Here is a 57,671-nt window from a genome sequence, read left to right on the forward strand (position 1 = left end):
CGCTGGTTCAGCTTCTCTTATTGGAGGGCATGGAACCGCGATAGCGTGGTCCCCAGAGTTTTCAGAGGTCGGTGTTAAAGGGGCCTTAGAGATTGGTGTGGCTAGCGCAACAATTGGCTTGGTTATCGCCAGTTTAATTGGTGGGCCTATTGCGCAATTTCTTATTAGTAAACACTCCTTGTCTGGTGAATCTGATGAGAAATCAGGTATTGGGGTTGCGTTTGCAAATGAAGCGCAAACAAAGATCGATCATATTAGCTTGATGTCAACAATGCTGGTTTTGCATCTTGTAATTGTCGTTGGCTGGTTTGTCAGTCAGGTGGTTCTGGCCTTTGGTTTAAAGCTGCCGCTCTTTGTTTGTTCTTTGTTGGTTGGCATTATCATGTCAAACTTCGTGACAAGATTTTTCCCAAAAATAGAGTGGCCAGCGCGTGGTCGTGCTTTAGCTGTTATTTCTGACTTTTCTTTAAGTATGTTTTTGGTGATGTCTTTGATGAGCATGCAGCTTTGGGCTATCTCTGGGATGGCGTCGTCATTGCTTTTGATTCTATTAGCCCAAACTGTGTCAGCTGTTCTATTTATTGTGTTTGTGTTGTTTAACTTAATGGGGCGAAATTATCTCGCCGCAGTATTAAGTGCGGGCTTTGGTGGCTTTGCTTTGGGGGCAACACCAACAGCAATAGCCAATATGACCGCGGTAACCAAATCCCATGGTCCAGCGCCAATGGCATTTATTATCTTGCCATTGATATCGGCTTTTTTTGTCGATATTAGTAATTCTTTTTTAATTCGCTTTGCAATTTCTTTGTAGCTTACATATCAAAGATTTTTACAACTTGGGTATCTGGGTCGCGGTTTAAGTTAGCTTCGGCCAGTTTATTCAAATAACTCTGCCACAGGTTTTCCTGATCTTGCCCAAGCTCGGCAAGATAAGCCCAGCTGTATATTCCGGAATCGTGACCGTCATCAAATGTGATACGGATAGCGTAGTGGCCGTTGGCTTCGATATCGGTGATGGCAACATGTTGTTTGCCATGCTGTAAAACCTCTTGGCCCGGGCCGTGGCCTTTCACCTCAGCCGACGGTGAATGGACCCGGAGAAATTCAGCGCTAAAGCGATAGCTCTGCTGGCTAAAGATAACTTCCAACTCTTGGCTGCGGCGGTGGAATTCTATTTTTTTAGGGGCTTGATACATATTCGTGTCTTCTACAGTGCCTTCCCGTCAGCTCTTGGGCTGCTGAGGTATGGGATGAATTCAATGGCGAAACAAAGCAAGGCTAAGCTCCAGCAAAAGGCGGCACCGTCCCAAAGTGCAGGGTTGGGCCATATACTCGCGGCTAATCTTAATGCAACCGCTAGCAGCATTAGGCAGTAGCTGCTTAACATCAAGCGGCTGCACTCTAGTTTGCGTCCGCTATGGCCAAGGCTGACTCTCCCGATAAAACCGATGGTCATCATACCGATACAAAGTACAGCTGCACTGTGTATCCAAAAGCTATTGGCCATCAAATGATAGTGGCTGGCCGCCTTGCTGATATAGCTAATGGCTAGGCCTAGGTAGGCAATATGCAGTACCCACAACATTGGCTTGCGCCACAAGGCTGTGCCTTGCCAGCCTAACCACGCCCAAAAAATTAGGGCGGCAAATATTAGGCTGCTTGTGGCTTGTAACAGTTTGACATCTAAGAAGGTATTGACCAGTAGTTGTGATACTCCTGCTGCAAGTAATATCAAAGGCTGGTTTGGAAAGCTTCTTGGCTCTACGGCCGCCTGGGTACCATTGCGAGTAAACATCGGCATGACTCGAGCGCCGATGATGGTAATCAGCATCAGTACAAGCTCTAGTGCAAATAAGATTGGAGTGCTGGGGTTAATTTCGAGCTGTTGATGTATTGCTAAGTGGTACAAGAGGTTGCAGATAAAAAACGCGCTTAGGATGGGGATAAACAATAAGTTGCGCCAATTCTTACTGCGAATGATCGGTACAGCTAAACATATAGCGAGTGCGGGGATAAAAGCTAGATCAATAATGCTCAACCAAAAAGAGGGCGCTAGCATCATGCTTAGCGGTCGTGGGAGCAGCCAAAGAGTGACTAAGCCCAATAACAGTGGGCCTCGTGCGGTATCGAGACCGGTCCAATTTCTTACTGCGGTTAATAAAAAGCCCGCCACAATGGCGATCGCATAAGCAAATATCATCTCGTGGGCATGCCAGCTAAAGATATTCGCTAAGGGGAGCTCAAGTGTGCCGCGATAAATAAATACCCAGCTAAGCATCATGGCGGCACCGACGAGGCTGCCAAGAGCAAAAAATGGCCGAAAGCCAACGCTAAGAATAATTGCTAAAAATCCAGGATTGGAAGGAGTGGGCTCCTGGAGCTGGATCAGGGACATAATGCGATCCTCAGAGGTATACCTTGCTACTTTATCATGGCCTCAGTAAAGCACAATCATAGCATTGCTGTTATTGTTTTGGCGCAAGAAGTGAGCATTCACATCATCTTGGGCGGCAATAACCATTTGTTTTTTAAGGGTGTTTTAAAGGAGAGGGGAAAGAAAAGCCCCTGGAGCTGGATAGCATCAAGGGCGAAAGGAGCATGTTGCTATTTAAACATAAATCGTCGCCTGGGTCATTCAGCGGATACGGTTAAATTGGACATTAATTGTAGGTACCTTAGATGGTATTTTTTAAGATGATGCAATTAGCGGACAGTGCTGAGCTTAAAGAGACTCATTCGCTTTAAGCTGGCTGTTATAGTGAATGCTGCTTGAGTAGTTTATTTAATGGGGGAAAGTGGGGGGCTACAAATGCGTAAGCTCAATCAAATCATTTCAATCTGCATATTGTTGCTTTGCTTTAGTAGCGCTGTGAATGCTATCGCCGCGCCAAACATAGTATTAATTGTGGCTGACTACATGGGCTACAGTGATATAGAGCCTTATGGGGCTAAAGATATTAGAACCCCGTCCTTGAACGCGATAGCCCAGCAGGGGATTCAATTTAACAGTCATTACAGCTCAGCCCCTAAATGTATCCCAGCGCGCGCTTCTTTGATGAGTGGCTTGTATCCGCGAAAAGCCTTTAAAAAAGGTCGTGGCTTTGTGGCCGAGAGAAACACCGTACTTAAGGGGCTTAAAGACGCTAATTACAGGACAGCCCTAATTGGTAAATGGCATCTTGGTCTATCTGAAGGACGCCACCCTAATGATCATGGTTTTGATTATTTTCTGGGCTATAACTCATGGGCACTTTCCCGTCACAGTCATCAAACTTCTGATGGTAAAAACGGCTTGTATGAAAATAAAGTCCCGGTCGAAAGAGCTGCTTATTTAAGCGATTTATTTAGTGAGGCGGCGCAGGAGTTTATCGCGGCTAAGAGCGAGCGTCCCTTTTTTCTTTATCTTTCCTACAGTGCAGGTTTGCCGCCATATCAGGGGCCAGATTTGGCGCGGGAGAATTGGGATAGTGGCTGGGATGCCACAGAGGCTAAGAGGTCTGAGTATGTGGCAATGATTGAAAGAATGGATCAAGGTATTGCTAAGGTAATGCAGCAGCTAGAACGGCAGGGGCTAAGTGACAATACCTTGCTGATATTTACCTATGATCATGGCGGACGGCATTTCGCAAATTCGGGGCCGCTTTTTCATGGTTTTGATACTTTATGGGAAGGAGGTATTCGCGTTCCCTTGCTGGTACGTTGGCCTAATAAGCTGGCAGCCGGAAAGAGAATAAATGAGCCAAGTATTATTATGGATGTCAGTGCTTCTATTCTCGATGCGGCAGGACAAAATAAGTTGATCGAGAGTACTGACGGAAAAAGCTTGCTGCTTAAAGATAAAGAGTCGTTTTCCGACAGGGCGATATTTTGGAAAAATAAGTCGATGAAGGCCGCTAGAAAAGGACGCTGGAAATACCTTCAAGATGGCTATACGCAGTTTTTATTTGATGTTAGTGCAGATCCGGGTGAGCGTAATAATTTGTTTTATAGTCGTCAAAGTAAATTAAAGGAGTTAAGTGAGCTATGGGATGCTTGGGAGCATTCTCAGCTTAGCGATTAACTGCAATTGTTCGTAATTCTCTAGGGGAGTACATGGAAGATTTAGCTGAAGGGCTATTTAAAAGTATATTGCGTATTATTAGCTTGTTTTTTCGGGGCTTGCTGTGGGTGCTGATCAACAGTTGGGATTTATGCTTTGAAAGGCCTGGCTGGTATATCGGCTGGCCAATTTGTCGTCTACTCAGCCTAGGGCGCTTACCAAAAGAAGCTTGGGGTGAGCCTGACAGGGCCAGTGATAAATGCCAGGCCTTGGTCGCGATTGTAGGCTTTATTGCCATATTTATTGTCGTTGTTGGCATTTCTTACTTACTTGGAGAATCGGCTCTTAACTAAATAATACTTTTGTTTCCCTTTTGGCCTGATCATAATTAGTCTTTTATATAATCCATAATAAGAACTAAGGCAGTGTATGGGCTCTCTCTATATCCAATATGAATACTGGTTTTCCGCTTTCCAATTAATTACCGCGATGGTCGGTATGGGGGCAACGCTAACCCCGAAAGATTTTAAAGAACTAATGTTGGAGCCTAAGGCCGTTAGCAGTGGTACAGCGATTCAAATTTTAGTTGTACCAGCGATTGCATGGCTATTTATTTCGGCTTTTGGTTTGGCTGGCGGTGTTGCCGTTGGTTTGGCTTTAATTGCCTCCGTTCCTGGCGGCTCAACCTCGAATATCTTTACGCATTTTGCTCGAGGAAATATTGCCCTATCCGTCGCGATAACCGCCGTGACGACTTTAGCCTGCTTATTTACCACTCCTTTCATTTTAGATTTACTCATTGCCAATTATATGCCGGTAGAGTTTGTGATGCCTAAGGCGCACATTATGAAAGAGATTGCGCTGACCTTGTTATTGCCATTGGCATTAGGGATGCTCTATCTGAAATTGTTTCCCTCCACTGCTGAGCAGTTTTCAAAATGGGCGATTCGAGCGTCGATGTTTGGTTTGCTTATGATTGTGGTTGGGGCATCGGCTTCTGGGCGTTTAGATTTACAGTTATTTGGTTACTTTAATGTATTTCTGATCGTATTCTTTATATTGGCAATGGGGGTGGTTAGCTGGCTGATCTCCTGGGGTTTGCTCAGGCTCTCCCATGCTGATGCAACGGCCGTTGATATGGAAGTGGTCGTGCGTAATATCAATCTTGGCCTAATGTTAAAAGCCTTACTGTTTCCAGCTGTGCTAGGGCAGGTTGACCCAGTCGGGGATATGGTATTGTTGGCGCTGTTGCTGTACGGTGGTTTGCAAATGTTTGTGGCCGCTGCTTTGATCGCACTGCGACGCTCCACAGCACCGGCAAGTCATTAACGATTTAAGGAGCCCTGTATGAAATATCTACTGGCACAGGCAAATATTGCTAAGTTTCGCTTACCTCAAGAGCACCCGGTGAATGCGGACTTTGTTAATAATCTGGATCGTGTAAATGCGATCGCCGAAGAGCAGCAAGGCTTTGTATGGCGCTTTACCGGTGATGGTAATGATGCGATGGATGTGCAAGCCTTTGACGACCCAAATATTGCCTTAAATATGTCGGTATGGACCGATGTAAAATCTCTGGTGAATTTTGTTTATCGCAATCAAGATCACCGAGATATCATGCGTCGACGTAAAGAGTGGTTCGATAAGATCGACTTTCATATGGTGCTCTGGTGGATAGAAGAGGGGCGCATGCCAACACCAGAGGAGGCTAAGATTCGATTAGAGTTGCTTAAGTGCAATGGCCCTAGCTATGCAGCCTTCACCTTTAAACAACCTTTTGCGCCACCGACAGGAGAATTGGTCGAGGCCTTTCAGGACCGCTGTGCTTGAAATTTTAAGAATTACTGTGTGGATTCAAAGGGCATGGCGGTAGTATATTCACTTTTAAAGCTTTGATATGGAAATTGTTAGTATGAAATGGTTAGTTGTGTTGTTGTGCTTGAGTTCGGTTTTATTACATGCTGAGGAGAATACAGGCGATACGGAAATCGATAAGTATGATGATTTGATGTTGGCTTTGGAGTTGGCGAAGATCATTCATAGTCCCCAAACCCATGAGGAAATGATCAAGCAGATTGTTGACGACACTATCAAGGGGGCGCCTCATATGGAGCCGTTTCGTAAAGTGTTTCAAGAGTTCTATAGCGAGTATGTCCACTATGACTTTGTGGTGGAGGATGTTGCGCTGATTTATTCTGAGTTATTCGATAAAGATGATTTGCTTGAGTTGAAAAAGTTTCATACCTCAGAAGTGGGGCAGAAGTTTAATAAAAATGCGTCAGCTATCCAAATGTCGATGCTGGAGGCAAATATGGAGCGTATGGCCAACAATATGCAGTATCTACAGCCAATGCTTGAAGAGGAGGCCGCTCGCCTCAAATCTTTGAGTGAGGCGAATTAAAATTGATGGTGGTAGTGATATAAGGCGCTAGCTTAAGCGCAATCAATAAGGGCAGCCAAAGCTGCCCTTATTGATTTGTAAGTTGGCAAATATTTTTTACAAGATAAAACGACTTAAGTCTTCATCCTGAGCTAGCTCGCCCAGCGCCTTGCTAACATAATTTGCATCAATGTTTACCGGGCCCTGGCTATCGCTGGCGTCAAAGGAAATTTCTTCCAATAAACGCTCTAGCACAGTGTGTAGGCGTCGGGCACCGATATTTTCAGTGCGCTCGTTTACATCAAATGCTGTTTCGGCAATTTTGCGAATACCGTCGTCAGTGAAGTTAAGCTCTAAACCTTCGGTGGCCAGTAGTGCCTTTTGCTGCTCGGTAAGAGAAGCATTTGGCTCTACCAAGATGCGCTCGAAGTCGGCAGCGCTCAATGCTTCAAGTTCTACGCGAATAGGCAGGCGGCCTTGCAGTTCTGGAATGAGATCAGAAGGCTTGGATAGGTGGAATGCGCCTGATGCAACAAACAAAATATGATCGGTTTTGATCATGCCGTGTTTGGTGCTAACGGTGCAGCCTTCAATTAATGGTAGCAAGTCACGTTGAACGCCTTCACGGGACACATCACCGCCAGAATTTTCTTGGCGCTTGGCAACCTTGTCGATTTCATCAATGAAAACGATACCATTTTGTTCGGCTGCGGCAATGGCTTTAGCTTTAACTTCTTCTTCGTTGATTAGTTTGGCGGCCTCTTCGTCTTGCAGTTGTTTTTGTGCCTGCTTAACGGTCAGCTTGGTCTTTTTGGTTTTTCCTGTATTCATTGAGGAAAACATATTTTGCAACTGACTGGTCATGTCTTCCATGCCAGGAGGTGCCATAATTTCTACGCCTACTGGGGTGGCGGAAAGTTCAAGCTCAATTTCCTTATCATCCAGCTCACCTTCGCGCAGCTTTTTGCGGAAGATTTGGCGGGTGCCAGTTTCCGCTTTTTCGCTCAGATCTTCGCCGCGTGCTGGCGGTAGAAGAGCATCCAGAATTCGATCTTCAGCGGCCTCGTAAGCGCGATGTTCAACTTTGGTTTTTTCCTGCTCGCGATACATCTTGATCGACATGTCGACTAGGTCGCGAACAATAGATTCAACATCGCGGCCGACATAGCCCACCTCGGTAAACTTGGTGGCCTCTACTTTAATAAATGGCGCGTTAGCGAGTTTGGCAAGGCGGCGGGCAATTTCGGTTTTACCCACGCCTGTTGGGCCAATCATCAAAATATTTTTAGGAGTGATTTCATTACGCAGCTCTTCGTCGAGTTGCATGCGACGCCAGCGATTACGTAAAGCGATAGCAACAGCGCGCTTGGCATCTTTTTGACCGATGATGTGTTTGTCCAGCTCGTGAACAATTTCTCTAGGTGTCATTTGGGACATGGTCTTACTCAGTATTCCAGTTCTTCAATGGTATGGTTCTGGTTGGTGTACACACAGATGTCACCAGCAATCTTTAAGCCTTGCTTAACGATGTCGATCGCTTCCATCTCGGTGTTGTCCAACAGTGCGCGGGCGGCAGATTGGGCAAAGGGACCGCCAGAGCCAATAGCGATTAGATCGTCTTCGGGCTGAATCACATCGCCATTACCGGTAATAATTAGAGAAGCTTCCTCATTGGCGACAGCCAGTAGAGCTTCAAGTTTGCGCAGGGCTCGGTCTGAGCGCCAGTCTTTGGCCAGCTCAACGGCGGCTCTTACTAGCTGCCCATTGTGGGCTTCTAGTTTGGCTTCAAAGCGCTCGAATAGCGTGAATGCATCGGCGGTACCACCGGCAAAGCCGGCGATAACCTTGCCGCCATGCAGGCGGCGAACCTTACGGGCATTGCCTTTCATCACGGTATTGCCCATTGATACTTGGCCGTCGCCGCCTATGACTACTTTGCCATTGCGACGAGCGGATAGAATAGTTGTGCCTCGATATTGTTCCACGGGACGTCCTTCTAAGGGGGTTGATTGCCAAAAAAATCTTGGCGATTACCCCTTTAAGTATGGGCAATATTGTGGCTTTTCAAGCGATAATGGGTTTGCGCTGTGCAAAGGAAGGTAAATTGTTACTGAGAGGGCTGCGTGATACTGAAATTAATAGCTCAGGCAGCTATAGTGACCGTTTATTTTCGTGCTTCGCGTTCGATGACTAAGGTTTCTATGCCTTGGCTTATCAGTTTGCCGCGGGTATTGGCCAACTTTGATTTGCTCGCGTATGGGCCGACCAAAACGCGGTGCCAGATGCTGCCATTACGCACCTTAACCTCTTCAACTTGGCTGTCGAATCCCGATAGTGCCAGCTTGGCATGTAGGCGATCAGCATCTTTAGCACTGCGAAATGAGCCAACCTGCAGCAAAAATTCCATATCTTTCTGCTGACGCAAGCCGCCGCCGTCGTAGGCATCCGGCGATTTTTCAACAACAACTTCAGATTCTTTTAATAGCTCGTAAAAGTCAAAACGCGGCTGGGGGATGCTTTTTTCTTCGGCAGCGGGCTGTTTGTTACTCGCTTGCTTAGCTGTCTCGGCCTGGGGGGCGGGGATCACGCCGCTTAAGAATATTAAAAAGGTGGCAAGGCTACCTAGCAGGCCGCCGCAAAGGAACCATAACCAGCCGCTAGCGCTGCGGCTTTGTGCTTTTTTGCTGCTACTGCGGCGCTTATTACCGCTCGCTGTGCTGCGAGAGCTGCTACGAGAATTGCTGCGGCTGCTTGTGCTGCGTTTTTTCTTGGCGAAATCTTGGCTCATGGGGTCCTTGAACTGCTTACTAACTACCTAGCAACCCGTTTTGCGGCGGGCTGCGAAAACCCGACATTCTACATCATGTCTAGGGGATCGACATCAAGGGAGCAGCGAATGTGGCTCGGTATCTTACTCTGATCCAGGTATTGACCGACTAAGCTCAGTATCTGCTGCATATGGCGCCGGCTCTCGCAGTTAAATTGCAGTTGGTATCGATACATTTGCTTGCGTTTTTCCATCGGGGCTGCAAATGGCCCCAGGTAGATTCGTTCAGGGCTTGGTGGGGCATATTGTTCAAGCCATTGGCGCATATTCTGTAAAAATGACTCAGCTTGCATGCCGTCACGGGCATCACAATGCAGCAGGGCTAAGTGCCTATAGGGCGGCATATAGGCAAGTTGTCGTTCTCGCAGTATTTGTCGTGCAAACAGGTGGTAACCTTTGTGCAAAAGCGTTTCTAGCAGGGGGTGGTCTTTGTTATGGCTTTGGATGATAACTTTTCCGGGCTTTTCGGCCCGCCCAGCTCGACCGGCCACTTGGGTAATCAGCTGGCCCATTCTTTCCGGACCTCGAAAGTCGCCGCTGAATAATCCGCCATCGGCATCCACAATAACGACCAAGGTGACATTAGGAAAATGGTGGCCTTTGGCTAACATTTGGGTGCCCAATAGGATACATGGTTGGCCTTGATCGACTTCGTGCAATAGCTCGTGCATCGCCTGTTTCTTGCGAGTGCTGTCACGGTCGATGCGAATGATCTGGGTATCTGGGAAGTGCTCTTGCAGGGTTTCCTCGCTGCGCTGAGTGCCATAACCCTGGCTAATTAATTCTCTACTAAAACAATCCGGGCATTGTTGAGGCTGCGCCATGCTGGCTTCGCAATGGTGGCAGCGCATTTGATGCTGCGCTTTGTGCAGGGTCATTCTTGCGCTGCAATGACGGCACTCGGCAACCCAACCACAGTTGTGGCAGATCAGGCTAGGCGCAAATCCCCGTCGATTTAAGAATACTAAAACCTGATTACCGGCTGCGAGGGTGTTTGCGATGGCATCTAGGCTGTTTTGGCTAAGGCCGCCAATCAAGGTCTTTTGCTTGATGTCTTCAACGATAATTGCTGGTGGTTTAGCGGCGCCTGCTCGTCGGGTAAGGCGCAAATGCTCGTAGCGACCTTGTATGGCATTGTGCAGGGTTTCTAGGCTGGGTGTTGCTGTGCCTAAGATAATTGGAATATTCGCTTTTTTCGCTCTAAATATCGCAAGGTCTCTACCCGAGTAGCGCACACCGTCTTGTTGCTTGAAGGACAGGTCATGTTCTTCATCAATGATGATAATTCCTGGTCGGTATAGCGGTGTAAATATCGCTGAGCGGGTGCCAATAACAATTCCGGCTTGACCGGTTTTAGCCATGCCCCAAGCTTGCAGGCGCTCTTTATCATTAAGCCCAGAATGTATCGCTACAATGGGGCATTTAAAGCGGTTTTGAAAGCGTCCGAGGGTTTGCGGCGTGAGTCCAATTTCAGGAATTAAAACTAAGGCTTGGCGGCCTTCGCGTAGTACTTCGGCAATGGCTTGTAAATAAACTTCGGTTTTGCCGCTGCCTGTGGTGCCTTCGAGCAAATAACAGGAAAATTGTTGATAGCGCAGCTGCTCTAGTGCGGCCTCTTGTTCTTCGTTCAGTGGCAGGGGGGCTTGTTTTTGATGTTCACTAGCTACTATCGTGGGCAGCTGCTCGCTATGCCAGTTAATTAAGCCTTTATCCAGCATGGCTTTGACCACTGCGTTGCTGATACATAGTCTCTTTAAGTCGGTTTTATCAAGCCTCCCTTCTTCCTGAAGGGCGCTAAGTAAAGCAGCTTGCTTACGAGCTTTGCTGAGCCCTCCTGGTGGAAGGCCAAGCCCTTCTTGGCTGAGTTGTAGGTACTCGTTTTGGGGCAGGCTTAGCGCCTCACCTTGGCGTAGGAGCTTTGGTAGTGCCGTACTATAGGCCTCTCCGATCGGGCATTGATAATAGCTACTACAGAAATCCAGTAGCTGGCGGATTTCTTCAGGTACTAAGCTATCCTGGTCTAATGCTGCTCCAGCGGCTTTGAGTTTGGCAATACTTTGCTTGGTGTCGCGGCTTTGTTCTAGTACAACACCGGTAAGCTCTCTATGGCCAAAGGGTACTTTGACTCTTGAGCCTATTGGGTAGTCTCTGCCGGGCTCGCCGATGTAGTCGAAGAGTCGGCGCAGTGGTACCGGTAAGGCAACTCGGATAATACTGTATTGATGGTTCTGATCCGGCATAGCGTTGATATAGGGCGCCTGTAAGTAATCGCCAGAGCACCACTGGCATTGTGTTTAGGTGCCTTATGAGTTTACCGTGGCATTATAAGGAGCTGAGGCCCTTTTGTTCCAATCTGAATAGGCATTGCGCTAAGACTTCGTGGATATTGGTCTAAAGCTGCATTTTTGCTTGCGTTCTGGTCTTGTTCTGTTAGTATGCGCCGTCTATTTTTTGGCCGCTGCGAGTGGCCTAAAAGCGCTTTATAGGGTTTCCGTGCTTGGCAATGACTGGGTGGCGGAAACAAGATTAATTAATGAGGCACACTATGAAAGCTGATATCCATCCGAATTACGGTGAGATTACCGCTACTTGTTCTTGCGGTAACACCATCAAGACTGGCTCTACTTTGGGCAAAGACCTACACTTGGACGTATGTTCAGAGTGTCACCCTTTCTACACTGGTAAGCAGAAAGTTGTTGATACCGGTGGTCGTATCGATCGCTTTAAGAAGCGTTTCGGTAGCCGCATCAAGAAGTAATTCTTGTAAGCAGCCGACAGCAAATTTATTTGCTGCAAGAAAAACCCTTTGTGAAATTCACAAAGGGTTTTTTTATGCCTTGAAAAACGTTTTCTTGTTTTATCTTATGAGTTTGATGCCCTGCTTTAGGGGTGAGAAATGCCTGCTCTCTTATCTGTAAGCTAATGTTTTTTCAGTTATTTTGCGCTTGTCTATTTATCTTCCTGACTAATATTGATTATTGCTCGTTCAAATAATGCGGCATTTAGGCCAATTTAACCTAGCTATAGGGCTATTTAATGTAATCAATGGTCGCTAACACCGCGATTGTGGTTACAATTGTTATTGATGGCTTTATATGCTGGGAGTATGCTTCCTAGACCTGTCTGAAAAGCCGTCAGAGCTTCGCGGGAAATAATTACAATATTCAGCAATAGTGAACAGGTGTCATAGTGCACTTGCCTGTCGCTTTGCAAACACAAACATAGCAATAGTGGTTGGGACCATGTCAAACGATTTGAAAAAAGCGGCGCTGGATTATCACGCCTTCCCCCGTCCCGGAAAGCTCAGTATCGAATTGAGTACTTCGGCGGAAACCCAAGAAGATCTTTCATTGGCTTATAGCCCAGGTGTGGCTGAGCCAGTTCGCGAAATTGCCAAAGATGCGGAAAACGCTTTTAAGTACACCTTAAAAGGTAATTTGGTCGCGGTGATCACCGATGGTAGCGCCATTTTAGGTTTGGGTAATTTAGGCCCCTTGGCGAGCAAGCCTGTAATGGAAGGCAAGAGCCTGCTGTTTAAGCGCTTTGCTGGAATTGATTCGGTAGATGTTGAAGTCGATGCGGAATCTCCAGAAGCCTTTATTGATACCGTTGAGAGAATCGCCAATACCTATGGCGGTATTAATCTGGAAGACATCAAGGCACCAGAATGCTTTGTGATTGAGAAAACCTTGATCGAGCGATGTCAGGTACCTATTTTTCATGATGACCAGCACGGTACAGCGATTGTTACTGTTGCCGGTATGATGAATGCTTTAGAGATTCAAGGTAAAACGATTTCTGAAGCCAAAATTGTTTGCTTGGGTGCTGGTGCTGCGGCACAAGCCTGTTGCAAGTTGATGATTAGTGCAGGTGCCGTGCCTGAAAATATCACCATGCTGGACAGTAAAGGTGTTATTTACGCAGGCCGTGATCACCTAAATGAATACAAAGAAGTTTTTGCTCATGAAACTGATGCTAGAACTTTAGATGACGCGATCAAAGGTGCGGATGCATTTTTGGGGGTGTCCGGCCCTAACTTGCTATCAGCAGATCAGTTGAAATCAATGGCAGATAATCCAGTGGTTTTTGCTTGCTCTAACCCAGACCCAGAAATTGATCCGAAGCTAGCGAATGCTGCGCGTGACGATTTGATCATGGCGACAGGTCGCTCGGACTATCCGAACCAGGTAAACAATGTTTTGTGTTTCCCATTCTTGTTCCGTGGCACTCTCGATGTGCGCGCCAAGGCGATTAATGAGGAGATGAAACTTGCTGCGGTTGAGGCTATTCGTGAATTGGCGAAGCAATCTGTGCCAGAGGAAGTGTCTGCCGCTTATGGTGGCGCGGATTTAAGCTTTGGCCGAGAGTATATTTTGCCTAAGCCAACCGATGAGCGCTTGTTGGGCGCGGTAGCTGCTGCAGTTGCCCAAGCTGCGGTTGATACAGGGGTGGCTCGCTTGCCTTACCCTGCGCATTACCCGCTTAGATCAATGGCTGATATTAAGTAAGTTTACGCTTTGCTAGCCGCTTTTTGTGGCTACTTTTAATTGGCTGTTCTAAAAGTAAAACGCCCCATTAGATAAGCATTGCTTACCCAATGGGGCGTTTTTATTTTTGCTGTCTATTAAAACAATTCTTCCGGTAGCGCCTCATCACTGTCGTTATTGCCAATGCTCTCTTGGCGCAAAAGTTCTGGAGCGTTTTCTGTCCTAAAGCTTTCGTATATTGCGCCAATGGTATTGATGTTGGCGCGCTCACCTGTTTTGGGGTCGATACGTACGGTGATGATTCCTTCCGGCTGTGGGCGCTTACTCTCCGGTACATCTTTTAGGGCGGTGCGCATGTAATCAATCCAAATGGGCAGCGCGGCCGAGCCGCCATATTCGCGGCGACCTAACATCAGGTTTTGATCGAAGCCGAGCCAAGTTGTTACTGCTAATTCGCTGTTGTAGCCAGAGAACCAGGCATCGCGAGGGCCGTTTGTAGTTCCTGTTTTACCGGCTAGGTCGTTACGCCCCAGGGTCTTAGCTGCCGTGCCGGTGCCTTTGCGAATAACATCTTGCAGCATTGAGTTTATTAGATAGGCAACCTGAGGGCTGAGTACTCTTTCGGCTGGATTGGCTGGCGCTACAAATGCAGGCTCGGTATTGGTTTTGGCGCTGTCTTCTGTAGCGGGTCTATCTTCTCCGAGAGCGGCCAGTTCAGAGGCAAGCTCAGCGGCAAGTTCAGCATCCAGCAGGTTGTTGTTTGTGGCTGCTGGGTTGGTTTCGTTTTGATCGGTGGTTTCGTCTTTAGCCTTAGCTTGTTCGCTGTCCTGGGCTGCTAAAGTTTCGCCATCAATGTCCGTTTCTGATTGAGCAAGTTCTAGGTCGCTCTCGATCAGGGCCATTTGTTCACATCGAGGGCAGGCTGTCGCAGGGTTGGCTTGGTAAATAACTTCGTCATTCACATCAACCATGCTGCTCAATAGGTAGGGTTCAACCTTGAAACCGCCATTGGCAAATACCGCATAACCGGTAGCAATCTCTAATGGGGTAAGCGCATAACTGCCTAGAGCTAATGAAAGGTCTTTCGGTAATAGTGCCGGCTCAAAACCAAATCGGTCCATACCTTTGATGGCATTACGTATGCCGATGTTGCGCAGGACTCGAATTGAAACCAAGTTGCGAGAGCGATAAAGCGCTTGTCGTAATCGGGTCGGGCCGTAGAATTTTCCACCATCATTTTCGGGGCGCCAGGTACTTTCAAGGTTGGCATCCTCAAACACGATAGGTGCGTCGTTAATAATGCTGGCGGGTGTCATGCCATGCTCTAGTGCTGTGGTATACACAAATGGCTTGAAGTTTGAGCCAGGCTGACGCTTGGCTTGGGTGACGCGATTAAAATGGCTTTGGGCAAAGTCAAAGCCGCCAACCATGGAAATGATTGCGCCATCCTTGGGGTTCAGGGCAATAAGTGCGGCTTGGGCTTTTGGCACCTGGCTAAAGCGCCAGCTGCCTTCGGCTTCTGGGCGCAGGCGAACAACATCGCCGACGTTGACAATGTCTGAGGCAAGCTTTGGTCTGGGGCCGCGAGCATTCTCTGTTTTGAAGGCTCTGGCTTGGCGCAGCCCTTGCTCCCATTCAATATCTACAATATCACCGGTCGCTAGCAATGCTCTAATCTGTTGTTCGAATACTTGCACCACGACGGCGGGCTCCAGGCCTCCATAGCGACTTAGGTTTTCAAGGGCTCCCTGCCAAGCGGCTAAATCTAGGTTGTTGAAGTCTGTAATGTCAGTGACACTTGGATCGATAAAGCTGGCTGGCCAGTGTTGCTCTGGTCCGCGAAAGCCCTTGCGTTGGTCGTAGGCAATTAGGCCCTCTATCACGGCGTTTTGAGCTTGTTCTTGCAGCTTGCTGTTGATGGTTGTGTAAACCTTGAGGCCGTCAGTGTAGGCGCCATTGCCATAGATATCGATCGCTTGGCGGCGGGCCATCTCGGCGACATACGGGGCATGATAATCAACCTTGATACCGTGCACGCTGGCGGTTACGGGCTCATTGATGGTGGCGTCATAGAGATTTTGGTCGATATAGCCCAATGAGAGCATGCGGCCAAGGATCCAATTGCGGCGAATCAGTGCTCTATCTGGATTGGCAATTGGGTTAAATGTGGATGGTGCTTTAGGTAATCCTGCAATCATTGCTAATTGAGCTAAACTTAATTCACTCAAGGGTTTACCATAGTAAACTTCAGCCGCTGCATTAATACCGTAGGCGCGGTTGCCTAAAAAGATAACATTGACGTAAAGCTCTAGAATTTCTTCTTTGCTGAGCTCGCGCTCAATTTGCAGGGCCAGCAAGATTTCATTGAATTTGCGGGCAAAGGTTTGTTGGCGAGTCAGGAAGAAGTTGCGGGCAACCTGCATGGTAATGGTGCTGCCGCCCGATTGAATGTGGCCAGAGCTGACGATTTGCGAGGCCGCGCGTAGTAATCCGCGAATGGAGACGCCATTGTGGGAATAAAATTGGTCGTCCTCGGCGGCTAGCAGGGCTTTGGTATAGAGATCCGGTATATCAGGGTGTCGAATGGGGGTGCGGCGCTTTTCGCCAAATTCGCCGATTAGTAAACCATCACTGGAATAAACTCTCAGTGGTGTTTGTAGTTTTACGTGCCGAAGACTCTCAACTGAGGGTAATTTCGGGCTTAAATACAGGTAAAACGCGGCTAGTCCTGCAATAATGGCACCGCTGCCACATACGGCTAGCCAGAAGGTAAGGCGGAAGAGAGAATTTCGCATGTATTTAGTTCTTAAACGGTAATAGTCGGCAATTTGCCAAGAAAGGGGCATTATAAGTGCTTTTTAAGCCATTACCTATGACAAAGGTTGTTGCAGCACACAGTTCAAGTGCTATAACATGATTATCTCATAAGTCACGGATATTGATTGAAAAAATGGGCATTCTGGGATTCTTGGAGTCCAAGGCCAAGCCACTCATTGGTCTGGATATAAGCTCCACCGCTGTGAAATTGCTGGAATTTAGCCGGCAAGGGGACAGTTATCGCGTGGAAAGCTACGCCGTGAAAGCCTTGCCGCCTGGCTCGGTGGTGGAAAAAAACATCAATGATCCTGATGGGGTTGCCGATGCGGTTAGAGCTGTGGTGCAGCAATCCAAGAGCAAAGAAAAGCTCGCCGCAGTCGCGGTTGCTGGATCTGCGGTAATCACCAAGGTAATCGAAATGCCGTCAGGCCTTTCGGAGGACGCTTTAGAGACTCAGATTTCTCTAGAAGCTGATCAATATATTCCCTACCCGTTAGAAGAAGTGTCCATCGACTTTGAAGTGCAAGGGGTGTCCAAGAACAACCCAGAGCAGATGGAAGTTTTGCTGGCGGCTTGTCGGCGCGAGAATGTTGACCTGCGTGTCGATGTGTTAGAAAAGGCAGATTTAACCGCCAAGGTGGTCGATGTTGAAGCCTACACCATGGAGCGCGCCTTCTCTTTGATCGCCGAGCAGCTTGAGCACCAGGACGGTCAGGTTGTGGCAATGGTCGATATCGGCGCCACCATGACGACTCTCAGTGTGCTGGTGGATGGTAAAACCGTTTATACCCGTGAGCAGTTATTTGGCGGTAAGCAACAAACCGAAGAAATTCAACGCCGCTATGGTTTATCCGCAGAAGAAGCGGGCCTTGCTAAAAAGCAGGGTGGCTTGCCGGATGACTATGAATCTGAAGTACTAGAACCATTTAAAGATGCCGTGGTTCAACAGGTAACTCGCTCATTGCAGTTCTTCTTCTCTTCAAGCCAATATAACGATGTCGATCTGATTGTTCTAGCTGGCGGTGTTGCTGCGCTTGAAGGCTTAGGTGATTTAATCGAAGAGAAAATTGGCACCATGACCATGGTGGCAAACCCATTTGCCAATATGTCGGTATCGCCGCGAGTGAATGCGACGGCCCTAGCCAATGATGCGCCTGCGTTGATGATTGCCGCGGGCTTGGCGATGAGGGAGTACGAGTAATGGCTAATATTAACTTACTACCTTGGCGCGACGAATATCGAGCGCGGCGCAAGCAAGAGTATTTGACTATTTTAACTGGGGTGATAGTCATTGCCGCAGCTTTAGCTTATCTGTGGGTTTCTTCAGTGCAGGCAGACATTGATGCGCAGAACCAGCGTAATAAAATGCTGAATGACGAGATTGCTATCTTGCAAAGCAAGGTGTCCGAGATCAAAGAGCTTAAAAAGCGTCGCTCTGAACTGCTGGAACGTATGCGAGTCATTCAAGAGTTGCAGGGGCTGCGTCCAGTAATTGTGCGGGCTTTTGATGAGTTTGTTCGCATGGTGCCGGATGGTATTTACATCATCAGCATGAAACGCAATGGCAATACCATCAGTATGGAAGGTGTAACCGAATCAAATAACCGAGTGTCCACCTTCATGAGAAATCTTGAGAGTTCAGCTTGGTTTCAGGATCCTAACTTAAACTCAGTAACCGCTAAGCCCGATCTCGGTGAGCAAGCTAGTGAGTTCAGTATGACTGTCAAAGCGGCTATTCCAAAGAAAGATGAATCGGAGGGCGGTAAGTAATGTCTGGCATGTCCGATTTTATGGAGCAATTGCAAAGCTTTGATCTTGCAGAGCTCGATTTTGAAAGAATAGGTGTTTGGCCACTTGTTGGTCGTATCCTTGTCGCATTAATTGCTATCTCGATTGTTTTTGGCGTTACCTATTATGTCTTTATAAGTGATTTGAAGATTAGTCTCGAAAATCAAATTTCTGAAGAGGCTAACCTTAAGGCGAACTTTGAGCGTAAAGCCTTTGAGTCAGCAAACTTGGTGGCTTATCGCAAACAGATGCAGGAAATGGAAGACTCATTCGGTGCTTTACTTAAGCAGTTGCCAAGCGATACTGAGGTTCCCGGCTTACTAGAAGATATTGATGAAAAAGGCAGCGAGAGCGGTTTAACTATCTCTAGTATTGAACTGCAAAAAGAAAAGTCCGAAGAATTTTATGTTGAGTTACCAATATCGATAACCGTAAGTGGCGGCTATCATGATCTTGGTGGTTTTGTGAGTGGGGTAGCAGGCATGCCTCGTATTGTTACTCTGCATAATTATGACATTAGCAGCGGTGAGCGCGGCGAGCTAACAATGAACATTATTGCCAAAACCTACCGCTATAAGAGTCAGGACGATTAAGCATGGTGCGATATACAGTTTTAATCATGGCTTTATTCGCTTTTGGGGGCTGTTCTTTTGAAGGGCAGCACCAAGATTTGCGCGATTATATTGAAGAGACTAAGCGGCGTCCGCGTGGTCGTATCGAGCCGTTACCGGAGTTTCGCCCTTATAAAGCCTTTAGCTATGCTGCCATTAAATTGCGCAGCCCTTTTGAGCGTTTAAAGGAAGAGCAGCAGCAGGAGTTTGTAGGCAACTCAGTGGGTGTTGAGCCTGATTTTAATCGAGAAAAAGAATTTCTTGAGGGTTTCGCTTTAATGGCTCTTAAGATGGTTGGTACCATTGAAAAAGATAATGTTTTATGGGCATTGGTTTCCGATGGTGAAGGCGGGGTTTATCGCGTTTCCACTGGCAACTATGTCGGTAAAAACCATGGTCGTGTAATTAATACCAGTCATGGGCAATTAGATATTGTGGAAATTATTCCAGATAACTTGGGTGGCTGGGTAGAGCGCCCCCGAGTTCTCAAACTAGAGGAAGAATAAGGAATTGATTATGTTTTCGCTGCTTAGATCCATAAGCCTTGTAAAAGGGCGCCTCGCGGTAATCGCGATGCTTGCCTCTTTGGCGACTTCCTCCTTTGCGAGCAAGCTCACCGATATTCAGTTTGCTGAATTGCCAGGGCAAAGATTTGAAATCAAGCTGAAGTTTGATGAACAGCCTGATGCACCCAAAGGTTATACCATTGAAAAGCCGGCTCGTGTGGTTCTGGATTTTCCTGGTGTAGAGAGCTTGCTAACGCAGAAAAAGTTTCCAGTCTCTTTCGATTCGGCGAACAGTGTGGTGGTGCTATCTAGCGGCGGTCGCACTCGCATGATCGTCAACTTGAATGAGTTGGTAAACTATTCAACTAGGCTTGCTGGCTCAGATGTGATAGTGGAGATGGGCAGCGGTGCAAGTACAAGTGAATATTCAAAGCCTGGGTCTAGTTTAGCTTCTGCGCTATCTAGTTCGTCTGCGAATACGCAGAGTGACTATGAGAGCGCCATTACCTCATTGGACTTTAGACGTGGTGAGGAGGGTGAGGGCAAAATAATACTTAGTTTGTCTGACCCTAATGTGAACATTGATGCAAATTCTAAGGGCGGCAAGCTTACTTTAAACTTCGATGGAGTTTCGATTCCTGCCGACTTGCGAAGACGCTTAGACGTGGTTGATTTTGCAACACCGGTTTCTTTTATCGATACCAGTTATGATGGTGGCAGCACAAAAGTAATTGTTGAGACAAGCCGAGAATATGATTATTTGGCTTATCAAGCAGACGATCAGTATGTTGTGTCGATTAAGCCTTTGACTCGTGTAGAGCGAGAAGAGCGCAAAAAGCAGTTTGAGTTTGTGGGTAAAAAGTTATCTCTAAACTTTCAAAATATTGAAGTTCGTTCAGTGCTTCAGCTAATTGCTGATATCACCGATTTGAACTTGGTGGCTAGTGATACGGTTGGTGGCAGTATTACTTTGAGGTTAGATAATGTCCCTTGGGACCAGGCCTTGAGTTTGGTGCTGAAGACAAAGGGCTTAGACAAGCGTCAGGTAGGCAATGTATTAATGGTGGCGCCTGCAGCCGAAATTGCTGAGCGTGAGCGTCTTGAGCTGGAAACTCAAAAGCAGTTAGAAGAGTTGGCTCCGCTACGAACCGAATATATTCGTGTGAGGTATGCAAATGCACGTGAACTGTTCAAACTTTTTAATAAGCGTACTGGCGACGGTGAAGGTGGTGGTGGCAATCAAGATGGTAATTCTACCGGCAGCATTTTGTCAGAGCGCGGGCAGGCTATTGTAGATGAAAGAACTAACTCAATTATCTTGACAGATACCGAAGAGAAAATTGAGAAATTCCGCAAGGTTATTGCGCAGGTTGATATTCCTGTGCGCCAAGTGTTGATCGAGGCGCGGATTGTTGTTGCTAACACTGATTATCGAAAGGAGTTGGGCGTTAGGTGGCAGGCTGTGGGCAGGCACCAGATACGGTCAACTACCGAGCGAGTGCCAGTATTAGACTCAAATGGCAATGCAACGTTTAACGGAAATGGCCAGCAGGTTTTCCGGACGCAAACCGTGAGTCAACGAAGTGGGCTGTTCTCGGGCTCTACAGAGGCCTTTTCTTCAGATAACTTTGATGATAATGGTGTTTGGACACCAACAATCGACCAAGCGAATATGGTTGATTTGGGTGTGGCTAATGCAGCGGGTTCTATTGCAATGTGGTTGAGTAGCGATAATGGTTCAATAGGTTTAGAGCTTAGTGCGCTTGAGGACTCTGGTTTTGCTGAGATTGTGTCGCAACCTAAGGTTGTAACAGGTGATAAGCAGCAAGCTGAAATTTCATCCGGGCAGAAAATTGGATTTCGTCAAGAGTCGGGTAGCGGCGGTAATACAACTTCGTTTGAAGAGGCAGTGTTGAAGTTAGAAGTGACACCACAAATTACTCCTGATGACCGCATAATAATGGATTTGATTGTCACTCAGGATGAGATTAGTAGCTTTCTTTCAAACGGTGAGCCACTTATTGATGTCAACCGCGTAATTACTCAGGTGCTAGTAGAAAATGGCCAAACCATTGTATTGGGTGGGGTATTTCAGGATCAGGTGAACAAAGGCACCACGAAGGTTCCTTTGCTGGGGGATATTCCCTATCTGGGGCGTTTATTTAAAAAGGATCTCGAGGTTCGAGAAAAAAGAGAGCTGCTAGTTTTTATAACGCCCAAAATATTAGCGGATAGTTTTGTCGAATAATTGCTTGTGAAGAGTATCGTTTTAGTCGGCCCCATGGGGGTCGGCAAATCAACTATCGGGCGCCTTTTGGCGTCTGCCTTACAGCGTGACTTTTACGACACCGATAAGTTAATAGAAGATCGCGCTGGTGCTGATATTTCTTGGATATTTGATATCGAGGGTGAAGAGGGCTTTCGCGTGCGTGAAAGTAATACTCTTGCCGAACTTTGTATGCAGGATGATTTAGTTATCGCAACCGGTGGCGGTATCATCATGCGAGAGGAAAATCGCAAACTGCTTAATAAGTATGGTCATGTTGTTTATCTGACAGCATCTGTAAATCAGCTGGTGCGTCGTACTGATAAAGATAAAAAACGCCCGCTGTTGCAAGTGGATGACCCCAAGCAGAAAATCATCGAGCTGTTGGAGTTGCGTGATCCTCTTTACCGAGAGGTTGCCGATTTTATTATCGAAACCGATGGCAAGACACCCAAGCAAGTCGCAGAAACCTTGGTGGAAGAGGCGTAAATAGCTTCTCTCGGTTTATTGTTCCCTTGGTTTTTCTGGTATTCTTTGTCGGCTAAACTTTACTGCCGGATTTAATCATGCGTACCTTAAATGTCGATCTAGCCGATCGCAGTTACCCGATTTATATTGGTCCTAATATTCTTGCTGATAAAGCGTTGCTTGCCCCTCACATTAAGGGCAAGCAAGTCTGCCTGGTGACTAATACCACCTTGGCAAAGTTACTACTGCCAAAGCTTAAGCCCGCGTTGCTAGAGTATGATTATACCGAGGTGATATTACCTGACGGAGAAGCATTTAAGACGCTGGATACTTTGAATCTGATCTTTGATGAACTGTTACAGGCGCGCCATACTCGGAAAACCACTTTGTTGGCATTGGGTGGTGGTGTTATCGGTGATATGACAGGTTTTGCAGCCGCCTGCTATCAGCGTGGTGTGGACTTTATTCAGTTGCCCACAACGCTTTTGTCTCAGGTGGATTCAAGTGTTGGTGGTAAGACAGCGGTTAACCACGCTTTGGGTAAAAATATGATTGGGGCTTTTTATCAGCCCAATTGTGTGATCGCTGATAGCGCGGTTTTACAGCAGCTTCCAGCAAGGGAGTTAGCTGCCGGTCTAGCGGAGGTGATCAAGTATGGTTTGATTGCCGATGAGTCTTTTTACGGCTGGTTGGAAGATAATATATCGGCCTTGAATGCAGGCGATCAACAGGCCTTGAGCTATGCCATTGAGCGTTCCTGCCAGATTAAGGCAGATGTTGTTGCAGAGGATGAGCGAGAATCTGGCCTGCGAGCGATTTTAAACCTAGGCCACACCTTTGGCCATGCGATCGAAACTCATATGGGCTATGGAGAATATTTGCATGGTGAGGCGGTGGCCATTGGTATGCAAATGGCCGTTACCTTGTCTGTTGCCAAGGGTTGGGTGGATGCAGAGCTTATCGATAGAAACAAAAAGCTAAGTGAGGCCGCAAATCTGCCTGTGACGACCCCGGCTGCTATGACAGCCGAAGAATTCTTACCGTTAATGGCGGTGGATAAAAAGGTTTTAGATGGCCGTTTGCGTTTGGTGTTATTGTCTAAGTTAGGCAAGGCTGTCATAACGGAAGATGTAAGCAAAGAAGAGCTGATAGCAACTATTGAGGCTTGTCGCATCTGAATTCATAATTGAGGTGGACATATTAAAGTCGAAGCAGGGGGTTGAGTGGATACTCTGGCCGAATATTTAGATTACTATGGTTTTAGCGCGGAGCCGTTTGTAGGGAAAGGTGGCTTTTTCTCAACCTCCGAGCGAGCTGAGCTGTTAGACCAGATTGAACATTGGTGTGACTTCGGCTCTGGCGTCATAGTTGTCGAAGGTGAGGCGGGCATAGGTAAGACCGCTCTTCTGCAGGAGTTTTCAAAGCGTTGTGATGACGGGGCGCTGATATCACAGCTGGACGGCCCGGTACTTGCTGGTCTTGATCAAATGCTGATGTTGCTAGCTGCTGAGCTGGGCGTAGACCTGGTTGAGGGGCAAACTTCAGGTGCCATGCTGGGGCATTTGCGCAAACATGTTAAGTCATCTTCTCGCTCAATGTTTGTTTTGGTTGATCAGGCTCATAAGCTTGATGATAGGGCCCTATTAGCATTGATGGGCTTACTGCAAGGACAGCAGGCCGGTGATCTAGGGCTGAACGTGGTAGTCTTTGCCGAGCCCGGCTTGGCAGAGCGCTTAAGCAAGTTCGACGTGGCTGATGTTATTGTTAATCAGAAGTCCATAGAGCGTTTTTCTCAGTCGCAGCTGGCCAGTTACATTCATCATCAATTAGCGGCGGCAAGCTATGATGGCCCCGAGCTATTCAGTGATATGGAGCTCAAAGAGCTTTTTAAAGCATCTGGAGGGTTGCCTGCGCAAATTGATGTGCTGAGCCAAAACCTACTAATCAACCGCCTCTACAACAACACGGCTGCAAAGAAAGGTTTTCCTGCTTGGCATGTTTTGGGTGTTGGTGCCTTGCTTTCAATTCTGGCTACCGCTTTTGTTTACCGCGCTGAATTAGAGCAGTGGTGGCAGGGCAATAATACTAATCAGCCTGAATTGATGCAGGCCGAAAAGGCTTCAACGAAGACGCAAAGTTCAGCGGTTTCTCAAGCAAGTGAAGCTCCTTCTGATAAGCAAGCGGTAACAGCCGAATTTATTGATGATGCTGAAAACCTGATCAACGAAGCCCTAACGCCTTCTGAGCCAACAATTGCTAGTAATGATGCGTCAGTAAGTGATGGTGGTGACCTTGAGCTGCAAGAAGCCGCTTTGCCTGAGCAGGCTGAGTCCGAAGTTTTAGTTGATGCTGCTGAAGGTGCTGCACAGGAGAGGCTAGAAGCTGCGGGGCTTGATGCGGCTGCTCGGCAGGCGCTACCGCAAGGTAATGAATTACCACAAAATGATAGTCATTCTGCAGAGCAAATGGCGCAGCAAGTTGCTGAGCCTGAACTGCCGAGCGATGACCTGAATGACGATGAGCTTAGCGCTATGGCGCTGGCCGATGTCAATGAATTGCAAGATAGTCAAATCGATTACTCCGCGTATAGCCAAGAGGAGTTGGCACGAATAGGGATGGATCCTGCGTTTGATCTAAGTGTTTTTACCGAAGATGAACAGTATTTACTGCGACTATCAGACAGTGCCTATGTTTTACAGTTGATTGCTGTTCGAACCACCGAGCAGGTGGAAAAATTCATGCGAGTTCAGTCGAATCGCGCAGATCTCAAAATATTTAACCGCGAACGCGATGGCAAATCTTGGTATGTGATTGTTCAGCCGGGCTTTGATACTTGGGAGCAAGTTGAGCAGGCGCAGAGCAAATTGCCATCTAGGCAGCGAAGTAGCGGCGCTTGGGCCAGGTCGCTGAAAATCATTAAGGCAGATATACGCTCTTTTAGGGGCATTTAGCAGCATATTTGCGAACTTTGCCCGATCATGGCCGAACATTCCATTAGTTCGACTTGCTTATTTCTAAGTCTACAGTTAATATTCAGCGCCCAAATGCCATCAAAGCCCCTCTCTTAAGGGGCTTTTTTGTCTGGGAAGCACAGTTTTGTGCTGGTATCAGCCCGCCGTAAAATATTAGAGGCTGAACCAGTAATGCACTCATCGCGCGGAATAGTGAATTAGCGGTGTCTTAATGTTGAGGCGCTACTGATATTAGAAAGAAGCGAGCATTCCGCCATAGCAAGAAGAGAGACAGAGCATGACTACTGGACTCTATCGTTTAGACGAATTTAAAGACAACTGCGGTTTTGGCCTAATCGCAAACACCAAAGGAAAGGTGAGCCATAGCCTACTAGAGTCGGCTATTGAAGCATTAACCTGTATGACCCACCGCGGTGGTATTGCCGCTGATGGCCTTACCGGTGATGGTTGTGGCCTATTAATGCAAAAGCCAGATAGCTTTTTGCGAATCATCGCTGAAGAGAATGGCTTTGAACTGAGCGCCAACTATGGCATCGGCTCGGTAATGCTAAGCCAAGATCCGATTTTGGCTCAGGCTGCTCGTGACGCGGTTACTGCTGAAATTGAAGCAGAAGGCCTAAACGTTGCAGGCTGGCGCGAAGTTCCTGTAGATAAGTCTTGCTTGGGCCCGATTGCGCTTGAAAGCTTGCCTAGCTTTTATCAGGTCTTTGTAAACGCTGAATGTTCGCTGCCAGCATTAAATGCCAAATTGTATATGGCGCGCCGCCGTGCGGATAAAGCCTTAAAAGACGATAAGGCTTTTTATATTTCCAGCCTGTCTTCTTCAGTATTGTCCTACAAAGGCTTGATGATGCCGAAGGATATTCCGGCATTCTATAAAGATTTGGCTGATGAGCGCCTTGAGACTGCAATTGTGGTTTTCCACCAGCGCTTTTCTACCAACACCATGCCGCAGTGGAACTTGGCTCAGCCATTCCGTATGTTGGCTCATAATGGTGAGATCAACACCATCATGGGTAACCGCAACTGGGCCCGCGCGCGTACGCCTAAATTCCAATCTGAACTACTTCCGAATCTGGCCGAAGTGGCGCCGGTGGTAAATACCGAAGGTTCGGATTCTTCCAGCTTAGATAATATGTTGGAAGTTCTGGTGTTGGGTGGCTTACCTCTGCACCATGCCTTGCGCATGTTGGTGCCGCCAGCCTGGCACAATGTAGAGTCTATCGACCCAGAAGAGCGCGCCTACTATCAGTATATTTCTATGCATATTGAGCCTTGGGATGGTCCAGCGGGCTTGGTAATGACTGATGGCCGCTACGCGGTTTGTACGCTAGATCGAAATGGCCTGCGCCCTTCTCGTTGGGTGTTAACCGATGATGATGTCATCACGGTAGCTTCTGAAGTGGGTGTACATGGTTATCAGCCAGAAAATGTTGTTGCCAAAGGTCGTTTGGGGCCTGGTGATATGTTGTCGATCGACACTGAAAGTGGTGAGATTCTCGACACTGATGAAATTAATGAGCAGCTAAAAACTCGTCAGCCTTATCGCAAGTGGCTGAAAGAGGGCAACTTAAAAATTGAGGCAACTTTGGAAGCGGAAGCTTACGAAGAAGGCATGCCTCGCGAAGAGTTGCCGCGTTATATGAAAATGTTCCAGTTAAGCTTTGAAGAGCGTGATCAAGTATTGCGCCCGCTTGCTGAACTGGGGCAGGAAGCCACGGGCTCGATGGGTGACGATACCCCTATGGCCGTGCTTTCTGGCAAGACCCGTAATCTATTTGATTATTTCCGCCAGCAGTTTGCCCAGGTAACCAATCCACCAATCGATCCACTACGTGAAGCGATTGTTATGTCTTTGGGTACGCAGCTTGGTCGTGAACTCAATGTCTTTGCAGAAACTCCATCGCACGGTAAACGTATTAATTTGCGCAGCCCGGTTTTATCGCCGCGTAAGTTTTACACCATCCGAGAGATGAACAATAAAGATTATCGTACTCAGCAATTTAGCCTGCGCTACGATCCTGCAACTCACAGCTTGAAAGAAGCCATCGTTAAATTATGTGACGATGTTGAAGCAGCTGTACGCGAAGGCGCGGTGATCGTTATCCTGAGTGATGGCTACCCTGAGCAAGGCATGGGCATGATCCATTCCTTGTTAGCTACAGGTGCGGTACACCACCGTTTGATCAACGCGGGTTTGCGTTGTGATTCAAATATTATTACCAAAACCGCTTACGCCCGCGACTCGCATCAGATTGCTACCTTAATTGGTTACGGTGCTTCGGCGGTTTACCCATATCTGAGTTATCAGGTGTTATCGGATTTGATTCACACGGGCGAACTGCTAGTGGATCACGATACCGCGCTGAAGAACTATCGTAAGGGTATCAATAAAGGTTTGATGAAGATCCTATCGAAGATGGGTATCTCTACCATTGGCTCATACCGTGGTGCACAGCTGTTTGAAATTATCGGCCTTAACGAAGAGATTGTTGATCTGTGCTTTAAAGGTACGCCGTCGCGTATTAAAGGTGCGAGCTTCGAACATTTGCAGGCTGAGCAAGAAGCACTGGATACCATTGCTTGGATTGATCGCAAGTCGATCGAGCCAGGCGGTTTGTTGAAATATGTTCACGGCCAGGAGTATCACGCCTTTAACCCCGATGTTGTACAAACTTTGCAACAAGCGGTTAAAACCGGTGATTACAGCGTCTGGAAAAAGTACGCCGATCTCGTTAATGAGCGCCCGGTAGCAACCTTGCGCGATATGCTAAAACTTAAAGACGCCAAGCCGATTCCTTTGGATGAAGTCGAGCCGATGGAAAACATCGTGGCGCGTTTTGATTCGGCGGCTATGTCTTTAGGGGCATTATCACCTGAAGCACACGAAGCCTTAGCCGAAGCCATGAACACCTTAGGTGGTCGTTCTAACTCCGGTGAGGGTGGCGAAGATCCTAAGCGTTTTGGTACCAATAAAGTATCGAAGATCAAGCAAATTGCCTCTGGCCGCTTTGGTGTAACGCCTCACTATTTGGTAAATGCTGAAGTACTGCAAATTAAAGTTGCCCAAGGCGCGAAGCCTGGTGAAGGTGGTCAGTTGCCTGGTGGTAAGGTAAACGATTTGATTGCTACCTTGCGCTACTCGGTGCCAGGTGTGACTTTGATCTCTCCTCCGCCGCATCACGATATTTATTCTATCGAAGATTTGGCTCAGCTGATTTTTGATTTGAAACAGGTTAACCCCGATGCTCTGATCAGCGTTAAGCTGGTGTCGCGCCCTGGCGTAGGTACCATTGCGGCTGGTGTTGCAAAAGCCTATGCCGATTTAATTACTATCTCGGGTTACGACGGTGGTACCGCAGCATCGCCTTTAACTTCGATTCGCTATGCCGGTTCGCCTTGGGAATTAGGTCTTTCTGAAACCCATCAAACACTGCGAGCCAATGACTTGCGCGGTAATGTGCGTGTGCAAACCGATGGTGGCTTGAAGTCTGGTTTGGATGTGGTTAAAGCCGCGATTTTGGGTGCAGAAACTTTTGGTTTCGGTACCGCGCCAATGGTTGCCTTGGGTTGTAAATATCTACGTATTTGTCACCTGAACAACTGTGCCACCGGTGTAGCGACTCAAAACGAAGCGCTGCGTCGTGATCACTACATTGGCACAGTGGAAATGGCCATGAACTTCTTCCGCTTTGTTGCTGAAGAGGCCCGTGAATGGATGGCCGCTCTGGGTGTGCGCAGCTTGGAAGAGCTAGTTGGCCAAGTGAATCGTATGGAAATTGATGAAGCTAAGACCGATAAACAAGCGGCCTTGGATCTAAGTCCAATTATTCATACTGACGATTATCTAGAAACAAAACCGCAATTCTGTCAGGTGGCGCAGAACGACCCTTATGATAAGGGTGAGCTGGCCGAGCAGATGGTGAGCGATATGATCGCTAACATCGAAGCGAAAGAAGGCGGTGAGTTTGAATTTAAGATCACCAACTGCGATCGCTCCATCGGTGCTCGTGTGTCGGGTGAAATTGCCAAGCGTTATGGCAACCAAGGTATGTCTGATAAGCCCGTTACCGTTAAATTAAATGGCGTGGCCGGTCAGTCGCTGGGTGTTTGGAATGCCGGTGGTTTGAATATCTATCTTGAAGGTGATGCCAACGATTACGTCGGTAAGGGCATGGCCGGTGGTAAGCTGGTATTAATGCCGCCACGGGGCAGCGCCTTTAAATCGAAAGAAACCTCCATCATGGGTAACACCTGTTTATACGGTGCAACCGGTGGTGAGGTTCTCGCGGCAGGCCAAGCTGGTGAGCGTTTAGCGGTTCGTAACTCTGGTGCTCAGGTTGTTGTTGAGGGCGCTGGTGATCACTGCTGTGAATATATGACCGGCGGCGTAGTAGCAGTTCTGGGTCAAACCGGTGTTAATTTCGGCGCGGGTATGACGGGCGGCTTCGCCTATGTATTGGATTTGGATCGCGGTTTTGTTGACCGCTTTAATAATGAGCTGGTGGAAATTCGTCGCATTGGTGGCGAAAACTACGAAGATCATCGTAACCACCTACGCAACCTGATTGCTCAGCACGCCGAAGAAACCGGCAGTGAGTGGAGCCAAGAGTTGTATGAGGACTTTGACGATTACGTCGGTAAGTTCTGGCTCGTGAAGCCTAAGGCCGCCAGTTTGGGCAGCTTGTTGGCGCAAACTCAATCTGATACTGAATAAGCGGAGGGATCATCATGAAAAACCCTAACGCCAAACAAGAACGTTTAAGTAATAATTTTCAGTTTATTGATGTGGGTCGTAACGATCCGCAGAAGAAGCCGATTCATACCCGCAAAACACAGTATGTGGAAATTTATGAATCCTTCACTGAAAAGGAAGTTAGCAATCAGGCCCATCGATGCTTAGAGTGTGGTAATCCATACTGTGAGTGGAAGTGCCCGGTACATAACTTTATTCCTAACTGGTTGAAGCTCATCAGCGAAGGCAATATTTTTGAAGCTGCGGAGTTGAGCCATCAAACCAATACCTTACCTGAGGTTTGCGGTCGAGTCTGCCCGCAGGATCGTTTGTGTGAAGGCGCCTGTACGCTAAATGATGGTTTTGGCGCAGTAACCATTGGTAATGCCGAAAAATATATCACCGATACCGCATTTGCTATGGGCTGGCGTCCAGATATGTCAAAGGTGGTTTGGACCGATAAAAAAGTGGCCGTCATTGGTGCGGGGCCTGCGGGTTTAGGCTGCGCTGATGTATTAATTCGCAACGGCGTTAAGCCGGTAGTATTTGATAAATACCCGGAAATTGGTGGCTTGCTAACTTTCGGTATTCCAGAATTTAAACTGGAAAAATCTGTACTGACTCGTCGCCGCGAAATCTTCACCGAGATGGGTGTGGAATTCCGCCTAGAAACTGAAATTGGCAAAGACATCAGCATGGAACAACTGCTGGAAGAGTACGATGCGGTATTTATGGGTATGGGAACCTATAAGTATATGAAGGGTGGTTTTCCAGGTGAAGATCTGCCAGGCGTTTACGATGCCTTACCTTTCTTGGTTTCTAGCGTAAACCGTAATCTGGGCTTCGAGAAAAACGTCGATGACTATATTTCTGTAGCCGGCAAGCGTGTTGTGGTTCTAGGCGGTGGCGATACCGCTATGGACTGTAACCGCACCTCAATCCGTCAGCAGGCGCGCAGCGTGACTTGTGCTTACCGTCGTGATGAAGCCAATATGCCAGGATCTGTTCGCGAAGTAGCCAACGCTAAAGAAGAAGGTGTTAATTTCCTTTTCAATCGTCAGCCGGTTGAGATTGTTGGTGATGGTAAGGTTGAAGGCATTAAAGTAGTCACCACAGAGTTGGGCGAGCCCGATGAAAATGGTCGCCGTCGTCCTCAGCCTATTGAAGGCTCCGAGGAAGTGATTCCCGCCGATGTAGTGCTTATCGCATTTGGGTTTCAGCCTAACCCTGCCGATTGGATTGCCGGTAATGGAGTGACAATTAATAGCTGGGGTGGTGTTGAAGCCGCTGAAGAGCAGCAGTATAAATTCCAGACCAGTAACCCTAAAGTATTTGCCGGTGGTGATATGGTGCGTGGCTCTGATTTGGTTGTGACGGCAATCTGGGAAGGTCGTCAAGCTGCTGAAGGTATATTGGACTACTTGCAGGTTTAAGTTCGTTTTATGGCTAAATTAAAGGGGGAGCTTAGGCTCCCTTTTTACGTTTTAACAATACAAAAATAATACGGAATTATTATCACCTCAACAAAGCTGATGTGTTAGATTGAGTTCAGCTTATCAGCTCAAATAAAACAAGGATCTGTTATATGTCGAAACATTGTCAGGAATGTCAAGGTGAATTAAGCCCCGGTCAAATTCGTTGCGGTCAATGCGGATTGATCCAGGAAGAATTTGTTTACAAAAGTCGAGTCGCTGCGGCAACTCTAGCTATAGTGGCAGGAATGTTTGGCCTTCACCGCTTTTACTTGGGTAAGTGGTGGGGTGTGTTTTATCTGCTGTTCTTTTGGACTTATATTCCCGCGTTGATTGGATTGATTGAGGGGGTTGTTTTTCTCGCCACTGATCAAAAAAACTGGAACGCGAAGTACAACCAAGGCCTATCAGCAGGCAGTGAGCGTGGGGGAGTCGTTATTTTCGTTCTATTTTTGCCGATGTTTGTGGTGTTTGGGATATTGGCAGCTGTCGCAATACCTGCATATCACGACTATACCTTGCGGGCAAAGGTTGTGGCGGCCCACGCTGAAGCAAAGGCAATAATCCCATTGGTAGAGGAATTTGCTTTTGAAAATGAACGTTGGCCAATGACGGAAGATTTACAGCTGCCGGCCTTGAATAATCCACTCTTGGCGGATCGGAGAATTGAAGAGGGTGATATTATTATTAATATGGCAAAAGATACTGGCCTTAGCGGTTCATTTATCTATAAATCAAGCAGCACAAATACCGGAATTAAATGGTCTTGTGTAGAGTCAACGATTGAAGCTAAGTATCTGCCGCAGGAGTGCCGCCAGTAGCCAATTGAGCCTCTTTTCGAAACTTTCTCTTGCCACAAAAAAAGGAGCTTAGGCTCCTTTTTTTGTTGGCTGTCTAATGGCTGATTATATTCCAGATAAATCGCGAGTACTTCTTAGTACCACAGCAGTCTTTTCTAAATTAGACCTTTCTAATTTCAGTTAATTTGGCACGTAAACTATCAAATATCTACCGACTGTCACTTTTTGGGGCGGTCATAGCCAATGTTGTCTATACCATATTATCTTAATAGCCCTAGTTTTCTTCGGATTATTCGATGTGGGGACGCAGTTCCTCATGGCTATTGTGAGTGGGTTTTACACGATAGTTGGCGGTCAGGGGTAGTAGTTTTAGCAATATTTTTATAGCGGTTACCAGAGATGGAGCTGCTGTCGTATTTGAACGAGGTGCTTTACGGATGAAAAAGTTCGATATCAAAACCATGGTACTGGGTGTTATAGCTGCCAGTATTTTACTTCTATTAATTGCTTCTCTTTTTTCCACCTACAAGCTGAGAGCCGATTTGGAAAAGTTCGGGTCCCTTTTGTCCCATGAAGTCGCGGCTATACACGGGGCGGATAGAGTAAATATCGAATTTAAACGCCAGGTACAAGAATGGAAGAACGTACTTATCCGTGGTGCTGATGATGGGCAGAGAGAAAAATACTGGGGCAAGTTTTTAAAGCAAGAAGAGAGTGTTCAAAAAATTGCCAGACAGCTCGTCACTCTTTTGGATTTTGATCCTAAACTGCAGGGGCAGGTTCGTGAGTTTCTCGCAGAACATGAAAAAATGGGGCAGGCTTATCGTACAGGTTTTGAGGAGTTTGTCGCCTCTGGTTACAGCCATCGTGCCGGTGATGTCGCCGTAAAAGGAATCGATAGAGCACCTTCAAAGCTTCTAGATGAAATTTCAAAACAAGTAAACGCTGTTGCGAAAAAGAGCAGTGATGCTACCGTGGCTGAGTCTGAATTAGTCGTTATTTATGCGGTCGCTTTAACGTTGCTAACAGGTGCATTGGTCATGTTTGGCAGCTACATGATCTTACAGCGTGAGGTTTTAAAGCCGCTTCGTAATACAGCGAGTAATATCAGTGGTCTTTCAAAAGGTGATCTTTCGATAAAGGTTTCACGCGATGGGCGAGGAGAGATCGGCTTGCTGAATAAAGCCACAGCGGATCTCACTGTGCAAATGAGGGACTTAATGTCGTCTCTAAATAAAACTTCGTACGCCCTCAATGAAACGGCGCACAAGTTTGAGCAGCAATCTAATATGCAGTCCCAGGCAAGTGAGGAGCAGGTTGCTCAGTCTACCCAAGCATCCCATGAAATCAGCACCTTGGTAGCCAGTGCTGAATGTGCTTTCGATACCGCAAGCCATACTAAAGAAATGACTGAAACTACTCTCGAAAAGGCTGAGCAGGCCAGCTCTGTTGTTGATCATGTGGATGAACTAATGAAAGCGCTGCAGCAAGATATTCTGCATGCGGACCAATCAGTGAGTGCCTTGTCAGAGAGAGTAGTGCGTGTTGATGAAGTGATGAGTGTTATTCAGGGCATTGCAGAACAAACTAACCTATTGGCCTTAAATGCAGCAATTGAAGCGGCTCGTGCTGGGGATCAGGGGCGAGGCTTTGCGGTGGTTGCTGATGAGGTTCGCGGCTTAGCCCAAAAAACACAGCAGTCGACTCAGGAGATCGCTTCAATATTAGAAGACTTGCGTAAAGGCTCTGAGTCAAGCGTGCAAGCGATGAAGGTTGGCCAGGAAAAAACCAATTTTGCCGCAGAGAAAACCAATGAGATTGCTGCAATCTGGCAAGGCTTATCCGGAGATATATCCAATATTTCAGAAAAAAACGTAGAGTTGAATCTCTCTGCTTCAAAACAAAGTGAAGCTGCCAACGGCGTAGAAGCGTTTATCGAAAAACTAAAGGCAGATGCTATGACACAAAACCAGCTAGCAGCCGAGCAATTACAAGCCAGTGGAGAGCTACAGGAGCTCTCCACGGCGATTAGTGAAAAGATCGCCTATTACAGAGTTTAGGTGATTCGCACTTAGCGTAAAAATGCCTGGATAAGAGAGCGACTTTCTTTATCGGCTTCTTGGTTTGCTAGCGGATCGCCATCTAAGGGTATCGAGGCGTCCAGCAAGTGACCTGCGTTAGGGTAATGGTGATGCACACAGCTCTTTTCGCCCTTACTCTGACGCGCTTTCTTGCAAATTAAGTCGGCCATTGTTTTAGATGGCCAAACACTGTCTTTGCCACCACTAAAAAGTAATAGATCGGCCTGACTCTGTTCGAGGTCGATTTCTGCTTTTTCTACCGCCGCGGTATCTTTGAGAGAGTTGCTATAGAGATCGACTAAGCTGCGAATATTACCGTTAGCTTTGTAGGGAACATAAGGCAAGGGTTGATCTCCCATCGTCCAGCTTGAGTTAGGAAAACTCTTTCCTGGTACGATTCCAGGCCACACAACATGGCTTGGCGCTATCGCAACAACTTTGCGTATTCTTTCATCCAGCGTTGATAGCAAAAGGGCGGCCTCGGCGCCTTTAGACCAACCAACAACCGCTAACTCTTTACTGTGGTTCTTCTCTAACAACCATGTTTTAGCGGGCTCAAAATATTCCAGCGGAATTGCTTCTATGTGTTTTGGCAGTTTGGCCTCCTTATAGTAAGCCAAAGCCAATACCGGGTGCCCTAATTGGGATATTTTTTCGGCCAGTACTTTGGGGATGCCAGAGCCGGAGCCCTCCAAAACCAAAACAGGCGTTTTATCTTGATTTCCGGGGTAATAATTTGCGACGAAGTTTTGTTTTTGTATTGCGGTAGGTAGCGGTGCAGCCAGCGCTTTTACTGACAAGCTAGTTAGCAATGTGATTATCGTTTTATACATTGTAATGCCTTCACTATGATCTTTCCCATTTAGACGAGTCAAAATAGACAATGGCACATTGGCAATTTATCTAGGCACCTACCCATTGGGTAAATGAGCTCTACGGCTGCTCTGTAATCGTTTGTGCTGAATGAAAAACAATCAAAATAGTTGCGTGTCGTATAGCTGGCGTAGAAATGTCGTATGGAAAAAGGCTAGATTTTCCTTATAGATTAATTACTTAAGGTAAGTCAGAATATGGAGATGAAAATTAATCGCCACAACCTAAAGCGTCTTCGCAAAGACAAGCTTTGGTCCCAGGAGCAGTTGGCTGAGGCCAGCTGTTTAAGCTTACGCACTATTCAAAGAATTGAGAGTAGTGGCGTAGCTTCTATGGACTCCATCGGGGCCATTGCTTCAGCGTTTGATGTTAATAAAAGCTTTTTAACTCAAGAGGAAGCGATTTTTAAGCCCTATCAGCATACTCAATTGGGGTACCTGATGTGGGTTATTTGTTTTCTTGTTTTGGCGTTAATTTCTCCCTTACCTGGAATGCCAATGGTTGGATTGGTCATTTTGTTTGTTGGCGCTATAGTGCCAATGATTTTGTTTTTTAGCTTGAGTATAAGTGTTACTGAAGAGCGGGTTCGATGGTATTTCGGCCCGCGTTTTTGGAAAAAAGAGCTTTCTGTCTCTGAGATAGCGAGTAGTGAAGTGGTAAGAAACAGCGCCTTAATGGGCTGGGGAATTCGAATGCTTGGAGACGGCTGGATGTATAACGTCTCCGGTTTATTGGCTGTGGAAATACGGCTTAAGTCTGGCTCAGTCATTCGCTTGGGCAGCGATGAGCCAAATTATTTAAAAGAAGCTATAGATGGGGCTATAGCCCTGCAGCAAGACAGGGCTGATTGAATGTGCTGCTAGCACTTAGTGCAGGTTTTGATACCAACAAGCTTATAAAGTGGGCAAAAGCCGATTAGGCCGGTTAATAGCGGTATTAGGCCAATATAAGCCCACGGGCTTTGTGGCCCAAAAAAAGCTAAGCTTAGTATGGCGAGGCCAATAGTAATCCGAATTACGCGATCGATAGTGCCTTCATTTTTCATGCGGCTTTCTCCAGTAGCTATTTACGAAGCCAATCCTAAGCCGCTTTGAGGTGTGCTTCAGTGACAAAGTCACATTGCCTTTGAATCGCCTTAAAGTAGCGTGATTTTTCCTCTGGAAAGCTCTATCAGCCCCTCTAGTTCTAGCGTCTTTAATTGCCGGCTAATAACTTCTCTTGATGAGCCAATATCTACAGCAATTTCTTGGTGGGTGAGGGTTAACTGGGAGCTTTGCTGTTCTCCGATGCGATTTTGTAGATATTTCCACAGGCGTGGCTTTAAGGCTGTTAACGTTACCGATTCAATTTGGGCCATGAGTTGGTAAAGGCGTTCGCTGAAGCCGCGGAAAACGGCCTCTTGAAAGCTCTGCTGGCTTGCGATTAAGCGGTGAAATTCAGCTTTGGGGATAACAGTCGCTGAAATATCGGTTTCACAGATCACCTCGGCTGGAAATGGATCGTGGCCTAATAAGCAAGCCGTGCTCAGTACACAAAATTGCTCTGGTTCAATTCTATAGAGTAATAGCTCTCGCCCTTCGGGGCTGCGCGCAATTACCTTTAGGCGACCGCTGGCTAATATCAGGGCGTCATTGCAGGCCTGGCCTTGGCTAAGTAGCACTGAGCCTGCAGGAGCTTCAAATTGAGGGTGCTGGCTAAGATAAGAGAGAATCACCTTGGGGCCTTCTAGCTGATGGGCTACTGATCTACTGGACTATTGATCTACTGAACTATTGGTCCACTGGAATGGGGTAAAGTTAGCTTTTCAGAGAAGCGAAGGTGATGCGATATATCAAAGGTTTTACTAAAAACAAGAAATCAGACAGCTAAAGTCTTAGCTATCTGATTTTTAAGTTGCAATGCTCTAAGCGATAGCGCCTGCTTCTCGCAATGTTGTAATTGCGGCGCTGTCATAACCGAGTTGTTGCAATACTTCCTCGGTATTGGCGCCAATCGGTAGGCCGGCGTTTCGGTATTCGGTTTGCGAGCCACTGAATTTAATGGGGCTGGCAATCTGGCGTAGCTGCTGGCCATCGGCCGCTGGAATCTCGATATACATACCACGCTCTTGAAAGTGTGGATGCTGTTCGGTTTCGCCAAGGTCTAGCACCGGCTCTACACAGGCGTCCAAAGCCGCGAAGATTTCGCGCCATTCAGCAAAGCTCTTTTGCTTAAATGCCATAATCAAATCTTGTTTTAGCTCAGCTTGCACATCAGGGCTGTAGTTCATTGCACGCTCAAACCAATCTGCTTTGCCCAGGGCCTCACACAATTGCTTGCAGAATTGCGGCTCTAAGCTGCCCACAGAAATATGGCGACCGTCAGAGGTTTCATAGTAGTCGTAGAAAATACCGCCGTTCAACATGGTGCCAGAAAGTTCTGGGGCCTTATCACCTGCTAAATGGCCTGCACCAGCCGTAGTGCTAAGTGCAAGAGCAGCATCGCTCATGCTGATATCGATGTGCTGGCCTTTGCCACTGCTGTGGCGCTCAATAACTGCCGCTAGAATACCCATAACGGCATGGTGAGTACCGCCAGCAATATCCGCAATTTGAGTGCCGGATAAAATAGGCCCAGTGTCTTTGCGGCCGCTATAGCTGGCAAGGCCTGCTAACGCTAAATAGTTAATATCGTGGCCTGCACGATCTTTAAGGGGGCCGGTTTGACCGTAGCCGGTGATCGAGCAGTAAATCAGTTCGGGCTTTTCAGCACTTAGGGTTTGATAATCTAAACCAAGGCGCTGCATTACACCGGGACGAAACTGCTCCAATACAATGTCGTATTCTTGTAGTAGCTTTTTAACGATGGCTGTAGATTCAGGTTGCTTTAAGTCAAGAGCGATACACTGTTTATTGCGATTGATACTGCCATGGCCCGCAGAGATTTCACCGACCATCGGTGGCGCAAAGCGCAGTAAGTCTGGACGTGTTGGTGACTCGATACGCAACACTTCGGCGCCCATATCGGCTAATAATTGGGTCGCATAAGGTCCTGGCAAAAGGGTTGAAAAATCTAGAATTTTTAATCCGCTTAGTGGGCCGCTCATGGAGAACTCCTGAATCGAAAATACGGTTGTCTTTATGTAAACGGCTACCCAATGGGTAGCCGAAAACAAATAGCTATATTATTCAGCACCATTTCCGTGGTGCCATATACTCAATTAGTCGAGTAGGGTACGACCAATGATTAACTTCATAATTTCATTGGTACCAGCATAGATTTTTTGGATTCGTGCATCGGCATAGGCACGGGCAACTGGGTATTCCCACATATAGCCATAGCCACCATGCAACTGTAAACACTCATCGATAACCTTGCACTGCAAATCGGTGCTAAGTAGTTTTAGCTTTGCAGCTGTTGGCACATCCAGTTTGCCTTCTACGTGAAGCTCTAAGCAGCGGTCAACAAAAACTTGAGCCGATGTGATTTCGGTATCAAGCTCGGCCAATTTAAATTGAGTGTTTTGGAAGGTAGCTACAGAGCGGCCAAAAGCCTTTCGCTCTTTCACGTATTCAACAGTTTGATCTAGGATAGAGCGAGCGCTGGCGATGGCGTTAACACCTACAGATAAGCGCTCTTGCGGTAGCTCTTGCATCAGGTAGATAAAGCCCATGCCTTCTTCACCTAACAGGTTACCCTTTGGTACGCGCACATCTTGGAAGAATAGCTCGGAGGTATCCTGAGCTTTCATGCCGATTTTTTCAAGGTTAGTGCCTTTTTCAAAGCCTGGCGTGCCAGCTTCAACCAAAATTAAGCTGGTGCCTTTGGCGCCAGCATCTGGATCGGTTTTGGCAACTACGATCACTACATCAGCATGCTGACCGTTGGTGATAAAGGTTTTAGAACCATTAATAACCCACTCATCACCATCGAGTACGGCTGAGGTTTTTACACCCTGTAAGTCAGAACCAGCACCAGGCTCAGTCATAGCGATGGCGGTAACCATTTCACCACTGACAAACTTAGGCATGTATTTCTGCTTAAGTTCTTCGCTGCCGTAATTCAAAATGTAAGGCACGCCGATATCAGAGTGTAAGCCCCAGCCAATGCCAGAAAGACCTGCGCGAGACACTTCTTCATCAACAATAGCGTTATAGCGAAAGTCTACACCTACGCCGCCGTATTCTTCAGGTATGGTTGGAGCAAGGAAACCTTGCTCGCCAGCTTTGTTCCAAAGGGCGCGATCAACCTGGCCATCTTTTTCCCACTGGGCGTGATAGGGCGCAGCTTCAACTTCTAAAAATTTACGGACACTTTCGCGAAACAGCTCGTGCTCTGGCTCATATACTGTTCTTGGGATCATAATTTTTTCTCAAATCTTAATAGGGGTGGTGAACTATTGAAGGCTACTCAATAGTAATAGCCCGACAGAGTCGGGCTATTTGAGCTTGCAAGGAAGGCAAGCGCGTTTAGCTGTCTTGGAAAACTTCGCCTTTTTCAGCCATGTCTACCAAGTAGGCTGGTGGAGTAAAGCGTTCACCATATTTATCAGCAAGTTCTTGCGCGCGGGTTACAAAGTTCTTCAAACCGGTTTGGTTGATAAACTGCAGAACACCACCTGTCCAAACTGGATAGCCAATGCCCATAATTGAACCAATATTAGCATCACGTACGCTGGTCAGAACCCTCTCTTCGTAGCAGCGAGCGGTTTCTACGGCTTCGATATAGAGCATGCGATCCTTAATGTCTTGCAATGGGATCTGTGCATCAGCCTTGTAGAACTGATCTAAGCCAGGCCACAACTTTTTCTTACCGTTCTCTGGGTAGTCGTAGAAACCACCGCCGGTAGATTTACCAGCGCGATCTTGCTCTAGCATTGCATCAGACGTGGCATCGGCTGGATGGGCGGTGTAGCTCTCGCCAGCAGCTTCCATATCGGCAATGGTTTGCTTACGAACTTTGGCAGAAAGGGTCAGGGTAACCTCATCCATTACCGCCAATGGACCAACTGGATAACCAGATAGGAATGCGGCATTTTCAACCGATACCGGGCTAACCCCTTCGCCTACCATCGCAATGCCTTCTTGGGTGAACGTGCCAAATACGCGAGAGGTGAAGAAGCCGCGGCTGTCGTTAACAACGATAGGCGTTTTGGCAATTTGCTGTACATAATCGTAAGCACGTGCCAGGGTTTCATCGTTAGTTTTTTCACCGCAGATAATTTCAACCAAAGGCATCTTATCTACTGGTGAGAAGAAGTGCAGGCCAATAAATTGATCTGGACGCTCAGAAGCTTCTGCCAAGCCAGTAATTGGTAAAGTAGAAGTGTTAGAAGCAAATACGGCATCGCTAGCGATTTGTGCTTCGGCTTCTTTGGTTACAGTGGCTTTTAGGCCGCGCTCTTCGAATACGGCTTCAATAATTAAATCGCAGCCCTGAAGATCTTCGGCGTTTGCTGTAGGCGTGATCAAAGCAAGGATGCCATCACGCTTTTCTTCACTCATGCGGCCACGCTTAACTTTTTTGTTAAGTAGGGTTTCTGAGTAGGCCTTGCCTTTATCGGCGTTCTCCTGGCTAACATCTTTTAGTACAACTTCAATGCCTTTGATGGCAGAAGAGTAAGCAATACCAGCACCCATCATGCCAGCACCTAGGATGCCCACCTTCTTAACAGGTTTTTGTTCGAAACCATCAGGACGACCGCGGCCGGCTTTAATTTCATTAAGCTGGAACCAGAAAGTGCCGATCATGTTTTTGCTGATCTGGCCGGTGGTTAAAGTGGTGAAGTAGCGTGTCTCGATGCGAGTCGCGGTATCAAAATCTACCTGCAGACCTTCAACCATGGTGCACATGATAGCTTCTGGAGCTGGCAAAACGCCTTTGGTTTGATTGCGTAGCATAGCCGGTGCAATCGGTAGCATTTGTGCCAGTGCGGGGCTGCTTGGCTTGCCGCCAGGTACCTTGTAGCCTTTAACGTCGTATGGCTGGGTGCACTCAGGGTTTGCTTTAATGAAGGCTTTAGCTTTTGCCAGCATTTCTTCAGGAGTATCGACGATGTCGTGAATCAAGCCCAGCTCTTGGCCTTTTTCTGGTTTGAACTGTTTGCCTTCTAGCAAATAAGGCATGGCGCCTTGCAAGCCTAGTAGGCGAGTCATACGGATTACACCGCCGCCGCCAGGCAGTAGGCCTAGAGTTACTTCAGGTAGACCTAGCATTACGCCTTTCGATAGCGCAATACGGTGGTGACAAGAAAGGGCGATTTCCCATCCGCCGCCTAAGGCCGCGCCATTAATACAGGCCACTACAGGTTTGCCCATAGTTTCCAATTTGCGCATGGCTTTTTTCAGGGCTTCAACTTCATCAAAGAATTGCTGGGCATCGCTAGGCTGCACTTGGATTAGTGCGGTTAGGTCACCACCGGCGAAAAAGGTTTTCTTTTTCGAGCGAACGATAACGCCATCCCAACTTTCTTCAGCTTCTAGTTGCTTGATGAAATCAAAAAAATCGGCTTGGAAGGCGGCATCCATTACATTGGCCGAGCCATCCTTGCGATCCAAAATCATATGGACAATATTGTCACTGTCTTTTTCAAATTGTACTGAGCTCATAATTTTTCTCTCTTGGCTGTCTGTTGCTACAGCTAATTAATCTGGATGAGTGTTTACACAGTCGTGTTTACACACGCTCGATGATGGTGGCGATACCCATGCCGCCGCCTACACATAGACAGGCTAGGCCGCGTTTCAAATCACGAGCTTCAAGCTCATCCAGCAAGGTGCCCAAAATCATGGCGCCAGTGGCACCCAGTGGGTGACCCATTGCAATAGAGCCGCCGTTTACGTTGACGATGCTTTCATCTAGATCTAAATCTTTTATCAGGCGCAGTGCTACTGATGCAAAGGCTTCATTAATTTCTACTAGGTCTAAGTCTTTTGCTTCTAGGCCGGCAATCTTCAGTGCTTTCTTAGCCGCTGGGCCAGGGCCTGTTAGCATGATGGTTGGATCGGTACCTACAACCGCAGTAGCAGTAATCTTTGCGCGCGGCTTTAAGTTGTACTTATCAGCCATTTCTTGGCTACCGATTAGCATGGCAGCAGCGCCATCTACGATACCCGAGGAGTTACCAGGGCCATGTACGTGGTTGATCTGCTCGATGTCGTGGTACTTCTCACGTGCCACGCCATCGAAGCCCATTTCACCGATACCGGCGAAAGATGGATTCAAGCCAGCCAGTGTTTCTACGGTAGTTTCAGGGCGAATAAATTCATCACGATCTAAAATGGTTAAGCCGTTTTGATCTTTTACTGGAATGATGGATTTATCAAAAGCACCACGCTCCCATGCGGCGGCCGCTTTTTTGTGAGATTCAGCGGCAAACGCATCTACATCGGTGCGGCTGTAACCATCGATAGTGGCGATTAGATCGGCGCCAATACCTTGTGGCATAAAGCCTGTGAACATATTGGTTTCTGGATCGCAGGCCCAGGCTCCGCCATCGCTACCCATAGGTACGCGAGACATGGATTCAACACCACCGGCAACGACTAGCTGTTCAAAACCAGAGCGCACTTTTTGGGCGGCCATATTGACAGCTTCAAGGCCAGAGGCGCAGAAACGGTTTAAGGTAACGCCAGCAACATCGTCATCCCAGCCAGCAGCCAGAGCAGAGGTTTTAGCGATATCAGAGCCTTGATCGCCGACAGCAGAAACACAGCCCATTACAATGTCGTCCACATCTTTGCTGTCAAAGCCATTGCGCTCTTGTAAAGCGTTTAACAGTTGCACCAATAGGGATACAGGTTTTACTTCATGTAGGCTGCCGCTCGCCTTGCCGCGTCCACGCGGGGTGCGAATGGCATCAAAAATAAAGGCTTCATTGCTCATGAGCTTATCTCTTTTTGCTGTTCTAAATAGATTGAGATGCGAAGCTCTGCTGGAGAGCAGAAGCTATTAACATCGGTGTGCTATACAGCTTAGGTCATACACGGCGCAGAACAATGACCAAAGTTTTCAAGCGAGTGGGAGAAAATGTCAGCGGGCAGTGATTGGCATAGGGCTAAAAGGCCAAACTATAGGTGAGCGCTTGCTCGGCTTTGAATATGCGCTGCCGCTGATGTTAGCGGCAAGTCTCGCGATAAGCGCCGGGGGTCATGCCGGTCCATTTTTTAAAGGCGCGGTTAAAAGCGCTAGGCTCAGAAAAGCCCATAATGGCAGCAATATCATTAATAGGTGTGTTTAATCGTGCCAAGTGATAGGTGGCGGTATCGCGGCGTACGGCATCTTTGATTTCTTGGTAGGCATTGCCTTCTTCCTTTAGGCGCCTGCGCAAGGTTTGAGTGGTCATATGCAGTCGGTCGGCAACTACCTCAAAGGGTAAATTCTCGACGCAATCGCTGGACTGCAGCATGCCGCGGATGCGAGCGGTTAAGCTATTGTCGCTCTTATAACGCGTGAGTAGGCACTCTGGTGCATTAGCCAAGAATTCACTGAGAGTTTGCGGGTCTTGGGCTACTGGACGCTCTAAAAAGCGTCGACTGAACACTACGCTATTCTCGGATTGATTAAAGTAGCTGCGACAGGCAAATAGATCCTGAAACTCGTCAGCATAACTGGGTGCGGGGAAGGTAAAGTTTATGCGCTCAAGGAGGATTGGGCGGTCAATCATCCAGCTGGTCCAGCGAATCCAGATAATCATCATGGAGACAATAAACCATACTGGGTCGAGCTTATGTGGGTTGTCGTACATAAAGCTCAGGGTGGCTTCTTCGCCTTGTTCCCCTAAGGAAAAGCCCATTTCATCATGACACACTCGAGCATGGCGAATGCTTCGTAACAGTACCCGACGTAGATTTGGACATGTGATGGTTGAATGGCACTGTAGCGAGAAGTAACCCTGGCGTAAGGGGGTAGACAGAAAACCGGCCGATTCGTCGTCCATTGCTGCCCAGGTCGCTTTGATTAATTTGCCAAACTCATCATTTGGTAGTTGGGTGCTATTATCAGGCAGGGCGCTAAGGTCGATATCCAAATCCTTCATGATTTGGTCGATATCGATACCCTGTTGGCGCGGGCCGTTGAGCATTGACTGCAATAAATCTAGTGGAATGCCGGGTTTTGTTTTCATGGGGGTATATTAGCACAGGCGCAGATGAATTTGACGGCAGATCAATGCCGATGTACAAAAGTCTTAAGGGTATCAATTTTATTGTCAGTAATCGTCATTGGGCCGTCATGCAAAATTGCATAAGCTCAATGCAATAAAATAGGCCAGCTTTGCTTTCTCGTTGGCTGTATAACAGATAAACATTAAAAATATAATCTAATAGCACATAAGATCAAGCTCACATAAAAAGGCAGACACATGACCAGCGCGATGTTTGAAGAGACCACACCCCTGCAACAACTCTATAAGCGGGAAAGCAACTCCCCGGATCAACTGTATTTGCGACAGTCGGTAAATGGCGAATGGGTGGACTATAGCTGGAAAGAGTTTGGCCAGCAGGCCCGTAAAATCGCCAGCTACTTAAAACAGCAGGACTATAAAGATGGCGATCGTGTCGCTATCCACGCTAAAAACTGCGCGGAATGGTTAATGGTGGATATGGGGATAATGTTGGCGGGTTTGGTTAGCGTTCCGCTGTATCCCGGCCAACCAGAAAGCTCAATGCGCTATTGCATGGAGCATAGTGAAACCAAAGCTATTTTTATGGGGGCTACAGACAATCCAGAAGCGTTAGATGGCTCAATCCCAGAGGGCGTTCGCCGTATCGGTATTTGGGGTAATGGCCTAGCCGCCGATGATACTACCGCGAAAATTTTTGAAGATTGTGAGCCCTTAGCTGAAAACCCAGAGTTCGGGTTAGATAAATTATTCACCATTATGTATACCTCAGGTACCACGGGTAATCCAAAAGGCGTGATGCACGCTTATGCTTCGGTAGCCTTTACCGTGCCCCGTATGATGGCAGAAGAAAAATACGGCACGGAAGATCGCTTCTTCTCTTATTTGCCGCTTTCCCATGCGGCTGAGCGTATTATTGTTAGCATGGTGAGTATCTACAGTGGTGCTGTAGTTCATTTTGGTGAGGGCTTGGAAACCTTTGTGCGTGATTTAAATCGCGTTAAGCCAACCATCTTCTTTTCTGTCCCTCGTTTATGGAAGAAGTTTAAAGAAGGTGTCGATAGCAAAATGTCACCGGCTAAGCAAAAAATTCTGTTCAATATTCCAATTTTGGGTGGCATCCTTAAGCGTAAAGTGATCGCAGGTTTAGGTCTTGATCAAGCGCGTAAGTGCATCACCGGTTCTGCGCCAACACCGGTTGATTTGCAAGAGTGGTACGTAAATCTTGGTTTGCCATTGATGGATGGCTACGGAATGACGGAGAACTTTATTTACGGTTGTATTTGCCGTGATAAGCCAATTCCAGGCTCGGTGGGTAAACCTTACTCTGATAATGAAGTGAAAATAGGGGAAGGCAACGAGATCCTGTTTAAGAGCGGCGCGCTAATGGCTGGCTACTATTTAGAGCCAGAAAAAACAGCTGAAGTATTGCGCGATGGTTATTACCACACAGGTGATACCGGCTATCTTGATGACAATGGTAATCTTTATGTAACTGGCCGCTTAAGCGAAGTGTTCAAAACCTCGAAGGGTAAGTTTGTTAAACCAACTACCTTAGAAACCCGTTTTGGCAATACCAAAGTTTTTGGTCAAATGTGCATCATCGGTCACGGTATGGATCAGCCGATTTTGTTGGCTGGCTTGGCAGAAGGTGTCGATGGTTCTGATAGGACTGCACTGGAAGCAACAATTGCCGAAGAGCTTGCAGCAATTAATGCTGAGCTTCCGCCACATGAATGCATTAATAATGTATTTATCGTAGCCGAAGAGTGGACTATCGAAAACGAGCTGTTAACACCAACCATGAAGATGAAGCGCAATGATATTGACGCGGAGTATCGTAAGTGGGTTGAAGCGACGTTGGCGGCGACTGATACTAAACAGGTTAGCTGGCAAGAGGGCTAACTTCATTGCCGGGTTTAACGAGTCGGTTTGTGCTGGCTGGCTCGATAAACCCCTTTAGTGTTGAACTGTTTCACAGTCCTGCCTGTTTATCATTACTATATCTAATGCGCCCCTAGCCAGCAGTATATTGACAGTGCATTTTTAAGTCTTATCACTTATTCTTGCGGTTATTGTAAAAGAAGCGCCCAGTCTAGGGCTCTTTGGCCAATTGTGATAGGGATGTTTCTCGGTGAATTGTCGTTTTTTTGCACTCTCAAATCTGCTGCTATTGCTTTCTCTTCCTATAACTCTCCAAGCTCAGAGCTTTGTGTTTGGCCCCGCGAACGTTGTAACGGGCTGCGACGGTGGATGTCCTGGGGGGAGGGAAATTACCCTTCCCAGTGAAAACAACGGGGTGGTGGTCAATGCTATTGCCGATTCGGCATTCGAGGCTTATGAGCTAGATTCTGTTGTTATCCCAGATAGTATTCAGTTTATAGGGGCGCGCGCGTTTCTAGATTGCGGTTTAACTACCTTGCAAATAGGGCAAGGTGTTACAGAAATCGGTGAGCAGGCATTTAGCAGTAATAGGCTAACTGACATCGATATCCCCAATAGCGCCACTGTAATAAAGAGCGAGGCTTTTTCTCGAAATAAACTAACAGCTGTGGTGGTCCCACCTGGAACTCGAGTTATTTATACTCGTGTGTATGAATATAATCAGCTAGAGGCAGTGAGCATACCGCCGGGTGTGGTAGAAATTCAGGGTCTATCTTTTTATTACAATAAATTAACGTCGGTTTTGCTGCCAAGTAGCCTTGAAAAAATAGGGCCTTGGGCATTTAGATATAATCAGATCGCTTCTCTGCAAATTCCATCAAAAGCTATCAATATTGGCCATGCTGCCTTTGAGGGTAATCGTCTGGAGTCGGTCAATATTCCAGAGGGAATAAGTAAAATTGAATCATCGGTTTTTGCTTTTAATAAGCTATCATCGATAAATCTCCCGGATAGTATTACTGAAATAGGAGTTGAGGCGTTTAGGAATAATGCTTTGGTATCTGTTGATATTCCTGACAGTGTTGTCACTATTGGAAGTTATGCTTTTGCCAATAACGAGCTTACTTTAATCCGGATTCCTAAAAAGCTTACTGATATTGCGCAAGGTGTTTTCAGCAATAATCAAATATCTGCCATTGATTTTCAAGGGGCGGTGAAATCTATAGGGATTGCAGCTTTTAGCTATAACTCTCTGGGTGCAATTTCCATTCCAAGTCACATAGAACACATTGGAAACTACGCATTTGAGAAAAACCAACTGGTTTCGCTTAGTTTGACTGATGGGCTGAAGGATATTGGGAGTGACGCCTTTGTTGGGAATAAAATAGAATCGCTTGTTATCCCTTCGACGGTTAGATCGATAGGGAATAATGCATTCTCGGATAATATGATAAGCGCAATTACTATCCCTGAAGGAGTTGAAGCGATAGGGCGTTCTGCCTTCTATAACAACCTGCTTTCCACGCTGGATCTTCCCGAAGGACTGTCATCATTGGGGGTTGCTGCTTTCGGGAAAAATAAATTGGAATCCATTGTGTTTCCTGCGGATATGGATCTGATACCTGATGAGCTGTTTATTAAAAATAGCTTTGCTTCACTAGTGATTCCAAAAACAATTGAAAGAATTGGAGCAAGGGCATTCCATTTTAATGTGTTGCAGGAATTGACTCTGAATGTAGGGTTGAAGAGTATTGACAGGTATGCGTTTGCTGGGAATCAACTAACATCTGTGGTTATTCCTGATACCGTAGACTCAATTGGCTCGTCTGCATTCCTTGGGAATTCGATATCCTCGCTAACATTGCCAGAAAATATTAGTTATATTTCGGCTTTCTCTTTTAAAGATAACAAGTTGCCTGAGCTAATGATCCCAACAAAGGTTAACTTTATTGGTTGGCAGGCATTCTCTGAAAATCATATCCGGACATTGGTTGTTCCTGCCTCAGTGACTGAAGTGGATTCTCAGGCGTTTTCGTTTAATGAAATAGAAAGCATACTTTTTGAGGGCGACAGGCCCGAGCTTGAAGTAACTGCATTTAATGAAAACTCTCCATTACAAAAAGTACTGTTCAAACCTGGACGAACTGGTTGGCCTGGTGCAAAAATTTCTGGCGTGACGCCTACGCCACTGGGTGGGAGTAAGCCGCCTTCTGCTCCGGACCCAGCTCCTGATAAGTTAGAGTTTAAGATCTCTACTCACAGTGACTCGATGTTCGATAATATGCCATTGAAGCTCGTGGTTCACGATGTAAATATATACGCTGCTGGTAATGTAGCAAGGGCTGACATTCAACATGTGGCGCATGTGTTAGCGCAGCTCCTAGATAGTGATGGTGACGGTGAGGCTGACGAGCCCAGTGTGCGTAGATCTATGAAGCAAACTAACTCAACTTTGGTTATTTGGGATAATCAGCAAGACTGGGAGCATCTGGTAGCTTTGGTTCCTGATAATATGCAGTTAAGTGGCTTGGAAGCTAGAAAAATCAATCGCGAATGGGAGCCAGGTTTGGGGGGGAAGTTCGATGGTGCCTTAGAGTTCGTGCTTAAACATGTCGCAGCTGCTTATGCGAGTACTTACCCTAATGTATTTGGCGCGGCACCGGGAAGCAGGCTTGCTAATGCCATGGATACAGCTAGGGGGGGGTATTTTGAGGTAGTGCCTGCAAGCTACCCTGATGGCGCTTGGTTTGTCTCAAGGGACAGCGATTGTAATTATAGATGTATGGTACTGGATTATTTCTACTGGGCTTTGAGCACAAAGCTAGGAGCACATATTGCTCGAGAGGCTGAAATCAATGGAAAGTGGAAATTAAATACGAATGCGAAGCTGCAGTCAGTTGATACAGAAATCAATAAGCTGCTAACTGAAGAGGCATTTAATCTGCCTCAGGTTTTACCCGATGGAAATTATCAAATTGACGAGTCGGATAATCCAAAAGTTGATCTTGGGAGGTTGTCTGGGACTTGGTATGACCCTGGTGAAGCTGGTCACGGGATTATGCTCCAGGTATTTGATAGCGCCTCTTCCTCAGCTGGGGTTACAATGACTTGGTTTACCTTTGATGAGAGTGGTAACCAGCAGTGGTTTTATGGAGATAGTCAGCAGCTAGTGGCAAGTCGAAACAATAGTGGCAGCTGCTATGGGGGCACCGGTAACTATTTTGCTACCTTTCCTACTCTGAGTCGCAAGGGTGGTGAATTCGTGAATAGTTACGATTCGACGGAGATCCAGACTAGCCCCTGGGGAACTCTCAGTGTTTGTTACGATACATCTAAAGACGAAGTGACTTTAAAATATCTAAGATCAAATAATGAAGCTAAATACTCGATGCTTCGCCTTACTCAAACCTCGAAGGCTCGTGGTACAAGGAGTGATACTTTAGCCGGGCTAACCGGTACTTGGTATAACCCTTCAAAAAGTGGTCAGGGTCTGTATCTGGAAATGATTGAGCGGACAGAGGGGAGGGTGGGGGTGAACCTTGCCTGGTATGGTTTCAAACACCAAAAGCCAATGTACTTCTTGGGCTCTATTGGAGAAGCGCCTGAATCGGGCGGCTCAATGACTATACCTATTTATGAAACTTCGGGTGCCAAGTTTGGAGAAGAGTTTAGCTCGGCAGATGTGCGTCGAGAAAGTTGGGGTGAGTTACATGTCGAGCGTGTTAACTGTAATAAGATCAAATTACGTTTTGAAGGCATCGACGCGGATATTGAAGAAAGCTTGAGTAGATTGTCTTCAGTATCTGGTAGAACTTGCCATTAATGGTATGTGATTAGAAGTTAAAAGACCGAGATTGGCAGCTCGGTCTTTTGTGTCTCTGAATTATTGTTTGCGAATTTCCTTCACGCCATCTTCTCCACCGAGTAGCAAAACATCCGCCGAGCGCTCAGCAAATAAACCATTGGTTACTACGCCAACAATACCATTAATTGCGCGCTCTAACTCGGCAGGTTTTTCAATCTGCATATTGTGAACATCAAGAATCACATTGCCATTATCGGTAAGCACGCCTTGGCGGTAAACCGGGTCGCCGCCAAGCTTCACTAATTCTCTTGCAACATGAGAGCGGGCCATGGGAATGACTTCAACTGGTAGAGGGAATTGCCCCAAGTAATCAACCCATTTGCTGCTGTCGGCAATACAGACAAACTCATCGGCAACAGCGGCGACAATCTTTTCGCGAGTCAGTGCAGCACCGCCGCCTTTAATAAGGGCAAGCTCCGGGTTACTTTCATCGGCACCATCGACATAGACGGCCATTTCACTGACTTCATTCAGATCAAACACAGTGATGCCGTGGCCCTGTAAACGCTCAGCAGTTGCTTCAGAGCTGGCTACGGCACCCTGGAAGTCACCTTTAATTTCAGCTAGATAGTCAATAAAGAAGTTAGCGGTAGATCCTGTGCCAACACCTACAATCGAGTGGGCATCAAGTTTTGGCCGTATATAGTCTACGGCAGCTTTGGCAACCGCCTGCTTTAGCTGGTCTTGGTTCATGGAGGTCTCATCAAGGTCGGGGGTTGGAAAGCTCGCCATTATACTCCCAGCTCAAATTGCTGTGAACAGCTCTGACAAGCCATCTTGGCCGTTCGACAAGCCTTATTTGTGATAATCTAGCTTGGATTTTTGAATAACAATTAAGGAAGTTAGCGATGAGACGTAGCGATTGGATAAAGAGGCTGGTATTGCCAGCTATGTTGTCCTCAGTAGCTTTGACGGCTGTTCTGCCTGCCTATGCAGGCTTGGATTTGGCAACTATTGATGCCGAAGCAAAAGCTTTGGAAACCAAGGTGATCAAGTGGCGTCGCCACCTTCATGAACATCCAGAATTATCCAATCAAGAGCACAAAACCGCCGCCTATATAGCTAAACATCTTAAGGCGCTTGGCTTTGATGAGGTTCAAGAGGGTGTGGCAAAAACCGGTGTGGTTGGGGTGTTAGTGGGCGGTAAGCCTGGCCCAGTTGTTGCCTTACGTTCGGATATGGATGCTTTGCCTGTTACCGAAGAAACGGGCCTGCCCTTTGCTTCAAAAGCAAAGGGTATGTTTAAAGACAAAGAAGTGGGTGTGATGCACGCTTGTGGCCATGATGGTCATATGTCTATTTTGATGGGGGTGGCCGAGTTATTGGCTAAGCACCGTGAAGATCTGCCGGGTACCGTGAAATTTATTTTCCAGCCCGCTGAAGAAGGCATGGAGGGCATTGAAACCTGGGGTGCCAAGCAAATGGTGGAAGAGGGGGTCCTCAAAGGAAAATATGCACCAGAGGTTATTTTTGGCTTACATATCTTCCCATTCCCAGCCGGTAGCTTGGCGTATCGAGCCGAAGGTTTTATGGCGGCGCAAGATCGTTTTGAGCTTACCATTCAGGGCAAGCAGACCCATGGTTCAGCTCCTTGGTCGGGGGTTGACCCCATTACCACAGCAGGTCAAGTGGTTACTGCAATTCAGTTAATACCCGCTCGACAGCTGCCAATTACTGAGGCGCCAGCTGTTGTTTCAGTGGGTTCTATTCATGGCGGTGTGCGTAATAATATCATTCCAGATAAAGTAGATATGGAAGGTACTATTCGTACCTATGATGTAAAAATGCGTGAAACCTTACATAAACACTTGCATCGCACGGTGGAAAATATTTCGGCGGCCTCGGGAGCTACAGCAGATTTAGAGATTGTTCCTGGTTACCCAGTGACCTTTAATGATCCAGAATTGACTCGTCAGATGCTGCCAACTTTAGAAAGGGTATCTCCGGGCAAGGTGATGGAAATTAAACCAATTACTGCTGCAGAAGATTTCTCATATTTTCAGCAACAGATTCCAGGTTTATTTATTGGCTTGGGTGCTGGCAAACCCGGTGCGGCGTATAACCATTCTCCTAAATTTGATTTGGATGAAGCCGCTTTAAAAACGGGAGTTAAAGCTCTGAGCGCTTTAACTCTAGATTATATGAATAGCAAATAAAATATTGTAAGCCCAGCATGGGGTTTAGAAAACCCTATGCTGTATTCCCCTGCGGTAATTCCTTTGTGATTAAATTAAACCACTCATGACTGTCGAGGGCAAAGCTGTAATGATGGCCTTGAACCATATCGCAGCCATGCTCGCGAAGAAATTGCTCCTGCTTTTCTGATTGAACGCCCTCACAGATGACCTCCATAGATAGGCTTTTTGCAATGGCAATGATGGTCTTAACCAGCTCACGATTGTGTTTTTTTTCTATTGCACTGATAAAAGATTTGTCGATTTTGATGATGTCTATTGGCAGTCGGGCTAAATAACTTAAGGATGAAAAGCCGGTGCCAAAATCATCTAGGGCAATCTTAATGCCTTTTTGTCTGCACCATTGAAGGTTCGCAACAGCTTGAGGTTCATTATTGATGAGTACATGTTCTGTGAGTTCGATGCCTACGGTAAAACAGGGAATGCCATGTTTATCTAGCATACGCTGAACAGAGTGTTGAAAATCTTTGTGGTTAATGGTTTCGGCAGACAGGTTTGCAAATGTTCTTGGGGGGTTTATACCGCTTATTATATAGCTTTTTATGTTTTTAAACATTTGACTAGTAACCCAAAAATCTAGCATAAGCATACTTTTTTGCTGTTCCAATATTGGAATAAATTCCGCAGGGGAAATTTCACCCAATAGCTCATGCTGCCATCTTAGTAGAGACTCACTGCCGCAGAGCTCTGATGAGCTTAGGTGAAACTGCGGTTGAAACATCAGTTTTAACTCTCCGGCTTGCAGTGCTCGTTTTATGTCCTGGGCAATATAGTGAACACGATGAGTGTTTCGATTAAGTTCTGGATCAAAGTAGAAAAACCCATTGCCACCATTCGCTTTGGCTTGGGCTAATGCAGCATCCCCGTGTTTGAGAAGTGTTCCGGCATCTTCACCGTCATGAGGTGAGATCGCTATACCAATACTTGCAGTAACTTTATCCGGCCCTTCAATTAAATGTAGCTCTTCTGAAAGAGTACTTAATAACCGGTTAGCTATAGTAGATGTTTGCTGGCTACCTTCGGGAAGATTGAAAGCAAGAACATAAACGTCGCCGCCAAAACGAGCTTTCAGGTCTTGAACGCTTACTGAAGAGCGAATTCTATCGGCGACACGTTTTAGTATTTGATCGCCGATTTCGTGTCCGTATTGGCTATTTACGAGCTTGAACTTATCAACCCCAATGAACATGACCACGGTTGATAAATCTAACTGTTGGCTGATTTTCATACTTTGTTGAAGCAGTGAATGCATAAGCTGCCGATTCGGCAGTTTAGTTAGCTGATCATAGTATTCTAATTCGTGCAGCTGCTGTTGCTGTTGTTTGGCGCCCTCCATACTATAATCTATGCAATATAATTCGACTTCGTTATGAGGCGACCGAAGCACAATTTGTGTAGTTTGAATCTGAAGTTTTTGGCCTTGACGGTTTACTCGGATGCACTTTCTATTGGGGGCGACGCCGGCTTTTGATAGCCACTTTTGTAAGACCGATGGAAAGCCTGCTCTCTGGTTTTGGGGGATCAACAGCTCCGCCATCGTCTTGCCGCTGGCTTGAGCCAAGCTGTAACCGTATAGATCGTTACATGCTTCGTTCCAATAGATAACTCGGCCCTGCTGGTTATAACCTTGTACTGCTAGATGTGGCAGCTGCATGAGCAGCTTCAATGTTTCTTGATCATCACTTCTAGTTGAGGGCAATTCAGCTTCCGTTGTGCGGACAAAGATGCCTGCCGTAATTGAAGACCTTTCGCTAATTAAGTAGCTGAAAACATTACTACCCTGGCATTTTTGCAGCCCGCTTTGATTTGGCTTTTTGAGTAGATGTCTTAGGCAGGGTGGGGTGTCAGCTGAAAATATCGAGGCGCTTTGTTCAAGCTTTAGGAGTTGCTTTGCAGTTTCGTTGACAAATAGGCAGCCTGGGCTGGCCTGGTAAACCCAGATGCCAACCGGTCCGTCAATGATTGTATCGAATGCACCCTGTGACAGGCCTGGGAATATTGAGTCAAAGAACTCCTCATTCACAGGCAGTGTCAGCGTCCAGCTGTTCAATGCTTGCACCCTTTATATGAGTGGATATCCTTCAAGCACTACGCTCTAGGCCAAAAAAACCTAATTCCTAACCTAGATGCTGCTTTGGCATCTTACGCCAAAGGCTCCCTTGTCTTATAATTTGTCACCATTATTAGCTAATTTTTAATCAGTTGTCGAGCCTTATGCCAGAGAGTTACGTAAAAAGAATACTAGATGCCCGCATCTACGATGTGGCCCGTGAAACCCAATTGGATGAGGCGCCTCTGATTTCAGCTCGAATTAACAATAACGTGCTGATTAAGAGGGAAGACTTACAACCCGTTTTTTCCTTTAAAATTCGTGGCGCCTTTAACAAGCTTAGATTGTTAAGTGATGAAGAAAAGGCCCGGGGGGTGATTGCTGCTTCGGCGGGTAACCATGCTCAAGGGCTTGCTTTGAGTGCAAAGGCTCTAGGTGTAAAGGCTACTATCGTCATGCCTAAGACCACTCCGGCCATTAAAGTAGATGCCGTGCGCCGTCGTGGTGCAAAAGTGGTGCTGCATGGTGACGCTTATGATGGTGCCGCTGCACACGCCAACAAGCTAGTGGAAGAGCAAGGGCTTACCTATATCCACCCTTTCGATGATCCAGATGTGATCGCTGGGCAAGGCACCGTAGCGATGGAGATACTACGTCAGCATCCGGCCAAAATCGATGCCATTTACATCCCTGTCGGTGGTGGTGGCCTATGTGCTGGAATGGCGGCCTATATCAAATATGTAAGGCCCGATATTAAAGTTTATGCAGTAGAGCCAGAGGATGCTGCCTGTTTAAAGTTGGCAATGGAGAAAGGTCGCCGAGCCACTTTGCCTGAGGTGGGCATTTTTGCAGATGGTGTGGCAGTAGCCCAAATCGGCAAGGAGACTTACCGCGTACTGAAAGATAGCGTTGATGGCGTGATAACCGCCAATGCTGATGAGATGTGTGCTGCAATCAAAGATATTTTTGAAGATACGCGTTCGATCGCTGAGCCAGCTGGCGCGCTATCTTTGGCCGGCTTGAAAAAACACGTCGCTGAGCAAGGCTGGGAAGATAAAACCGTTATTGCTATAGCCAGTGGCGCTAACACGAACTTTGATCGTCTGCGCTATATTTCGGAGCGTACGGAAATCGGTGAAAAGCGCGAGGCGATGCTGACCGTGACTCTGCCCGAAAAAGCTGGAGCATTTCGCAAGCTAAGTCGTGCTATTGGGCGTCGTGGCATTACTGAGTTTAACTACCGCTACGGCTCCCATGAGCAGGCCCATGTCTTAGTGGGCGTGCAGGTAATTGATGATAATGGGCGTCATGAATTGGTCGCAGAACTACGTGAAAAAGGTTATGAGGTCTGTGATATGACGGACAATGAAATGGCCAAATTGCACGTTCGGCACATGGTGGGTGGCCATGCCCCCCAAGTAGAAAATGAGCGTCTATTTAGCTTTGAGTTTCCCGAGCGCCCTGGCGCTATGGATAACTTCCTAAGTAAAACGGCCAGTCGCTGGAATATCTCTTTGTTTCATTATCGTAATCATGGTGCAGCTTATGGGCGGGTGTTGGTCGGTCTGCAGGTGCCCAAAGAAGACAATAAAGAGTTATTAGCTTTACTGGATAGTTTGGAGTATCGCTATAGCGAGGAGACGGATAGCGAAGCCTATCGCTATTTTTTGAGTTAGCAGTGCTTTAGGAAGCTGTGGCGAGTCATTCCGTTTGGCTCTAAGTATTTGTACTAAGGATAGATCTGTTTATTGCTTGACCTTTCTGGGGTGCGAGAGTACTGTGCGCCCCCTGCTTTGGTGCCTACCAGCCCTTTCTTTAGGCTTGGGTAGGTTAAACGGGAAGCTAGGTGCGTCAATACTATTGGCAAATCCAGCGCTGCCCCCGCAACGGTGAAACGGCAATAGCCGTCAAGCCCGATACCGGCCTTCGCAGAGTCTTAATATTAACGATGAAGCGGAGGGCTTTATCAGTGAAAGACGAATGCGGGCGTGTAGCTTGGCATTGGTCCGAGCCTGTTCCCTCCCTCAGTCCGAGTGTTTGATTGAGGATCTACAATGCAATTTTCCAAAATACTTTTCGCCAAATCTGTTTTGGCTCTGGCTGTTACAGCCAATACTCACGCTGCTAAAGAAAGCAAAATTGAAGAAATGATTGTTGTGGCAAACCGTATTGAGGTGCCGCTGAGACAACAGTCTGCGGCTGTCAGTGTGGTTGATGCCGAAACTATTGAGCTTCGAGGCCATGCCAGCCTGATGGATGTGTTACGCAGCGAGCCCGCTATTAATGTCAGTAATTCCGGAGGGGCGGGGAAGGCTTCAGCATTACGTATTCGTGGTGAGGAAGGTTATCGTACCAAGGTATTTGTCGACGGTATCGATGTTTCAGATCCTACTGGAACCCAAATAGGTCCTCAAATACAGCATATCAGCAGTGCTGGTGTGTCACGAGTTGAGATTCTACGTGGTGCTCAGGGGTTGGTGTATGGCGCTGATGCTGGTGGTGTCATCCTAATTGATAGTCGTTCCACTAAAGCTGGCTTAAGTGGGGCGCTGCAGGCTGAGGTGGGACGTTACGATACCCAAAATTGGGCCGCCAATGTAGCTGTGCGTGAAAAACAAGGTGATATTAGTCTTGCTGTTTCAAAGCAAGATACCGACGGCTTTAACGCGCGTAGCATTGATACCACCGGGGAGCTCGACGGCTATGAAAATACCACAGCTCATATTCATGGTGGCTTAAACTTTGCTGAAGACTGGCGGGTAAGTGCCACCTTGCGTGATGTGGATTCTAGCGCTGGCTATGATGGTTTTAGCTCCACGAGTAACCATGTTAACTTTGCTAACTATGAGCAACGTGCAAGCCGTTTTTCGCTTAGCAAAAAAGGTAAGCAGTGGGACCATGAGCTGGCCTACAGTAAAAATGAAACGCAGCGCGAGAATATTGCAGACTTTGGCTTTGAGGCTGAAGGAGAAATCGAAGAGTTGCAATACCTTGGTGCCTGGAAAGGCGAGCAGAATACCTTCGTTTTTGGCATCGAACGCGAAACTCAGCAAGACACATTAAACCGCAAAGAGCGAGATCAAGACTCGGTATATGTTGACTGGCAATGGCAAAATGACAATAAGTTGTTTATCAATGCCGGTGTACGTCACGATGACAATGACGATTTTGGTACGCACAATAGTTACCGTTTAGGGGCGGCCTATTTAATACCAACCGCTGTAGGTGAGTTAAAGCTGAAAAGCAGTTGGGGAACGGGATTTCGCGCGCCTAGCTTATCGGAGCTGGCCTATAATCGTCGTGACTTTGCGCCGCCATCAATTTTAGATGTAAATCTTCAGGAAGAAAAAACGGACAGCTATGATCTTGGCATTCAGTTGTTCCTAGAAGGTGGCGGTCAGCTAGAAGTCGTGTACTTTGATCAAACGGTAGAAAACGAAATTTATTTTGATCTA

Annotated in this window: 43 protein-coding genes and 1 riboswitch (2 of these 44 only partly in view); of the genes, 26 read left to right on the forward strand and 17 right to left on the reverse strand. The window is 47.0% G+C overall.

Features of this window, described 5'->3' with window-relative positions:
- Window positions 1-811, forward strand: the 3' portion of a protein-coding gene (gene gltS, locus Q1A41_RS15455) for a sodium/glutamate symporter (RefSeq protein ID WP_299980820.1). The gene continues 389 nt to the left of window position 1, outside the view; 811 of the gene's 1,200 nt are visible here — the last part of the coding sequence; the start codon falls outside the window, past its left edge; the stop codon is at window positions 809-811.
- A gap of 1 nt (window position 812) precedes the next feature.
- Here the strand turns inward: gltS and Q1A41_RS15460 are convergent, their stop codons facing one another.
- Window positions 813-1,196 carry a DUF971 domain-containing protein gene (locus Q1A41_RS15460; protein WP_299980822.1) on the reverse strand — a complete coding sequence of 128 codons (384 nt, stop codon included), beginning with the start codon at window positions 1,194-1,196 and terminating at the stop codon, window positions 813-815.
- Between the two features lie 11 nt (window positions 1,197-1,207).
- Window positions 1,208-2,395 carry an NnrS family protein gene (locus tag Q1A41_RS15465; RefSeq protein ID WP_299980824.1) on the reverse strand — a complete coding sequence of 396 codons (1,188 nt, stop codon included), beginning with the start codon at window positions 2,393-2,395 and terminating at the stop codon, window positions 1,208-1,210.
- Between the two features lie 414 nt (window positions 2,396-2,809).
- On the opposite strand from Q1A41_RS15465, the gene Q1A41_RS15470 reads away from it, so the two are divergent.
- The 5 genes from Q1A41_RS15470 (at window position 2,810) to Q1A41_RS15490 (ending at window position 6,440) form a co-directional block, all read left to right on the forward strand.
- The gene (locus Q1A41_RS15470) at window positions 2,810-4,060 is read left to right on the forward strand and encodes a sulfatase-like hydrolase/transferase (RefSeq protein ID WP_299980826.1); all 1,251 of its coding nucleotides are present in this window, start codon (window positions 2,810-2,812) and stop codon (window positions 4,058-4,060) included.
- Window positions 4,061-4,092: 32 nt separating this feature from the next.
- Window positions 4,093-4,392 carry a hypothetical protein gene (locus Q1A41_RS15475; protein ID WP_299980828.1) on the forward strand — a complete coding sequence of 100 codons (300 nt, stop codon included), beginning with the start codon at window positions 4,093-4,095 and terminating at the stop codon, window positions 4,390-4,392.
- A 76-nt stretch (window positions 4,393-4,468) separates the two neighbouring features.
- Window positions 4,469-5,368 (forward strand): bile acid:sodium symporter, encoded by a 900-nt coding sequence (locus Q1A41_RS15480; protein WP_299980830.1) that lies wholly within the window; start codon window positions 4,469-4,471, stop codon window positions 5,366-5,368.
- An 18-nt stretch (window positions 5,369-5,386) separates the two neighbouring features.
- The gene (locus Q1A41_RS15485) at window positions 5,387-5,869 is read left to right on the forward strand and encodes a DUF3291 domain-containing protein (RefSeq protein ID WP_299980832.1); all 483 of its coding nucleotides are present in this window, start codon (window positions 5,387-5,389) and stop codon (window positions 5,867-5,869) included.
- 82 nt (window positions 5,870-5,951) lie between these two features.
- On the forward strand, window positions 5,952-6,440 hold the full coding sequence (locus Q1A41_RS15490) for a DUF2059 domain-containing protein (protein ID WP_299980834.1): 489 nt from the start codon (window positions 5,952-5,954) through the stop codon (window positions 6,438-6,440).
- A gap of 96 nt (window positions 6,441-6,536) precedes the next feature.
- Here Q1A41_RS15490 and hslU read toward each other — a convergent pair whose 3' ends face one another.
- The 4 genes from hslU to Q1A41_RS15510 all read right to left on the reverse strand — a co-directional run bounded on the left by hslU (window position 6,537) and on the right by Q1A41_RS15510 (window position 11,486).
- On the reverse strand, window positions 6,537-7,856 hold the full coding sequence (hslU, locus tag Q1A41_RS15495; protein ID WP_299980836.1) for an ATP-dependent protease ATPase subunit HslU: 1,320 nt from the start codon (window positions 7,854-7,856) through the stop codon (window positions 6,537-6,539).
- Between the two features lie 8 nt (window positions 7,857-7,864).
- Entirely contained in the window at window positions 7,865-8,404 is a 540-nt protein-coding gene (gene hslV, locus Q1A41_RS15500) for an ATP-dependent protease subunit HslV (RefSeq protein WP_299775005.1), read from the reverse strand.
- 179 nt (window positions 8,405-8,583) lie between these two features.
- Window positions 8,584-9,207, reverse strand: coding sequence for an SPOR domain-containing protein (locus tag Q1A41_RS15505; protein ID WP_299980838.1), 624 nt, complete (start codon window positions 9,205-9,207; stop codon window positions 8,584-8,586).
- Window positions 9,208-9,275: 68 nt separating this feature from the next.
- Window positions 9,276-11,486: a primosomal protein N' gene (locus Q1A41_RS15510; RefSeq protein WP_299980840.1), complete on the reverse strand. Its 2,211-nt coding sequence runs from the start codon at window positions 11,484-11,486 to the stop codon at window positions 9,276-9,278.
- A gap of 305 nt (window positions 11,487-11,791) precedes the next feature.
- On the opposite strand from Q1A41_RS15510, the gene rpmE reads away from it, so the two are divergent.
- Window positions 11,792-12,004, forward strand: a complete 213-nt coding sequence (rpmE, locus tag Q1A41_RS15515) for a 50S ribosomal protein L31 (protein ID WP_166853099.1) — start codon at window positions 11,792-11,794, stop codon at window positions 12,002-12,004.
- A gap of 484 nt (window positions 12,005-12,488) precedes the next feature.
- Entirely contained in the window at window positions 12,489-13,754 is a 1,266-nt protein-coding gene (locus tag Q1A41_RS15520) for a malic enzyme-like NAD(P)-binding protein (RefSeq protein ID WP_299980841.1), read from the forward strand.
- Between the two features lie 116 nt (window positions 13,755-13,870).
- On the opposite strand, the gene Q1A41_RS15525 is transcribed toward Q1A41_RS15520, so the two are convergent.
- Entirely contained in the window at window positions 13,871-16,528 is a 2,658-nt protein-coding gene (locus Q1A41_RS15525) for a penicillin-binding protein 1A (protein ID WP_299980843.1), read from the reverse strand.
- A gap of 155 nt (window positions 16,529-16,683) precedes the next feature.
- Between Q1A41_RS15525 and Q1A41_RS15530 the strand changes: the two genes are divergently transcribed.
- From Q1A41_RS15530 to Q1A41_RS15585, 12 genes are all read left to right on the forward strand, one after another.
- On the forward strand, window positions 16,684-17,751 hold the full coding sequence (locus Q1A41_RS15530) for a pilus assembly protein PilM (RefSeq protein WP_299980845.1): 1,068 nt from the start codon (window positions 16,684-16,686) through the stop codon (window positions 17,749-17,751).
- A complete protein-coding gene (locus Q1A41_RS15535) occupies window positions 17,751-18,320 on the forward strand; it encodes a PilN domain-containing protein (protein ID WP_299980847.1) in 570 nt (189 codons plus the stop codon). The genes Q1A41_RS15530 and Q1A41_RS15535 overlap by 1 nt, the downstream gene beginning before the upstream one ends.
- On the forward strand, window positions 18,320-18,931 hold the full coding sequence (gene pilO, locus Q1A41_RS15540; RefSeq protein WP_299980849.1) for a type 4a pilus biogenesis protein PilO: 612 nt from the start codon (window positions 18,320-18,322) through the stop codon (window positions 18,929-18,931). The genes Q1A41_RS15535 and pilO overlap by 1 nt, the downstream gene beginning before the upstream one ends.
- A gap of 2 nt (window positions 18,932-18,933) precedes the next feature.
- Window positions 18,934-19,455, forward strand: a complete 522-nt coding sequence (locus Q1A41_RS15545) for a pilus assembly protein PilP (RefSeq protein WP_299980851.1) — start codon at window positions 18,934-18,936, stop codon at window positions 19,453-19,455.
- A gap of 67 nt (window positions 19,456-19,522) precedes the next feature.
- A complete protein-coding gene (gene pilQ / locus Q1A41_RS15550; protein WP_299981026.1) occupies window positions 19,523-21,703 on the forward strand; it encodes a type IV pilus secretin PilQ in 2,181 nt (726 codons plus the stop codon).
- Entirely contained in the window at window positions 21,704-22,210 is a 507-nt protein-coding gene (aroK, locus tag Q1A41_RS15555; RefSeq protein ID WP_299980854.1) for a shikimate kinase AroK, read from the forward strand. It abuts the gene before it with no gap.
- A 77-nt stretch (window positions 22,211-22,287) separates the two neighbouring features.
- Window positions 22,288-23,367, forward strand: coding sequence for a 3-dehydroquinate synthase (aroB, locus tag Q1A41_RS15560; protein WP_299980856.1), 1,080 nt, complete (start codon window positions 22,288-22,290; stop codon window positions 23,365-23,367).
- Window positions 23,368-23,412: 45 nt separating this feature from the next.
- A complete protein-coding gene (locus tag Q1A41_RS15565) occupies window positions 23,413-25,140 on the forward strand; it encodes an AAA family ATPase (RefSeq protein ID WP_299980858.1) in 1,728 nt (575 codons plus the stop codon).
- Window positions 25,141-25,438: 298 nt separating this feature from the next.
- Window positions 25,439-29,878 carry a glutamate synthase large subunit gene (gltB, locus tag Q1A41_RS15570; protein ID WP_299980860.1) on the forward strand — a complete coding sequence of 1,480 codons (4,440 nt, stop codon included), beginning with the start codon at window positions 25,439-25,441 and terminating at the stop codon, window positions 29,876-29,878.
- A 14-nt stretch (window positions 29,879-29,892) separates the two neighbouring features.
- Window positions 29,893-31,329, forward strand: a complete 1,437-nt coding sequence (locus Q1A41_RS15575; protein ID WP_299980862.1) for an FAD-dependent oxidoreductase — start codon at window positions 29,893-29,895, stop codon at window positions 31,327-31,329.
- Between the two features lie 152 nt (window positions 31,330-31,481).
- A complete protein-coding gene (locus Q1A41_RS15580) occupies window positions 31,482-32,189 on the forward strand; it encodes an NINE protein (protein ID WP_299980864.1) in 708 nt (235 codons plus the stop codon).
- Between the two features lie 416 nt (window positions 32,190-32,605).
- Window positions 32,606-34,228 carry a methyl-accepting chemotaxis protein gene (locus Q1A41_RS15585; protein WP_299980866.1) on the forward strand — a complete coding sequence of 541 codons (1,623 nt, stop codon included), beginning with the start codon at window positions 32,606-32,608 and terminating at the stop codon, window positions 34,226-34,228.
- An 11-nt stretch (window positions 34,229-34,239) separates the two neighbouring features.
- On the opposite strand, the gene Q1A41_RS15590 is transcribed toward Q1A41_RS15585, so the two are convergent.
- A complete protein-coding gene (locus Q1A41_RS15590) occupies window positions 34,240-35,082 on the reverse strand; it encodes an acyl-CoA thioester hydrolase/BAAT C-terminal domain-containing protein (protein ID WP_299980868.1) in 843 nt (280 codons plus the stop codon).
- A gap of 243 nt (window positions 35,083-35,325) precedes the next feature.
- Here Q1A41_RS15590 and Q1A41_RS15595 point away from each other — a divergent pair, with 243 nt between their 5' ends.
- Window positions 35,326-35,973 carry a helix-turn-helix transcriptional regulator gene (locus Q1A41_RS15595; protein WP_299980870.1) on the forward strand — a complete coding sequence of 216 codons (648 nt, stop codon included), beginning with the start codon at window positions 35,326-35,328 and terminating at the stop codon, window positions 35,971-35,973.
- Between the two features lie 8 nt (window positions 35,974-35,981).
- Here the strand turns inward: Q1A41_RS15595 and Q1A41_RS15600 are convergent, their stop codons facing one another.
- From Q1A41_RS15600 to Q1A41_RS15630, 7 genes are all read right to left on the reverse strand, one after another.
- Window positions 35,982-36,167 carry a DUF2892 domain-containing protein gene (locus tag Q1A41_RS15600; RefSeq protein ID WP_299980872.1) on the reverse strand — a complete coding sequence of 62 codons (186 nt, stop codon included), beginning with the start codon at window positions 36,165-36,167 and terminating at the stop codon, window positions 35,982-35,984.
- A gap of 90 nt (window positions 36,168-36,257) precedes the next feature.
- Entirely contained in the window at window positions 36,258-36,836 is a 579-nt protein-coding gene (locus Q1A41_RS15605) for a Crp/Fnr family transcriptional regulator (RefSeq protein ID WP_299980874.1), read from the reverse strand.
- A 189-nt stretch (window positions 36,837-37,025) separates the two neighbouring features.
- Window positions 37,026-38,207 (reverse strand): CaiB/BaiF CoA-transferase family protein, encoded by a 1,182-nt coding sequence (locus Q1A41_RS15610; protein ID WP_299980876.1) that lies wholly within the window; start codon window positions 38,205-38,207, stop codon window positions 37,026-37,028.
- Between the two features lie 114 nt (window positions 38,208-38,321).
- Complete coding sequence (locus Q1A41_RS15615; protein ID WP_299980878.1) at window positions 38,322-39,464, reverse strand: acyl-CoA dehydrogenase family protein; 1,143 nt, start codon at window positions 39,462-39,464, stop codon at window positions 38,322-38,324.
- A 106-nt stretch (window positions 39,465-39,570) separates the two neighbouring features.
- A complete protein-coding gene (locus tag Q1A41_RS15620) occupies window positions 39,571-41,709 on the reverse strand; it encodes a 3-hydroxyacyl-CoA dehydrogenase NAD-binding domain-containing protein (protein ID WP_299980879.1) in 2,139 nt (712 codons plus the stop codon).
- Window positions 41,710-41,776: 67 nt separating this feature from the next.
- The gene (locus tag Q1A41_RS15625) at window positions 41,777-42,985 is read right to left on the reverse strand and encodes an acetyl-CoA C-acetyltransferase (protein ID WP_299980880.1); all 1,209 of its coding nucleotides are present in this window, start codon (window positions 42,983-42,985) and stop codon (window positions 41,777-41,779) included.
- 232 nt (window positions 42,986-43,217) lie between these two features.
- A complete protein-coding gene (locus Q1A41_RS15630) occupies window positions 43,218-44,225 on the reverse strand; it encodes an AraC family transcriptional regulator (protein ID WP_299980882.1) in 1,008 nt (335 codons plus the stop codon).
- A gap of 237 nt (window positions 44,226-44,462) precedes the next feature.
- Here Q1A41_RS15630 and Q1A41_RS15635 point away from each other — a divergent pair, with 237 nt between their 5' ends.
- Window positions 44,463-46,127, forward strand: a complete 1,665-nt coding sequence (locus Q1A41_RS15635) for an AMP-binding protein (protein WP_299980885.1) — start codon at window positions 44,463-44,465, stop codon at window positions 46,125-46,127.
- A 397-nt stretch (window positions 46,128-46,524) separates the two neighbouring features.
- Window positions 46,525-49,929 (forward strand): leucine-rich repeat domain-containing protein, encoded by a 3,405-nt coding sequence (locus tag Q1A41_RS15640; protein WP_299981028.1) that lies wholly within the window; start codon window positions 46,525-46,527, stop codon window positions 49,927-49,929.
- Window positions 49,930-49,989: 60 nt separating this feature from the next.
- Here the strand turns inward: Q1A41_RS15640 and rpiA are convergent, their stop codons facing one another.
- Window positions 49,990-50,664 (reverse strand): ribose-5-phosphate isomerase RpiA, encoded by a 675-nt coding sequence (gene rpiA, locus Q1A41_RS15645; RefSeq protein ID WP_299981030.1) that lies wholly within the window; start codon window positions 50,662-50,664, stop codon window positions 49,990-49,992.
- 155 nt (window positions 50,665-50,819) lie between these two features.
- Between rpiA and Q1A41_RS15650 the strand changes: the two genes are divergently transcribed.
- Window positions 50,820-52,127 (forward strand): amidohydrolase, encoded by a 1,308-nt coding sequence (locus tag Q1A41_RS15650; protein ID WP_299980887.1) that lies wholly within the window; start codon window positions 50,820-50,822, stop codon window positions 52,125-52,127.
- A gap of 34 nt (window positions 52,128-52,161) precedes the next feature.
- Here Q1A41_RS15650 and Q1A41_RS15655 read toward each other — a convergent pair whose 3' ends face one another.
- A complete protein-coding gene (locus Q1A41_RS15655; RefSeq protein WP_363322428.1) occupies window positions 52,162-54,225 on the reverse strand; it encodes a sensor domain-containing phosphodiesterase in 2,064 nt (687 codons plus the stop codon).
- A gap of 155 nt (window positions 54,226-54,380) precedes the next feature.
- Here Q1A41_RS15655 and ilvA point away from each other — a divergent pair, with 155 nt between their 5' ends.
- The gene (ilvA, locus tag Q1A41_RS15660; RefSeq protein WP_299980889.1) at window positions 54,381-55,892 is read left to right on the forward strand and encodes a threonine ammonia-lyase, biosynthetic; all 1,512 of its coding nucleotides are present in this window, start codon (window positions 54,381-54,383) and stop codon (window positions 55,890-55,892) included.
- A gap of 101 nt (window positions 55,893-55,993) precedes the next feature.
- A riboswitch (cobalamin riboswitch) is annotated at window positions 55,994-56,159 on the forward strand.
- Between the two features lie 111 nt (window positions 56,160-56,270).
- A protein-coding gene (locus Q1A41_RS15665) for a TonB-dependent receptor (RefSeq protein WP_299980891.1) crosses the window boundary here: on the forward strand, window positions 56,271-57,671 show its 5' portion. The gene runs 444 nt beyond the window's last position; only the first 1,401 of its 1,845 coding nucleotides appear in the window; its start codon is at window positions 56,271-56,273; the stop codon falls past the right edge of the window.

The organism is uncultured Pseudoteredinibacter sp. (assembly GCF_947502065.1).
GTDB lineage: Bacteria > Pseudomonadota > Gammaproteobacteria > Pseudomonadales > Cellvibrionaceae > Pseudoteredinibacter.

Excerpts from the sequence above, each read along its gene's own strand:
- Q1A41_RS15480 (WP_299980830.1), top strand. The coding sequence starts at position 4,469 with ATGGGCTCTCTCTATATCCAATATGAATACTGGTTTTCCGCTTTCCAA.
- Q1A41_RS15590 (WP_299980868.1), bottom strand. The coding sequence starts at position 35,082 with ATGTATAAAACGATAATCACATTGCTAACTAGCTTGTCAGTAAAAGCG.
- Q1A41_RS15545 (WP_299980851.1), top strand. The coding sequence starts at position 18,934 with ATGGTGCGATATACAGTTTTAATCATGGCTTTATTCGCTTTTGGGGGC.
- hslU (WP_299980836.1), bottom strand. The coding sequence starts at position 7,856 with ATGTCCCAAATGACACCTAGAGAAATTGTTCACGAGCTGGACAAACAC.
- rpiA (WP_299981030.1), bottom strand. The coding sequence starts at position 50,664 with ATGAACCAAGACCAGCTAAAGCAGGCGGTTGCCAAAGCTGCCGTAGAC.
- Q1A41_RS15465 (WP_299980824.1), bottom strand. The coding sequence starts at position 2,395 with ATGTCCCTGATCCAGCTCCAGGAGCCCACTCCTTCCAATCCTGGATTT.
- Q1A41_RS15530 (WP_299980845.1), top strand. The coding sequence starts at position 16,684 with ATGGGCATTCTGGGATTCTTGGAGTCCAAGGCCAAGCCACTCATTGGT.
- rpmE (WP_166853099.1), top strand. The coding sequence starts at position 11,792 with ATGAAAGCTGATATCCATCCGAATTACGGTGAGATTACCGCTACTTGT.
- Q1A41_RS15575 (WP_299980862.1), top strand. The coding sequence starts at position 29,893 with ATGAAAAACCCTAACGCCAAACAAGAACGTTTAAGTAATAATTTTCAG.
- pilO (WP_299980849.1), top strand. The coding sequence starts at position 18,320 with ATGTCTGGCATGTCCGATTTTATGGAGCAATTGCAAAGCTTTGATCTT.
- Q1A41_RS15475 (WP_299980828.1), top strand. The coding sequence starts at position 4,093 with ATGGAAGATTTAGCTGAAGGGCTATTTAAAAGTATATTGCGTATTATT.
- Q1A41_RS15620 (WP_299980879.1), bottom strand. The coding sequence starts at position 41,709 with ATGAGCTCAGTACAATTTGAAAAAGACAGTGACAATATTGTCCATATG.
- Q1A41_RS15625 (WP_299980880.1), bottom strand. The coding sequence starts at position 42,985 with ATGAGCAATGAAGCCTTTATTTTTGATGCCATTCGCACCCCGCGTGGA.
- Q1A41_RS15460 (WP_299980822.1), bottom strand. The coding sequence starts at position 1,196 with ATGTATCAAGCCCCTAAAAAAATAGAATTCCACCGCCGCAGCCAAGAG.
- gltB (WP_299980860.1), top strand. The coding sequence starts at position 25,439 with ATGACTACTGGACTCTATCGTTTAGACGAATTTAAAGACAACTGCGGT.
- Q1A41_RS15490 (WP_299980834.1), top strand. The coding sequence starts at position 5,952 with ATGAAATGGTTAGTTGTGTTGTTGTGCTTGAGTTCGGTTTTATTACAT.
- Q1A41_RS15610 (WP_299980876.1), bottom strand. The coding sequence starts at position 38,207 with ATGAGCGGCCCACTAAGCGGATTAAAAATTCTAGATTTTTCAACCCTT.
- Q1A41_RS15595 (WP_299980870.1), top strand. The coding sequence starts at position 35,326 with ATGAAAATTAATCGCCACAACCTAAAGCGTCTTCGCAAAGACAAGCTT.
- Q1A41_RS15650 (WP_299980887.1), top strand. The coding sequence starts at position 50,820 with ATGAGACGTAGCGATTGGATAAAGAGGCTGGTATTGCCAGCTATGTTG.
- pilQ (WP_299981026.1), top strand. The coding sequence starts at position 19,523 with ATGCTTGCCTCTTTGGCGACTTCCTCCTTTGCGAGCAAGCTCACCGAT.
- Q1A41_RS15505 (WP_299980838.1), bottom strand. The coding sequence starts at position 9,207 with ATGAGCCAAGATTTCGCCAAGAAAAAACGCAGCACAAGCAGCCGCAGC.
- Q1A41_RS15580 (WP_299980864.1), top strand. The coding sequence starts at position 31,482 with ATGTCGAAACATTGTCAGGAATGTCAAGGTGAATTAAGCCCCGGTCAA.
- Q1A41_RS15615 (WP_299980878.1), bottom strand. The coding sequence starts at position 39,464 with ATGATCCCAAGAACAGTATATGAGCCAGAGCACGAGCTGTTTCGCGAA.
- Q1A41_RS15585 (WP_299980866.1), top strand. The coding sequence starts at position 32,606 with ATGAAAAAGTTCGATATCAAAACCATGGTACTGGGTGTTATAGCTGCC.
- Q1A41_RS15520 (WP_299980841.1), top strand. The coding sequence starts at position 12,489 with ATGTCAAACGATTTGAAAAAAGCGGCGCTGGATTATCACGCCTTCCCC.
- Q1A41_RS15635 (WP_299980885.1), top strand. The coding sequence starts at position 44,463 with ATGACCAGCGCGATGTTTGAAGAGACCACACCCCTGCAACAACTCTAT.
- Q1A41_RS15470 (WP_299980826.1), top strand. The coding sequence starts at position 2,810 with ATGCGTAAGCTCAATCAAATCATTTCAATCTGCATATTGTTGCTTTGC.
- aroB (WP_299980856.1), top strand. The coding sequence starts at position 22,288 with ATGCGTACCTTAAATGTCGATCTAGCCGATCGCAGTTACCCGATTTAT.
- Q1A41_RS15510 (WP_299980840.1), bottom strand. The coding sequence starts at position 11,486 with ATGCCGGATCAGAACCATCAATACAGTATTATCCGAGTTGCCTTACCG.
- Q1A41_RS15525 (WP_299980843.1), bottom strand. The coding sequence starts at position 16,528 with ATGCGAAATTCTCTCTTCCGCCTTACCTTCTGGCTAGCCGTATGTGGC.
- ilvA (WP_299980889.1), top strand. The coding sequence starts at position 54,381 with ATGCCAGAGAGTTACGTAAAAAGAATACTAGATGCCCGCATCTACGAT.
- Q1A41_RS15535 (WP_299980847.1), top strand. The coding sequence starts at position 17,751 with ATGGCTAATATTAACTTACTACCTTGGCGCGACGAATATCGAGCGCGG.
- Q1A41_RS15600 (WP_299980872.1), bottom strand. The coding sequence starts at position 36,167 with ATGAAAAATGAAGGCACTATCGATCGCGTAATTCGGATTACTATTGGC.
- Q1A41_RS15485 (WP_299980832.1), top strand. The coding sequence starts at position 5,387 with ATGAAATATCTACTGGCACAGGCAAATATTGCTAAGTTTCGCTTACCT.
- Q1A41_RS15630 (WP_299980882.1), bottom strand. The coding sequence starts at position 44,225 with ATGAAAACAAAACCCGGCATTCCACTAGATTTATTGCAGTCAATGCTC.